The sequence below is a fragment of the Sphingomonas endophytica genome, assembly GCF_014199415.1.
In the GTDB taxonomy this organism is placed as follows: Bacteria; Pseudomonadota; Alphaproteobacteria; order Sphingomonadales; family Sphingomonadaceae; genus Sphingomonas; species Sphingomonas endophytica.
This window is the reverse complement of record NZ_JACIJN010000002.1, coordinates 393,472-449,536: the sequence shown is the minus strand read 5'-3', so window position 1 is coordinate 449,536 and position 56,065 is coordinate 393,472. Positions and strand designations below refer to the sequence as shown.

Here is a 56,065-nt window from a genome sequence, read left to right as displayed (position 1 = left end):
AGACGGCAGGGCCGAACCCCTGCTCCAGCCAAGCCGCGGTGGCGCGATGCCGCGCATAGCGGCCCCAGCCGGCATAGGTGTAGGTGACGTCATACTGCATGTCGAAGCCTTCGCTGACATGGCAATCGACGTAGAGGATCGGGTCGAGCGTGCGGAGCAGCGCGATCATCGCGCGCGTTTCGGGCGCATCGACCTTCGCATAGTCGCGGTTGAGGTCGATGTTGCGCGCATTGGCGTCGCGCCCCTTTTCCGCCGGGCCGCGGATATGCACGAAATTATAGGCGCTGCGCTGTTCGTGGCCGTCGAGATTGTAGACCGGCACGAACACCAGGTCGACCGTGTCGAGCAGATCGCTCTTTCCGCGCAGCGCGATGTCGCGCAGCAGCATCAGCCCGGCATCCTTGCCGTCGATCTCGCCGGCATGGATTCCCGCCTGCACCAACACTACCGGGCGATCCTTGCCGCCTTTGCTCGCGCGGACATAGATCAGCTCGCGCCCCTCGGTCGTCCGCCCGAAGGGTTGCACCGTCACGAGCGGCGAGGCGGCGGCGAGCCGCGCCAGCCACGCCTTGACCTCGACATCGCGCGGCGTCGTTGCGAAGCCCGATGCCTCGGCCGGGGTGATCCACGGATCGCCGGCGCTGGCGATCAGCGCCTCGCTCTTCCCCGACCAGGCGAGCGGCGGCGGGAGGGGCGCAGGTGACTGCGCGGTGGCCCCCGAGGCGAGAAAGGCAGCGAGAAGGGCGAATTGAGGGTGCAAGAAATGGCGCTCCAACGAAACGGACGCCGCCAAATATGAGATGTTGCAACATACCGCAACTGCTCGGGTTTCCGAAGGCGCGCCAGACGAGCGTAACGGGTCGCTATTGGCTTCACGCGGGACGGCAGGGCAATTAGGACGGCAGGACAGGGTTGCAGGGGAGAGCGTAAAACGTGACCATCACACGGATGAACCGGCGGCAGGCGCTGGTCGGCGCGACCGCCGCTGGTGTGGCGGCGCTGGCGACGACGAACACCGCCGCCGCGGCACCGCGCACTACGGCCGCCGGCGATGCCGCCGCCGGAGTGATGGCCCCGCGCCCGCCCATGGGCTGGAACAGCTGGAACAGCTTCGCGACCACGATCACCGAGGCGCAGGCGCGCGAAACCGCCGCGATCATGCAGGCGAAGCTGCTGCCGTTCGGCTATGACGTCTTCACTGTCGACATCCAATGGTACGAGCCCGAGGCGTCGAGCTACACCTACAATGCCAAGCCGACCCCGGCGCTGGACGGCTATGGACGGCTGATCCCTGCCCCCAACCGCTTTCCTTCGAGTGTCGGCGGCGCGGGCTTCACCACGCTCGCGCGCGACGTGCACGCGATGGGGATGAAGTTCGGCATCCACCTGATGCGCGGCATCCCGCGGCTGGCGGTCGAGCGGAACCTGCCGATCCTCGGCACGCGCTATCGCGCCGCCGACATCGCGGACAAGTCCAGCATCTGCGCGTGGAACCCCGACATGTACGGCGTCGACATGACCAGGCCGGGTGCTCAGGCCTATTACGACAGCGTCTTCGCGCTCTACGCCGGCTGGGGGGTCGATTTCGTCAAGATGGACGACATGAGCCGCCCCTATGACGCGCACGCCCCGGAGATCGAAGGCGCGCACAAGGCGATCGTCGCCAGCGGCCGCCCGATGGTGTTGAGCCTGTCGCCCGGCGAAACGCCCGTGGTGCGCGGCGGGCATGTCCGCGAATATGCGCAAATGTGGCGCATCTCCGACGATTTCTGGGACGACTGGGGGATGCTGGAAGCGCAGTTCACCCGGCTCGAAAACTGGAACCCGTGGCGACGTCCCGGCGCGTGGCCCGATGCCGACATGCTGCCGCTCGGCCGGCTCGCGCTCGGTCAGCGTGACACGAAATTCACCCCCGACGAACAGCGCACGCTGATGACCTTGTGGTCGATCGCGCGCTCGCCGCTCATCATGGGTGGCGACCTCCGCCATCTCGACGCGCCCACGCTGGCGTTGCTGACCAACCGCGCGGTGCTGGCGGTCAATCAGGCCTCGACCGACAACCAGCCGCATTTCGTCGCGGACGGAACGCGCATCTGGTCGGCGCGGCCCGAGGATGCGCCCGCGGATCGCTACGTCGCGCTGTTTAACACCACCGACAAGCCGAAAGAGGTCGCGATCGCGCTGCGCCAGCTCGAGCTCGGCGACGCCGCGCGCGTCACCGATCTGTGGAGCGACGCGGCGCTGGGGCGCGTCACCGGACGCCTCGCGCAGCGGCTGCCCGCGCACGGGGCGGGCCTCTATCGCCTGACCGCATGACGTCGCGTATCTCCCCGGCCGGGCTCGCCCCGGCGCAGGCGCCGCGCGGCTCGGGCCGGCGCATCCGTGGCGCGGTGTTGCAGGCGCTCGGGCGCGCGGTGCTGGCCGGCGATTACCGTCCGGGCGAGATCCTGCCCGGCGAGGTCGCGCATGCCAGCGAGCTGGGGGTGTCGCGCGGCGCCTATCGCGAGGCGGTGCAGGCGTTGATCGCCAAGGGGCTGGTCGAGAGCAAGCCCAAGACCGGCACGCGCATCCTGCCGCGCGGGCGCTGGAACATGCTCGACCCGGACGTGCTCGCCTGGGCTTTTTCGGGGACGCCCGACATGCGGCTGCTGCGCAGCCTGTTCGAGCTGCGCGCGGTGATCGAGCCGTTCGCGGCGCGGCTGGCGGCGGAGCGGCGCACCGACGAGGATCTGGCGATCATGGATGCCGCGCTGCTCGACATGGACCGGCTGACGCTCGCCGACGAGCAGGGGCTGGCCGCCGACCGGCGCTTCCACGAGACGATCCTCACCGCCTCCGACAATGACGCGCTGATCGCGCTAAGTTCGGGGATTGCGGCGGGGGTCGAATGGTCGACGCGCTTCAAGCAGCGCAAGCGCGCGCTGCCGCGCGATCCGGTGCCCGAACATCGCCTCGTCTATGAGGCGATCCGCGCCGCCGATGGCGAAACCGCCAGCGAGCGGATGAAAACGCTCGTCCAGAAGGCGCTGGACGATACGTGGTTCGGGATGGGCGGCGGGGCGATCCTGTAGGACATTTCCGTGGCAGACCCGCCGGAACGCTCGCCGCCAGATTGACTTGGCGGGAAAAAACCCCATATTTCTCTCATGAACGCCGCTGTCTTCCATCAGCGCTATCGCGACCACGCAGGCCAGCTCGCCGCACGCGACTAGCCCGGGTCCGGCGGTTCGCCGCGCGGGCTCGGGACTCTCTCGCCAGCAACCGCGCGGCCGCGATCTCGTCGTCCGCGCCCTCGAGCCAGCGGAACCCTGCCATGACCAGCAAGCTCCTGCCGCGTGACGTCGCGCCGTTACCCCAGCAACGCCCCCTCGCCGTCGCCGATCGCGACATCCAGGTCGCCGATTTGCCCGTGCCGCGCCCCGACCGGGCGCTGTCGGTCGGGTTGCTCCTCACCATCCTCTTCTTCGGCATTCCGCTGCTGCTCTATTGCGTGCTGACCAGCGGGTAAGCGACGCGTGGACAGCGCGCGCGCCGCTTGGCAGAAGGCGCGGGCCTCGTTCCCGCGGAGTCTTTGTCATGCGTTTGCGTCTCGCCGCCCTGCCCCTTCTCGCGCTCGCCGCCACCGCTCCGGCGCAGACGATCGTCGCGCCGGTCGCGCCGATCTCCGAACAGACGCTCAAGGACGTGACGAAGGAGCTGTCGTCGGACGCCTATGAGGGCCGCGCGCCGGGCACCGCGGGCGAAGAGAAGACCGTCGCCTATCTCGCGAAGCGGTTCGCCGCCGCCGGGCTCAAGCCGGGCAACAAGGGCAGCTGGTATCAGGACGTGCCGCTGGTCGAGCTGACCGCGAAGAACGTCTCGCCCTTGGTGTTCACCGGCGCGGGCGCGCCGCTCAGCCTCAAGTACGGCCCCGACATGGTGGTCGGCACGTGGCGGATCACCCCGCGCGTCGAGGTGAAGGACTCGCCCGTCGTCTTCGTCGGTTACGGCATCAACGCGCCCGAAAAGGGCTGGAACGACTATGCCGGCGTCGACGTGCGCGGCAAGACGGTGTTGATCCTCGTCAACGATCCCGACTGGCGCACCCCCGATCTGGTCGGGCCGTTCGGTGGGCGCGCGATGACCTATTACGGCCGTTGGACCTACAAATATGAGGAAGCCGCGCGGCAGGGCGCGGCGGCAGCGATCATCGTCCACCAGACCGAGCCCGCCGCCTACGGCTGGAACGTCGTGCAATCGAGCTGGACCGGCGCGCAGCAGGTCGCCGACGCCGCCGACAACCATGCCGGCGACAGCGCGGCGATCGGGTGGATGCAGGAGGCGCAGGCGCGCAAATTGTTCGAGCGCGAGGGGCTGGACTTCGATGCGCTTACCGCCGCGGCCGGGCGCAAGGGCTTTCGCGCCCGCCCGCTGAACGGCGCCCGCGCTTCGGTGTCATTCGACGAGAACGTCCGCCGCCACCAGTCGCGCAACGTGATCGGCATCCTGCCCGGCACGACGCGGCCGAACGATTACGTGCTGTATTCCGCACATTGGGATCACCTCGGCCATTGCGAGGCGGCGCCCGACGGCGATGACATCTGCAACGGCGCGATCGACAATGCCACTGGCACCGCCGCGCTGGTCGCGCTCGCCGAAGCCAACGTGAAGGCCGGCCCGACCCCGCGCAGCCAGGTGTTCGTCGCGGTGACGGGGGAGGAGAGCGGGTTGCTCGGCTCCGAATATTACGCCGCCAACCCGGTCTATCCGCTCAGCCAGACGGTCGGCGGGGTCAACATGGACGCGCTGTCGTTGGCCGGTCCGGCGAAGAACGTCGTGGTGGTCGGCAAGGGCAAGTCGGAGCTTGATGCCTATCTGACCGCCGCGCTCAAGACTCAGAACCGCGTCGCGAGTGCCGAGCCGACCCCCGAGAAGGGCTTCTATTATCGCTCCGATCACTTCAGCCTCGCCAAGCGCGGCGTGCCGATGATCTATTTCGACGCCGGCGACGATCTGGTCGCGGGCGGCAAGGCGGCCGGTGCCGCGGCGGCGAAAGACTATGAGGAACATCGCTACCACGGCCCGAAGGACGAATATGACCCGAACTGGAACTGGGCGGGCACGGTGAAGGACGTGCAGCTCTATTACGGGATCGGCCGCGCGCTGGCGGAAAGCAGCGCCTGGCCCAATTGGGTCGCGGGTGACGAATTCCGCGCGATCCGCGACAAGAGCCGCGCGACCGCGGCTGCCAAGTAAGAGGGACGACGATGACCAGGACTCCGCCGCCCGAATGGGCTCCGCACGCCGCCGTCTGGATCGGCTATCCCAGCCATCCCGAATTGTGGCAGGAGGATCTCGACGAGGCGCGCGACGAAGTGACCGCCTTCGCGCGCGCCGTCCATGCCGATGGCCGTGGCGAGCAGGTGTTGCTGGTCGCCGCCGACGAGGAAGCCGCCCGCGACGCGCGTGGGCGCGCGCCGTTCGCGGAAGTGATCGTCGAGCCGTTCGGCGATATCTGGCTGCGCGACACCGCCCCGATCCTCGACGGCGACGGCAAGGCGCGCGACTTCGGGTTCAACGGCTGGGGCGGCAAGTACGAGCTGGACGGTGACGACGACATCGGCGCGCGGCTCGGGCGTGCGCGCGGAATGACGGTGGTGCCGTGCGACTGGATCCTCGAAGGCGGCGCGATCGACGGCGACGGCACCGGGCTGGTGGTGACGACCGAGCAGTGTCTGCTCAACCCCAACCGCAACCCGCGGCTGGGCAAGACGCAGATCGAGCAACGCCTTGCCGAGGACCTCGGGCTGACGCGCGTGCTGTGGCTCGGCAACGGGCTGCTCAACGATCATACCGACGGCCATGTCGACAATCTGGCGCGGTTCGTTGCGCCGAACCGGCTCGCGCTGCCGCGCGCGGAAGAGAACGATCCGAACTGGCAGGTCTTCCAGGACGCCGCGATCCGCGCGCGCGCGATGGGCGTCGAGGTGGTCGAAGTGCCCTCGCCCGGCCGCGTGCTGCGCGACGAACAGGTCGTGCCGGCCAGCTATATGAACTTCTACATCGGCAATGCCGCGGTGGTCGTGCCGGTCTATGGCACCGAATATGACGACGCCGGGGTTGCGGCGATCCGCGCGCTGTTCCCCGGTCGCGAGGTGGTCGGGCTGCGCGCCGACGCGATCCTGACCGGCGGCGGCAGCTTCCACTGCATTAGCCAGCAAATCCCGGCCTAGCCGCGCCCGCGCGGCGGTGCGCGGGCAAACAGCCCGCGCAAGGCCGGGATCGGCCGGCGCGCGGCCAAGCCGCGCGTCCGACGTGAAGGCGGCGGCTTCGCCGTCGCCCCCTCACCTCGCTGTCGCTCCGGACTTCAGCCCGTCATTGCGAGCGCAGCGAAGCAATCCAGGGCCGGATCAGGTCGCCCTGGATTGCTTCGCTACGCTCGCAATGACGGCGGGAGAAAGCGGGGCCCCGGATCAAGTCCGGGGCGACGATCGAGGTATAACTGGCACTGACCATCCCTGCCGTTCGTGCTGAGCTTGTCGAAGCACGTGCCCCACGCGCCGGTCGATGGTCAGCACGGCCGGCGGCAGACGCTCCGAACCTATCTCACCGATACATCGCCGCCGCATCGGCCTTGAACGACGCGCCGCTGTCGGTGCGGCTGTAGAACATGTGGCCGCCCGGATAGACGCGCAGCTGCACGCGCTCGGGCACGCCGAACGCCGGCATCTGGTCGACGATCAGCCGCGACGCGAAGAACGGGCACGACAGGTCGTCCCAGCCATGCACGATCATCACGCGCATCTTCGGATCGTTGGCGATCGCCTTGCGCAGGTCGCTGACCGGCGTGTCGGCCGGCTGCCCGCGATCCCACGCCGCGTTCACCGCATAGGACAAGGCATTGTACCGGGCGTCGGTCTTCCAGCCGACCTCGCGCGTCACGAAATCGACCATCGCGCTGGTGGTCGGCGCGATCAGCGAGTCGAGCAGCGGATCGTTCGATTCCTGCTGCGGCGACCACGGGAAGGGATCGAAGGCGGTGACGTTCGAATCATAGATGCTGCCGATCGTCGCATCGTTGCGATGCACTTCGCGCAGGAAGGTGCGGATGTCGACGCGCCCCCCCATCCGCTGCACCAGTGCCGGGTCGAGCCCGGTCAGCCGCGTCACGTTGCTGACGACGCGCTGCACCGCCTCGGTGTTCGCCCGGCCCAGCAGCAGGTCGCGCGTGAAGTCGCCGCGCGTATAGGCCTCGACCTCGGCCATTGCCGCCGGGGTGAGCTGCCCCTTGCGCTCCAGATTGGCGGCCGCCATCGACGGCAGGCCGATCATCCACGGCAGCGGCGACAAGGCGGTGGCGTCATTGCCGGCCGCCGGGTCGAGATAGGGCGAGACCATGATCAGCCCGCTCAGCCCAACGCCGATCTGCGACTGCAGCTCATAGGCGATGCGCGGCGCGCGATAGCCGCCGTAGCTTTCGCCCATCACATATTTGGGCGAGCGCAGCCGGCCTTCCTTGACCAGCCAGTCATAGACGACCTTGGACAGATATTTGATGTCGGGATCGTTGGCGTAGAACGCCTTCTTGGTCGCGTCAGCATCGACGAGGCTGCGGCTGAAACCGGTGCCGATCGGATCGATGAAGACCAGATCGGTCATGTCGAGCCAGCTGTTCGGATTGTCGCGTGCGATCGGCGCGTCGGAGGGCGAGTCGCCCTGCGCGCCGAACTGCACGCGCTTCGGCCCAACCGCACCCATGTTGAGATAGACCGACGCCGCGCCCGGCCCGCCGTTGAACGCGAAGGTGACGGGGCGCGACGCATCGCTGCCGGGGACGGTATAGGCGGTATAGACCACCTGTCCGATCTCCTTGCCCTTCTCGTCGCGCACCGCGATCGTGCCGACCGTCGCCTTGTAGCTGATCGTACGGCCGCCGATCCGCGCGGTCTGCGTCACCGTCTTGTCGGCGGGCAGCGGCGGCTGCTGCTGCTTGTCGTCCTCCTGCTTCTTTTCGACGGTGGTGGTGGTCTTGTCGGTCTGCGCCAGCGCGGGGGCGGTGGTGGCGAGCAGCAAAGCGGCGAGGGACAATGTGCGAACGATCATCGGCGGGGTGACATCCGGAAGGTGACGGCGCGGCGGATTGCCGGTGCCTGATTTCGCCATGCTACACCCTCGCCAGCCGCGCGCAATCCGCGCATGACCCGGATCGATACGGGTGTTTTTTCCAGTCGTCGCCCCGGCCTTGAGCCGGGGGCCGCTTCTTCCGGGCGACTGACGCAGAAGCGGAATCCCCGATCAAGGCTCTCCTGAGCTTGTGGACGAGGCCGGGATGACGAAGAAGGGATGAGGCCGCCCTAGCCGCCCCGCACCACGGCGCGATAGGTCGTCACCTCATAGGTCGCTCTCCGGCACTCAGCGATCACGCGCTCCTCGGCCAGCCGGAAGCGCGCGCCATCCCAGATGAAGTCGCGTCGAACCCCGCAATCCCGCCCCGGCGTCGCCGGCAACAGCACCGCATAGCGTCGCCGCGCCGGCTCCCACGCGCCGGTGGCGGGCAGGTCGACGGCGGGCTCGGGGTCGCCCTTGTCCGGCGCGACATAGGGCAGCGCGCCCGCCCCGCGACACGGCGACACCACTTCCAGCAGCGTGTGCGCCGCATCCAGCCGGTAACCGCGCGCATAGATCGTCGCGCACCCCTTGGCGGGCTTGCCGACCAGTTTCTCCAGCTGCTTGCGCGACAGGCTGCGCGGCGCGCCCGCCCCGACCGGCGGCATGTCGATCACGGTTTCCGCCGGCGGCACCGGGCGCGCGTCGGCAAGCGCGGACATCGCCGCAGTCAACCCGGTGAGGGAGACCCGCGCGCGCACCCGCCCGCCCGGCTCCGCCAGCGTCAGCATCCGCCCCCGACGCAGCGCACCGGCCAGCTTGCCCGAAAACGGCAGCGACAGCCCGGCACCGCGCCCGGGGGCGATCAGTTCCGCGATCGTCCGCGTGTCGACCGCCACGGTCATCCGCGTTCCCGCCGCCACGGTCGTCGGGATCGGCAGGTCGACCGCCGCGACCGCGCCATCGCGGCGCAGCACCACCAGCGGATAGGCGTCGGGTTCGCCGCCCTCCGGCACCTGCGACAAGGCGACGCAGCGCTGGCGATGATCGCAGAACACCCGCCAGTCGCCCGCGTCGACCGGCGCGATCGCGACCGCGACCTGCCCCGCCAGCAGCAGCGCGACGCTCATTCGCGCACCACCCGCGCCTGCCACACCGGCAGGTAATCGGGATTGCCGCGGCACTCGCCCATGCTGCGCTGCTCGGTCAGCCGCAGCTGCGTGCCGTCCCACACGAACGACTGCATGACCCCGCAATCACCGAGCCCGCGCCCCTTGGCATAGCTGCGCAACACCCCGCCATCCACGTCGCCGTTGATGACGCTGTGCACCGGCGTCTGCGAGTCCGCGCCGGTTTCCTCGAACCCGGCCGGCGCGTCGACCCTCGCCGGCGTGGCTTTGCCGTCGCGCACGATGAACAAGGCATCGATCTCGTTATAGGCACCCGCCGAACAGGGCAGCAGCACCAACGTCGCGCCATCGGCGAGCCCATGCGCGCGCGGCTCCGGGCCGCTGAAGGACGGGTCGCATTCCGCAGTCCGGCGCATCCCCGCCAGCAACCCAGGGCTCAGCGCCGCCGGGGTGCCCGCGAACGCCACCGCGCGCACCCGCGGCGCGGCGCGCGCGGCCAGCACCGTCGCCGCCGGCTTGTCGCCGCGCGCGACCAATGCGGTCACCGTCCCCGCGCGCCCCTGCTGCGCGTCGATGTAGCGCAACCCCGCCGACGCCCCCGCGGCCGAGATCGTGCCGAGCCGCTTGCCTTTTTTGTCGAGCGCCTCGATCGTCGTGGCGTTGGCCAGCGCCCGCGCGATCGCCTCGGCCGACGCACCGCTCAGCCCGTCGCCGCTGACCGCGAACGCGCGGCCATCGATCCGCAGCGTTGCCGGCGCGCCGTTGTCGCCCTGCGGCATCGCCAGCGCCACCTCGACCAAGCCGTCCGGCCCGGCGGCGCGCGCCACCTGCAGCGTCACCGCCGGGAAGTCGGCATCGGTGCCGAGCGACGCCATCGCGCAGCGCGCGACATTGTCACACGCCACCGTCCAGTCGCGGAACGTCTTCGGGTCGCCCGGCTTCGGCACGGCATGATCATCGCCGACCGCCGCCACGGCCGGACTCGCGCTTGCCGTCGTGGCCGGGGTCGGCGTCGCGGCCGGCGGCGCGTCGGCGGGCTGCTGCGAACAGGCGGCGAGCCCCAGCACGGCCGCCAATGCCACTCTTTTCATCGCCCTGCCCCCTGCTGCTGGCGCATCGTCGCCGCGGCGGGTTAAAGGCGCATCAACATGAATAGGAGATGGCAGATGCAGGTGGTCGGCGTAATCGGCGCGGGGCAGATGGGCGCGGGGATCGCGCAGGTGTCCGCCGCCGCGGGCTATCGCGTGTTGCTCAGCGACGTCGATGCGGCGCGCGCCGCGGCGGGCAAGGCGGGGATCGCCAAGCGGCTGGCACGCGCGGTCGACAAAGGACAGATCGACGCCGCCGCACGCGACGCGACGCTGGCGCGGATCGAGCCGGTCGCCGGTGCCGCCGACTTCGCGCCGTGCGATCTGGTGATCGAGGCCGCGACCGAGCGCGAGGAGATCAAGCGCCGCATCTTCGCCGATGTCGGTGCGGTGCTGCGCGCCGATGCGATGCTCGCCTCGAACACCTCGTCGATCCCGATCACGCGGCTGGCGCAGGCCGCGCCCGACCCGGCGCGCTTCATCGGCGTCCACTTCTTCAATCCGGTCCCGGTCATGGGGCTGATCGAGGTGATCCGCGGCCTCGCCACCGCCGACGCGACCGTCACCGCGATCGAGCAATATGCCGAGCGGCTCGGCAAGGCGGTGGTGCGCGCGAACGATGCGCCCGGGTTCATCGTCAACCGCGTGCTGATGCCGATGCTCAACGAGGCGATCTTCGCGCTCGGCGAGGGCGTGGCGACGATCCGCGACATCGACCTCGCCTGTCAGCTCGGGCTCAATCATCCGATGGGGCCGCTGACGCTCGCCGACTTCATCGGGCTCGACACCTGTCTGGAGATCATCCGCGTCCTCTTCGAGGGCACCGGCGACCCCAAGTTCCGCCCCGCGCCGTTACTGGTCAAATATGTCGAGGCGGGCTGGTACGGCAAGAAGAGCGGCCGCGGCTTCTACGACTATTCGGGACCCGAGCCGGTACCGACCCGCTGACGACCGAATTTTATCGGCGCTGTCCCCTCCGGCGCGTCCTTTCTTGCGCCGGAGGGTTGGGCTGCGTAACAGCCGGGAAATGAGCGACAACGTGCAGCCGTCCGATCCGAACAAGCACGACGACACTGATCCCACCGGACTCGCCGCGGGCCGCCCCGCGCAGGGCACGATGGACGTCGGCGCCAGCGAGCCGATCGAACGGCCCGGGCTGCACCATTGGCGCGAAAGCACGATCACCGACCCGAATCTCCAGGATCGCGGCGGGGTGTTCTTCGCCGCGATCGAGATGACGCGGATGCCGATGCTGCTCACCGATCCGAGCAAGGACGACAATCCGATCGTCTTCGCCAACAAGGCGTTCCTCGACCTTACCGGCTATGAGGAAGACGAGGTGCTGGGGCGCAATTGCCGCTTCCTGCAAGGTGCGCAGACCGACCGCAACGCGGTCGCCGAGATGCGCGACGCGGTCCGCACCCGCTCGTCGGTGGCGCTCGAATTGCTCAACTATCGGCGCGACGGGACGCCGTTCTGGAATGCGGTGTTCATCGGCCCGGTCTATGACACGCAGGGCAAGCTGCAATATTTCTTCGCCAGCCAGCTCGACGTCACGCGCCGCCGCAATTCGGAGCAATCCTACCGGCAGGCGCAGAAGATGGAGTCGATCGGCCAGCTCACCGCCGGACTGGCGCACGATTTCAACAATTTGCTGCAGGTCGTGAACGGCAATCTCGAACTGGTCACGCACACGCAGGATCCCGAGCGGGTGAAGCGCTATGTTGCAGCAGCGCAATCCGCCGCCGAACGCGGCGCGAAGCTGACGCGGCAATTGCTCGCCTTCGCGCGCAAGACCCGGCTCGAGCCGCGCCCGCTCAACCTCACGCATCTGGTGTCCGAATTCAGCGAGCTGATCGAAAGCTCGGTCAACAAGCAGGTCGACATCCACCTCAGCCTGCGCCGCGGGTTGCAGCATGTTGTGGTCGACCCCGACCAGCTCGAGATGGCGCTGCTCAACATCGTCAACAACGCGCGTGACGCGATGCCAAACGGCGGGCTGGTGACGATCTCCACCCTGCCCCGCCACCTCAACGGCGATGCCGCCGCGCACGACCTCCCGTCGGGCGATTACGTCGTGTTGCAGGTCGAGGACAATGGCGAGGGGATGAGCCCCGAGGTGATGGAGCGCGCCACCGAACCGTTCTTCACCACCAAGGGCGCCGGCAAGGGCACCGGACTGGGGCTGGCAATGGCCAGCGGCTTCGTCCGCCAGTCGGGCGGGCGGCTGGAGATCGAGAGCACGCCGGGCAAGGGCACGATCGTGCGGATGCTGTTCCCGGTCATGCAGCCGGATCGCAAGCCCGTGACCGAACAGGCCGAGGCGGAGGCCGCCACCAGCGCGCCGCGCGATGGTGCCGAGCATATCCTCGTCGTCGAGGACAATGACGAAGTGCTGGCGATCGCGCGCGAGATACTCGAAAGCGCCGGCTATCGCGTCTCGACCGCGATCAGCGCCGAGGCGGGGCTGAAGGTGTTCGATGCGGTTCATTCGAAAGACCGCTTCGACCTGCTGTTTACCGATCTGGTGATGCCGGGCGGCATGAACGGGCTGATGCTCGCCGACGCGATCGTCGAACGCGATGCTGCGGTGTCGGTGCTGATGACCACCGGCTATAACGAGGAACTGGTCGTCGGCGGTCCGCGCGCGCGCGCCACCGACGTGCTGAGCAAACCCTATCGCCGTTCCGAACTGCTCGACCGCGTCCGGCTGGCGCTCAACCGCAACGGCGAAGGCGGCAAACGCCGTACCCGCTCCGATTTCGGCGCGGTACAGGCGTAAGGCTCCCCCACGTCCGTCATTGCGAGCGTAGCGAAGCAATCCAGGGCGTCCTGATCCGGCCCTGGATTGCTTCGCTTCGCTCGCAATGACGAGGGAGGGCTCGGCGGACGTCACGGCAAAGGCGCAACCTTCACCCACAATCCGTCGCCCCGGACTTGATCCGGGGTCCCGCTTGCTGTCGCCGCCAACCATAATTAGCGGCACCCCGGGTCAAGCCCGGGGCGACGCCGTCGGCTCTACCCCAACCGCGCCAGCGCCGCCGCGAACCGCTCGGCATCGGCGCTCTTCTCGGCGTGGTCGGCACGCGCCTTCTCGACCGCTTCCGGCTTGGCGCGTTCGACGAAGCTCGCATTGCCCAGCCGGCCGGCCAGCGCATCGCGCTCCTTCTCCGCCGCCGCCAGCGACTTCTGCAACCGCTGCCGCTCGGCATCGAGGTCGATCACCCCGTCCAGCGCCAACGCGAACGTCTCCGCGCCCCACAGGATCGGCGCGCGCGCGCCCTGCGCCTCGCCCGCGGTCAGCGTCACCCGCGCCAGCCGCTCGACATAGGGCGCGATCTCCGCCGGCACCTCGCCGGCGCCGGTGTGCAGCGCGATCTTCGCCCCCGGCGGAACGTTGAGTTCGGCGCGCGCGCCGCGCACCGCCTCGATCAATCCGATCGCACGCCCGATCTGCGCCGTGGCCGCCGGGTCGAGCGCGCGCGCATCCGCCATCGGCCAGTGCGCGACGATCAGCTCATGCGTGCGCGGGGCAAGCGCGTGCCACAATTCCTCGGTGATGAACGGCATGAACGGGTGGAGCAGGATCAGGATCTGATCGAGCACCCAGCCCGCGACCGCCTTGGTCTCGTCGTCAATCGCGCCTTTAATGAGTTCGAGATACCAGTCGCAGAACCGGCTCCACACGAACTGATAGATCGCGTTAGCCGCCGCATCGAAGCGATAGTCGGCCAGCGCGAGGTCGACCGCCTGCACCGCCGCCACCGTCTCGGCGATGATCCACTTGTTGACCGCCAAGGTCGCGACCGGCGGCTCGATCGTCGTCGACCCGCCGATGCCGTTCGCCTGTGCGAAGCGGCTGGCGTTCCACAGCTTGGTCGCGAAGTTGCGATAGCCCTCGACGCGCTTCTCATCCATCTTGATGTCGCGGCCCTGGCTCTCCATCGCCGCCATGAAGAAGCGCAGCGCGTCGGCGCCATAGGCGTCGATCAGCCCGAGCGGATCGACGGTATTGCCCTTCGACTTCGACATCTTCGCGCCGTCCGCCGCGCGGACGAGGCCGTGCAGGTAGAGCGTCCTGAACGGCACGTCGCCCATGAACTCGATGCCCTGCATCATCATCCGCGCATCCCAGAAGAACAGGATGTCGAAGCCGGAGATCAGCACGTCGTTCGGGTAGCGGCCGTGGAGTTGTGCGCCCTCTAAGCCCCTCCCCTTCAGGGGAGGGGTTTGGGGTGGGGCAGTCTTGGGCGATGGTCGCGGTGAGACGTCCCCCACCCCCGACCCCTCCCCTGAAGGGGAGGGGCTGTCCGAGCCCGGCCAACCCAAGGTCGCGAACGGCCACAGCGCGCTCGAAAACCACGTGTCGAGGACGTCAGGGTCTTGCCAAATAGGAGCAGTCGTCGCGAATGCGTCTGGGTTCTCCATAAAGAACGCCACGGCTTCTGCCCGGCCTTCTACTACGATAATTTTGCGACCCCGATAAGTTTCGGCGGCGCTTGCGATGGCAGCCGCTTCATCAACTGCAACAAATGCTTTATCTTCACCCGTTCCGGCGTCCCGCCGACTGTCATCGTCCGGAAGATGAATGGACAACCTGCCATTCGGCTGAATGCCAAAACCAAACCATGCCGGAATCCGATGCCCCCACCACAATTGCCGCGACACGCACCACGGCTGGATATTCTCCATCCAGTTGAAGAAGGTCTTCTCCCACGTCTTGGGCACAATCCTGATCTTCCCCGAACGCACCGCCTCGATCGCCGGCTTCGCCAAGGTCGCGGCATCGACATACCATTGGTCGGTCAGCCACGGCTCGATCACCACCCCCGAGCGATCGCCGTAAGGCGTCTGGATCGTCCGCGCCTCGGCATCATGTTCGACACCGTCCTTGTCGACATGCGGGATCAGCGCTCCGGCCTCTTTGAGTCGCTGGATCACCAGTCGGCGTGCATCCTGCTCTGCCTTCGGGTCATTCGCTGGGAGGACTAGGAACTCGACGGGAATCTTCCCGTCGACGGTCTGCACCACCCGCGCCTGCGCATCGAGCATGTTGAGCATGTCGCGCGCCTCGATCCCGGCGCGGCGACCGACCTCGAAGTCGTTGAAATCATGCCCCGGCGTGATCTTCACCGCGCCCGAGCCGAGCGCCGGATCGGCATGTACGTCGGGCACGATCGGAATCAGCCGACCGGTGATCGGCAGCCGCACCTGCCGCCCGACCAAGGCACGATAGCGCTCGTCCTCGGGGTGCACCGCCACCGCCATATCGGCGAGCATCGTCTCGGGCCGCGTCGTCGCGACATCGATATGCCCCGATCCGTCCGCGAGCGGATAGCGCAGGTGCCAGAAGCTGCCGCGCACCTCGCGCGTCTCGACCTCGAGGTCGCTGATCGCGGTGCCGAGGCCCGGGTCCCAATTGACCAGTCGCTTGTCGCGATACAGCAGCCCGCGCGCGTGAAGTTCGACGAACACCTTCAGCACCGCCTTGCTGAAGCCGGGGTCCATCGTGAACCGTTCGTTGGCCCAGTCCATCGAACAGCCGAGCCGGCGGAGCTGGCGCGTGATCTGCCCGCCGCTCTCCGCCTTCCACTCCCATACCTTGTCGACGAACGCCTCGCGAGTCAGGTCGGTGCGCTTCTCGCCCGCCGCGGCCATCTGCCGCTCGACCACCATCTGCGTCGCGATCCCGGCATGGTCGGTGCCGACCACCCACAACGCATCCTTGCCCTTCAGCCGCGCGTGACGCGTCAATATGTCCTGCAGCGTATTGTCGAGCGCATGGCCGATGTGCAGCGAGCCCGTCACGTTGGGCGGCGGGTTGACGATCGTCCACGGCTCGGCATTGGGGCGGTCGGGGCGGAACAGGCCCTTGTCCTCCCAATGGGCATACCATTTGGACTCGATGGCGGCGGGGTCGAAGGTCTTGGGAAGCTCGGTCATGTCCGTGTCTGTAGCCACAGCTTCCCGCGCTGAGAAGCCGCCGGCCAACACTTGCTTAACTCCCGCGCCTTACCCGGCACCCGTGCAGGGGGCGGGCAAAGAATGGGGCGATTCCAGAACGATCACGACGAAATCCGCGCAGCGATGCAGCGGTTTTCCACGCTGCTGACGCGCGGCCACGATGCGGTGGCGGCGGAGATGCTGCGCGAGCGGGTGCTGTTCTCGCAGCTGCTGCACCGTCACCGCATCGACGAGGATCACGAAACCGGGCGGCTGCTGCCGGGTACGCCGCTTGCCGCCGCGCTGGCCGCGGACATGCAGGCGCTGCTCGCCGAATATAGCGCGCATGTCCGGACCTGGCCGCCGTCGCGCATCCCCGGCGAATGGGACGATTATTCAAAGGCGGTACTCAAACTGCAGCAGCGAATGCGGATGCGGCTGGCGTGGGAGGAGCGTGAACTCTTCCCGCACCTGTCGGCGGCTTAGAGTTTGCTCCACTTACGAGGAAGCGGCACCCTCCTTCGTCGCCCCGGACTTGATCCGGGGCCCCGCTTTTTCGGCAACCGCGGTAGAAGCGGGGTCCCGGATCAAGTCCGGGATGACGGAAAGAGGGCGGGCGCTCGCTAAAACGTTGATCGGTCCTATCGCGCGCCCTTCGTCCAGCGGTCCATCCAGCCCAGCACCTCGCGATACCATTGCCGCGAGTTGGCGGGCTTCAGCACCCAATGGTTCTCGTTGGGGAACACCACCAACCGCGACGGAATGTCGCGCCGCTGGAGCGCGGTGAACGCCGCCAGCCCCTGCGTATAGGGGATACGGAAGTCCTTCTCGCCGGTGATGACGAGTTGTGGCGTCTTCCACTTGTCGACGTAATTCACCGGGTTCCACTTTTCGAATGCCTGCGGGTCCTGGAAGTACGCCTTCCCGCCGTGCTCCCACTCGTCGAACCAGAGTTCCTCGGTCTCATAGGCCATCGCGCGCGCATCGAAGACGCCGTCGTGCTGGACGATGCACTTGAAGCGGTCGGGCCAGCGCCCCTCAATCCAGTTCATCATATAGCCGCCATAGCTCGCGCCGAGCGCACAGGCATTGTCGCCATCGAGCCACGCGAACTTCGTCGTCGCGGCGACGAGCCCCTTTTGCAGGTCCTCGAGCGGCCAGCCGCCCCAATTGTTGCGGATCGCATCGGTGAACGCCTGCCCGTAACCGGTCGAGCCGTGGAAATCGACCGCGACCAGCCCGTAACCGGCACCCGCGAACACCGCGGGGTTCCAGCGGTACGACCAACTGTTGTTGCTCGATCCCTGCGGCCCGCCATGCACCATGAAAGCGACCGGAACCTTGCCCGCCACGCCGTAGGGATGCACCGCATAGCCCCAGACGGTGTCCCCGTTCGCGCCCTTGAAGCTGAACCGCTCGACCGTCGGCATGTCGATCCCGGCCAGCCGCGCGGCGTTGACCTGCGTCAGCCGCAGCGTGCTGCGCTGCGGGCCGACCCGGTAGAAATCGTCGGGCGCGGTCAGGCTGTTCATCGCCACCACCACGCCCTGCGCGCCGACCGCGACGCCCGAGACATGCCCCTCGCCGGTCAGCCGCGTCACCTGCCCATGCGCGACATCGACCTGAAACAGCGGGGTTTCCTGCGTGTCGTCGGCGGTGACGTACAGCGAGCGCGAGTCGGGCGCCCATTGCAGCGCCCCCGGCGAGCGATCCCAGCGCTCGGTCAGCGAGACCGTCTGCCCCGACGCCAGATCGCGCACCATCACCACGAACCGATCCGCCTCATAGCCCGCGCGCCGCATCGCCAGCCACGCCAGCTTGCGCCCGTCGGGGGATACTGCCGGTTGCGTGTCGGTGGCCTGATTGGCGGCGGTCAGGTTGGTCGGCGCCGCGCTGGCGTCGGCGGGGACCGAAAAGATGTCGAGATTGGTCGAGAGCGGCTCGATCCGTCCCGGCTCGCGCAGCGCGAAATAGACGGTGCGGCCGTCCGGGCTCCAGTTCACTTCCTCCGCGCCGCCGAACGGCTTGGACGGCGTGTCGCCGAGCAGCGTCGGCGCCAGCGCCTGCCCGTTGCCGCGCGCGCCCGCCGCGGTCAGCGGCAGCACGAACAATTGCGAGCGATTGCCGTCCGCCCACGTATCCCAATGCCGCACGAACAACTGGTCATAGGTGCGGCCGCTGCCGGCGTTCGCCGCCTTCTTCTCGACGGGCAGCTCCAGCGACGGCGCGCCGGGGCGGCGATCCGCCCAGATCAGGACACGATCACCGGTCGGCGCGACCTTGAAGCCGTTGAAGCCGCCCTTGAAGTCGGTCAGCCGCCGCGGCGTGCCGCCCGCCACCGGCACCGACCAGAGCGCATCGTCGGCGCTGAAATAGACGGTGTTGCCGATCAGCTGCGGGTCGTTCTCGTCGCGCTGCGGATCGGCGGCGAGCTTGACCGGCGGCGCGCCCTTGCGGGTCAGATCGAGCTTCCACAGATCGTAGCGCCCGCGATCGGCAGCGACATCGGTTTCGCGCTGCGCCCAGACCAGCCAGCGCCCGTCCTTCGACATCGTCGGCGCGCCGATACGGCTGAGCGTGGTGACATCGTCGATGGTGAGCTGCCGGGCGATGGCCGGCGCGGCAGTGGTGGCGGCAAGCGCGAGCAGAGTCGCGGAGATCAGGATTTTCATGCCAGCGATGATAAAGCAGAAGGTTGCGCGCGAGACAATCGCGCGCGGCGCTGCCCGCAAAGGTGGCAATGATCGCGCTTCCAAGTCGCCCCGGGCTTGATCCGGGTCCCGCTTCTCTCGCCAGCTGTGAGAAGAAGCGGGATCCCGGATCAACTCCGGGACGACGTGGGAAACTTCATCCGGCGAGTGACAATCACCCCTGCTTGGTGATCTTGGCGATCTCGCGCGCCACCATCTGTTCGACCAGATGCGGCAGATTTTGGTCGAGCCAGTCGCTCAGCATCGGACGCAGCATCTCGCGCACCAAACCCTCCAGCGTCCCGTCGCTGTCGGGCTCGGGCTTGACGATCAGCTTCGACAGCGCTCCCAGTGCGCCGCGGGTCGCCTGCACCGTCGCCGCCGAGACGACCGGCGGCTCGTCTAATATCGGCGAAGAGGTCGGCGCGGGCGCAGGCGTCGGCGTAGGAGCCGCCGCCACTGGTGCAGGCTCGGGCACCGGAGCCGGAGCAGGCGTCGCAACCGGCGGGGTCGGCGCAGCCGCGATCGGCGGCGAGACTTGCTCCTCGAACGCCTCCGCAAGCCGCGGCGGCGCGAACGAAGCCGGCGGCGGTGCGACCGGCGGCTCCGGCGCGGCCAGCGGCTCGTTCAGCTCGAGGATCTGGTCGCGGGTCGGCTCATCCTCGTCGCGCGCCGCCGGCGCAGGGATCGGCGCGCGGCGCGGCGCGGGCGCGTCGCCTTCCTTGATGACCCGCTTGATCGAGGCGAGGATGTCTTCCATCGACGGCTCGCCGCTCAAATCCCCCATCGGGTCAACCTCACAACGCTGCCCGATACATTACGGGCGTGGTGTGTCGACACCTGTCGTCAATGCGGGCGTCCTGTCAACATTGCTTTCGAGCAGCGGATCGAGCGGGCGGGTAACCACCGCGCTCTGCGCCGGCGTATCGGCGGTGCTGCGCGACACCGGGACGGCGCGTTGACCGTCATCGAAATCGTTCAGCTTGCCCCGCACCTTGGCGTAATGAACCGTCGGATCATACAGCGGTCCGCCGTCGAGCCCCAGATCCTCCGCCTCGGCATGGCCCATCGCCGCCAGCAGCGCGAAGCCCGCGACATAGGCGTCGCGCCGCGCCGAGACGAGCGTCACCTGGCTGTTGAGCAATTCCTGCTCGGCGTTGAGGATGTCGAGCACGGTGCGCGTGCCGACGCTGTTCTCGGCGCGCACGCCCTCGAGGCTCAGCTTGTTGGCATTCACCGCCGCCTCGCTCGACGCGATCACCTCCAGCGAGGAGCGCCACACCGCATAGGCCGAGCGCGCCGAGGCGATCACCTGCCGCTCGGCTGCGGTCGCCTGTTCGATCGCCTGCCCGCGCAATTCCTGCGCCTGCCGCACCAGCGCGCCGGGACGCCCGCCCTGATAGAGCGGCAGGCTGAGCGTGACCCCGGCGCTCGTCGCATTGCCGGTCTGCACGCTGCCGAGGCCGGCAGCGCTGCCCTGCCCGAGCGAGCCGAGGAAGTTGAAGTAATTCTGCCCGAGCGTCGCGCTGACCTGCGGGCGGCGATTGGCGCGCGCGACGCGGATGTCGTAGTCGGTGGCGTCGCGCACCCGCCGCGCCGCGATCAGGTTCGGGTTGTCCTGCATCGCGATGTCGACTGCGCCGTCGGCGGACGGCGGAAAGGCCGGCAGCGCCGGCGGCGTTTCGAGCACGCCCGGCGGCGACCCGACCAGCCGCACGTAATTTTCGCGGCTGGAGATCAGCGTCGCCTGCGCCGATTGCAGCTGCGCGCGCGCGAGGCTCAGCCGCGCCTCGGACTGCGCGACGTCGGTGCGCGTCAGGTCGCCGACCTCGAATCGGTCGCGGCTGGCGCGCAGATTGGTTTCCAGCACGCGGACGTTCTGCGTGTTGAGCCCGACGATCGCCTCGTCCCGGATGACGTTGTTGTACGCGCTGACCACGTCGGTGAACGTCGTCGCCTCGGTGCCGCGCAGGTTCGCCTGCCCGGCCTCGACGCGCGTCTCCGCCGCCAGCACGCCGTTGCGCACCCGCCCGCCCTGATAAAGCGGGACGGTGACGCCCAATTGCGCGTCCAGCCGGCGCTCGGGCGTGGTGAAGCTGTTGCCGCCGCGCAGGAAATTGTCGGTCAGCCCGGTCTGCGCCGAGGCGGTCGGCCGCCCCTGCGACCGCGCGATCGGCACGTTCTCGTCATTGGCGCGCTGTGCCGCACGTTGCGCGTTGAGCGTCGGATTGTCGCGATAGGCGCGCACCAGCGCCTCGCGCAGCGTCTCCGCCGTGGCCGCCGCCGGGATCGCCCCGGCCAGCACCAATGTGATGGCAACCGATGACAGCAGCGACGGCGAGCGAAGGCGCAAAGGAGTGATCCTCAGAAGGTGAAGCTGCGCGGGCGCGCGAAACCGGGAAGTCTGACCGAATCGATATCCGCGAACGGCGTCAAGGCGGTAGCTACACCGCGATGCGTCCCCGCCGCGAGCCGGAACACGCCGCGATCGACGATCCCGCTGACGATCCGCCCGCCGTCGACGACCTGCGACGCCAGCGTCGACGGCAGTTCCTCGATCGCGCCATCGACGATCAGCACGTCATAGGGCGCGCCGGCCGGATGGCCGTGCTCCAGCGGCCCCTCGACCAAGGTGACGTTCGGGGTCCCTGCCAACGCGTCGCGGGCATGCGCCGCCAGCGCGGGGAGCGACTCCACCGCGACCACCTCGGCGACCAGCGACGCCAGCACCGCGGCGGTATAGCCCGCCGCCGCACCGATCAGCAGCACGCGGTCGGACGGCTGGAGCCGCGCCTGCACCAGCAGCCGCGCGGTGGCGAGCGGCGTGTTGAGCGCGCGCCCCTGCCCGAGATCGACCGCACGGTCGACATAGGCGAGCGCCGCGGCATGGGCGGGCACGAAGCGCTCGCGCGGCACCTCGGCCATCGCCGCGACGATGCGCGGATCGTTGACCTGCGTGGTGCGCAACTGGCTGGCGACCATCGCCTGGCGCATCGCGGTGAAATCGTCATTCCGGAGAGCGGGGGCGGAGAGGGTCATGAGCCGTCCTGTGGCATAGCTGTTTTATCGATGCAACACACGTTGCGTCACCGGGCTTGTATCGCGCGCGGAACACACTTTGCAATCGGCGGCTTGACATCATGCCGCCCTGCCCGCATCTGCGCGCCCTCACCGGCCTCGAGGCGCGATGGCGGAGTGGTGACGCAGAGGACTGCAAATCCACCTTGAAGATGCGGAAATCTAGGATTGTTAGCGAAGTTCAGTCTTCGTTCACGCCACCCAATCTCAACAACTTGACCGGTGTACTGCTAATTTCGTCAGTGCGGTAGCCAGACACCGCGTGGTCGAGTCAAAAGCACATAGCTGTTAGCCCGCGCCCTTTTTTCCGGCCTCGACTAGTAATTTGCCGACCGCACCTATCCACTCGACGTTCAGCACACGCGCGGCAACCGCGCCCAAACTAATGAAAACCGTGCCGAACAAAGAAAGTAGAGTGATCTTGGTTGCGGTACTCGCCGCCGATTTTACGCCCTCGCCTATGCCATCACTCGCATCACTACTGTATTTCTTACTCAAACTGCTGACGCTTTTCGCAATTACAGCAAGTAAATTACTAAAGCTCATTAATGAGGCAAATAGCGCGCGCTGGTTCGACTGACGCCCACTCCCCATCGAACCCATGACATGCCGAAGATCACGAGGAACGCCGGGATCAACTAAACGCTTATTAAGTTCTAGTTTATCAACAATTTCTCTTCCAATGGCTTGCAGCGCCCTCGCATCTTCCTGCTGGAAGTTCGCTCGCGCGCTGTTTTCAGCAAATTGCAACCAATCCTTGTGCTGAGACACGAGCATGCCTATGCCAATAGAGAAACCTTGAAGCCTTCCATGCCAAGAATCTGGTAACTCTTGCTCAATCTTGTCGACAACTTTGGACAAGGTTAAATTGAAAATACCTATCTGGATTATGTTTATCTCTGCACCTAAAAGATCCCTCATACGGACAACCACATCTACGAAGGATGGATCTTGATTCGACGAGGTGAGATAATCAGAGATCGTCTGCGCTTCTGACAGAAGCTCCAACCGAGCCGCTTCAGCGATTACCTGTTCTTGCTTGGCGACAGAAAAAGGCACCTCTTTCGCCCGGAGAACACCGTCAGCAACCTCAAATTTGAGCGGCGCAGGCGATTGGTCTGGAACAAGGGAGGCAAGCCTCTCAATCGGACTTGGCTCCTTCTGCAAAGCGGACAGCTGCTCCGCTATCCCCGTTTCAGTATCCCTGATCGTGGCAATTAACAGCATACTGAGAGGTCGCCACGACTCTTCTCCGATCCACGTACGAACGCTCGATAGCTCCGCTCGGAAAAAGTAATTACTCAGTATGCTACGGAATTCTCCGATCGAAGCTTGCAAATCAGAAAAGGCATCATGAACGTCACCAATTGCTATGCTGTCCGATAGGCGGCGAACGATAGCCTCTGTCAACGCCTTAACTTCACGTCCACTACCATCAGCGGGCCACAGCCTTGAACGCTGCAACGCTTCATTCCCAATAGTATTCGCGAGCTGCCTTAGCTCGATGCGCTTCATGCGGACGTAAGTATTAGGATTTCTTGTCATGCCCGCCCCGCCGCCTTGGCATGCTGCCATACCACGCTACGTCCGCTAAACGCTCGTTGCACTACTGTAAACAAGCAGGATGGCTTGCTAACGCATGGAAGTGGCATGAAAAAGCAGAGCGTCGGATCAGAAACCTCATGCGCGTACTCTTTCACTTGACAAGGCTGGCTCCACGCTCGCGTGAGCTGTTCGTTGAATCGCCTTCCGTACAAAAGCCGCGGCATTCTTGGTCGAGCCGCCTTCTCCCGCGCCTCTAAAAGCTACTATTGCGCCTAAGCCGCTCGCGTCATTCTCTTAGCGTCGGCGGGGTTTCCACGCTCCGCGTTGTGCCGACCTGGGACGAGGCATCGTCTTGTAAGGAAGCTCTGTTGAGAGCGCCCTTAATCTGAAGGAAGAAGAGCTTAGCCGGCGATTAGGTCGGTCATTGAGGGGCCTAACGATGAAGACTTTTATCGCAGGTGCGATGGTGATTGCCGGCAGCGCCAGTGCCGCGCAGGCAGCCACCACGATCAATTTCAACGACGGTGTGCCGAACGGCTCTAGCTACACTGAGTCGGGCGTCACCTTCCGGCCGACCACCACTGGCGCGGTGGTCGGTCTCGATTACGGCGAAACTCCTAACGGCACCCGAGGCATTCTTGCCGTCGATACCAGCTCCAGATTCGTGCCAATACGTGCAACCTTCAGCAGTCTCGCAAACGCGGTGAGCGTCGATCTCGGTGACTATAGTTCCGACGACGACAGCCTCTTCCTACGCGCCTTCGACGCGAATGGCGGACTGCTGATGTCGGCTACGGACTTCATTCCGTCGACCTTCGTGGGTATGCGAACTCTGTCGCTCTCCGCCGCGGGCATTTCTTACGTGGAATTCGGCGGCGTAGGGTACTTGGGCGAGTCGAGCGTTTACGGCGACAACTTCACTTTCTCATCCGGCGGCGCGGTGCCCGAACCTGCGACGTGGGCTCTCATGATCTTGGGCTTCGGCGCGGTCGGCGGTGCGTTGCGCCGCCGTCAGTCGGTCGCCGCTAAGGTCCGCTTCGCTTAGGGCTTCGCCCTTGCGAGAACAGGCGCCGTCAACCTCACGGTTGGCGGCGCTTTCCAATTCGGCCGCGGCTCAGCCGCCGTTGACTCGGCCCATACGGCCGCCACGATGCAGCTATGTGCAACCGATCGCACACGACCCGACCATGCCCGAGCCTCAAGGATTGTTCCATCCAGCCGTTCTAGTCTTGTACAAGACTTCGTAGAGCCGCGAGTCGCCTCGGCCGCATGATGCGCGATTGAACAGGATAAAGGCAAAGACCCGAAGGGGACCGGGATGGAACACCGAGAACTTGGCACGCCCGAGAGGCGAGGCAGGATCATGCAACAGCTGCGTAGGGCCGTCGCAATCTTCGAGTACGTCTTCGCCGCCGCCCTCCTCTTTGCCGGCATCTTGTCGGCACTCGCGCACACCGTGCGCAGCATACTGGGCTGAAAGCAACTTCGCCGGCCTGAGTAGGACGGTGAAGCGGTCACTTCGGCGAGCGCCACAGGCCAAGCGCGTGCGCGATGTCTCCGATCATCTCCTCAACGTCTGGTATGTACCTCAAAGGTCGGCGAAACGAATCATGATACACATTGATTGCGTTCCAGAGTTGACGCCGGTCGTAGCGACGCGCCATCCGACAAAGCGGCGGGAGTTCGCGTTCGATGACGCGCGCAAGCTTCACTCTCTTTTCGCGAACAGCGACGCCATGAACATCATAGCGAGACAGATATAACCACTGCTGCCAGTAAGTATCGCGTACGTTAGGGGGAGAATGTGCGGGTGCGCAATACGCATGATATGGCCGACAACTGAAATGAGCTGTAGTGAGGCCGAAAATATCAGCCAAAGGCGATTGAAGCGCAAAGCCAATATCGACAGACCAATCAGCAGAGCAGTATCGATAGTTGCGAATGACAAGTCGAATTCTTTCCACGGCATTGCTTTCGATCGACGGGCAACCGCCTCTGAGACGGTTGCCACGACATAAAGAAGGCCGGCGGCTCTGAGTGGCACGTCTCCTTTTCGCCATGCCAGAGCGACAGTGGCGATAAGGACGGGCCAGAAGCCGTAGACGTATAAGGTAATGTACCATGGCATGTCGGTTCGCTCCTCGATGGAGCAAACCGACTGCGGGATCAGGCTGCGGCTGTCAGGGGCGGGCGCTCATGCGCGGCATAGGCCGGACAATCCGGGGAGAAGCCCACTTCGTTCAGCCCCAGCTCCGCGGCGACCGCTTGCAGCGCAAGATGCGCGCTCACCATCTTTTCCCGGCTCGCAAACAGAAGCTGCGCCGCCTCATTGATCGAAGCCAGCACCTCGCCGCCCACGTCCAGCGGAAGCGCGGCTTCGCGGTGTTGATCGATCAGGAAGCCGACGAGGCGCTGCGCATCGGCGGCACCCTTCATCGTTGCGTGTTCGACAGGTACGAACGCACTGCGAACCGCCTGAACAAGATCCCGGCGCGCGACGACATTCAACCGTGTTGCTGACATTTTGAGAAGCCTCTTGCCCGCAAGGTTGCGGGTCATGGGCGACGTAGGGACAGGATAAAGCGTGCAAGCTTCTCAACTTCACGGGTCAGCGCAGACATCGTGAGCATCAGCATGGCGAAGCCCAGAGCGGAACCAACGACCAGCGCGATGGTGGCCAAGTTCGAAGTTTGCGACGTCCTCCTGATACCTTCATCGCCAGTTGATGAAACCGCCGGCCCGGCTACGAAATCCGCTTTTGGTTCCCGAACCCGGTCGACGGGTGCCATCTCGCTCCCGGAAGCAGGATGCGCCACCGGGAATGATCCCTCAGGGAATGGTTCCCGCAGCGTATCAAGCAATTGCCGCGCAGCGTCTCGACGGTCGCGTGCCCCGACTTTTCGAATTGCGCGCTCGATATGGCCATCTACCGTCTTGCTCGAGAGGCCGAGTTCGCGCGCGATCGTCTTCGAATCCTGCAGCTTTGCTACCCGTTCGAGACACTCGCGTTCGCGCTTGGAAAGATCCTCGATGGACACAACGACTCGTTTCATCACCGAAACGGCCGATGCTGTTTCTATGGCGGACGATCAAGCTGGCCTGCGCCGATCGGACGAAAAATTCAGACCCTGTCGCCCGGCCGCCGGAATTCGGCCCAAACCGAATGCCCGCCTCTTAGCAACGCCTGCACGATCCAGCCGTGCGCGAAGTGGCTCTCGTTCGTCGCGGTGCTTTTGGCAGCCTGCCCCTCTTCCCAGAACCGCACCAGCAGCGCCCGGTCGGGGAGGAACTGCCGCAGCACACGGAGCGCCAGCCGCACCGCAGGTGTGTCGATTCCATCCCTATTCGCGCGTGAGGCGGCCTGCTTCAGCACCGTCAGCGCCAGGTTGATGACCAGCGTCTCGGCGCGGCGCGCGCGCAACGTGCGATCATTGGCGGCATAGGGGACGATCGCAACGCGCGTTTCGGTGCGATCGGGGCAGTGCCAGCACGGCATCTCGTGCAACACGACGTCCCAGTCCACCGATTGACGATGGAACAGCCGCACGCTGATCAGTTCCTCGAGATCGTACAGCCGTGCCTTACCACACGCTTTGCAGGTGACGTTGACGGCACCCTCCACCTTGCGGAGATCATAGAGGGTCTTCGGCTGGCCAACCATGGCTGGTTTATGGATCAGAACATGAAGAGAACAAAGACTGGAAAGCGGCGCTGCAAACCGGCATCAATAGGACATGATCGCACGCGCCAATCTGATTCGGATCGCCACCGAGAAAGGGGCGAGCTTGTCCGATCTCTCACGCAAGCTCGGGCGCAATCAGGCCTATCTCTCGCAGTATGTGACGCGGGGATCACCGCGGCGGCTTCCCGAAGAAGAGCGGCTGCATCTCGCGATGGCGTTGAACGTGGACGAACGATTGCTTGGCGCACGAGACCCTTGGAGCCCGCACTTGTGACAATTATTGTGTAGCTCTTGTGTATTCTCGCTTGCATGCTGATCTGTAGTTGTGTATATCCTACACAACAGGGAGCGAGGGGCGATGCGCAGCAGCGATGTTATCCGTAAGATCGAAGCGGACGGCTGGTATTTCGTCCGTCAGACGGGAAGCCATCGTCACTTTCGCCACCCTGAAAAGCCCGGCCTCGCGACCGTCCCGCACCCGAAGCGGCATCTGCCCACCGGAACACTGAAGAGCATCAGCAAACAAACAGGGGTCCCCCTCCCGTAAGGGAGAAGCCACCCGCCCAGCGATCGAAGGAACGAACCGATGGCCACCGTCTATTTTCCCGCCGTTATCGAACGCGATCCCGATGGGTTCGGCGTCTTCTTTCCCGACCTGCCCGGGTGCGTGTCGGCGGCGGATACGATGCAGGAAGCCGCCCTTGGTGCGGAGGAAGCACTCAACGGCCATCTCGCGCTGCTTGCCGAAGGGGGCGACGCCATCCCCACTCCCAGCGACATCGATGCGATCGAACGCGATCCCGACGTCAACGAAGTGGCGCGCATCCTCGTGCGCGGCGAGCGGCCCGGTCGTGCCGTCCGCGTTCAAGTCTCGATCGAGGAGGGATTGCTCGCGCGGATCGATCGGGTCGCGCCCAACCGATCGCGCTTTCTCAGCGATGCGGCGCGCGCGTTGCTCGCCGCATCGTAGTTCCCCCCGGAGGTGCGAGCGAAGGCGTCAGATCGTCGGTCGCCAACGCCTTCAAAGCCTTGACTCCGACGGTCAAAAAATGAGTGCATCCGCTACCGGGCGTGCCTCGTCCGCGTAACCGCTGGCCGTTTCGTGAAGCGGATCGAACATGAAGCCCGCCGCGCTGGCGGTCGCCCAACTACCCAACCGCGCACCATGATCGATCACGATGCAGCCGGCGGAGAAAGCCACGCCACGGGCCGCCGCGATATACGATGGATAGACTTGATAGCTGGCAGCACCGACCGGCGGCTGCGTCGGAAGCTCGACGACACAATCGCCTGTGGTTTTCGCCGCCGCGACGATCGCGGCGAGATTTGCCGAGAAGGCACCGACGCTGATGTTGGCCGAAGGTCCCATGTCGTTCGTTCCCAGCTGAATGACCGACATATCCGGTGCATAGGCCGGGATGGCATTGAGCGGGCTTTCCGGATTGGCCCCGCTGTTCCAATTGGCGGTCGTCGAGCCGGACGCGCCGGCATTGAGGATCTCGATTTCTGGCCGTGTGCTGTCCAGTGCGATCGTTGCGATAATCCGGATCGAACCCGTGTTCACCGAGGTCCGCGCGATGCTGTACGTCTTACCCGCCCCACGGCTGAAACCCGTGAAGGTCAGCCGCTGGATGCCATCGGCGGCGTTGGTGCTTTGCGTGGCGGTGGTGGTGCCGTCCGAAACCGAGATCGTCCCCAGACCCGCCGAGGTGACCGCAAGGATGTCCACCCGGTCAGTGATCACGCCCGCGTCCGGCACGATGGTCATTGCGTCCGTGTTCGGGTTTGCCGAGTTGAGCCGGCCTCCGCCCAGACTGAAAGATCCATATCCCCACGAAGACGGGATCGTGCGACGCGGATCGTAGCCATTCACCGCAGCGGTACTCGATAGCCCGGCCGCGCCTGCCCAGCTCTGTCGATTCACGTTGAAGCCGCGTGCTGCCAGCATTTGCGCGACATACGCCGTCTTGTTGCGGGAGGCCGCGCCGACGGACTGGAAGGTGCCATCGGAGGCGGTGCCGGCACCGATCCCGACATCCTTGCTGTCACCGATGAACAGCAACTTGGGCCGGTAGCCCGAGGTGAAGTAACGGGCGAGCGCCGCACGCCACCGGACGGTGTTTGCCGTGCTCCGATTGAGGGTGTTCACCCCGGCGGCGGTCAGATCGGCGGTCGTCACGACCTTCGTCGCACCGTTCTGGATTACCCTGATATTCTCGCTTCCAGTGATCTGTGCAGCGGCCGGCGACGCGGCCAGCGGCATCAGATGGAGAGCGACCACCAGCCCGACCGCTCCACGTAAGAACTTCATCATGTCAGAATCCTTTCTTTGGCTTGGGAAGGAAGGGTCAGCGCGCCTTCAGGCGCTGGTCCAGCGCACGATCGCGCGCCTCGCAGCGGCGGATCACGTCGAGGCTGGCGCGCCGATAGCTGTTGGCCTTGTCGAGCTGACCGGTCTGGGCGTCGCCGAAGGCGATCCAGTCCGCCAACGATGCGTCCACCGGCGGTAGATCGGCGGGCGAAACATCATCGGACAGCGTTCCCTGCACGAGGTCCGAGCAGGGCAAGGCAGCGCGGATGATCGCGGTACGCGGCGCGCAGGCACAAAGCGCGCAGGCCAGCATCGTTGACGGCAACAGGGACCGGCGCGTTCGCGCCGGGCGTCGATCGGATCGCACGGTCATTCTCCTTGGTGGTGGCGTCGATCGCCGACGCCTCGGTGAGCGCCCTAGCCAAAGCGGCCGATGCATCGATCGCCGCGCCGACGACGGCATCCGCCCGCGCGACGTCGACCTGCGCGACGGCGCTCCAATTGGGGCCACGGTGACACGCGCGAAGCGCGAAGATCAGCGCGAAGACTGCCAGCGCGGCCAGCAGCAGCGGCACTGTCAAACGAGCGAGCCGGATCATGCCGCACGTCGCGCATAGGCAGCCGCCAGCCGCACATCATAGCGGTTCTCGCGAAAGGCCGTGCCATTGTAGCCGCGCGCGAACGCCGGCCAGTCGCGGTTCTGGAGCGCCCGCCTGAGCCCGCGCGCCTCGACAAACATCACGAACGCATCGAGCTGCGCGCCCGCGCTGCGTGACTGCTGCCATGCAAACGCCCACGCGGTCGCCGCGCCGCACCAATCGTGGTTCTCGCCGAGTATCTGGAACGCGCCGTAGCTGGCGCTGGCAAAGCCGGCATCGACATCGAGCGCGACCGCGTCGAGCAGTTGCGCCCAGCGCGCCGCCTGTGCGGCCGGGTACAGCCGGGGGTTCCACGCCCGCGAACTGAGCGCCGGATGCGTTTCGTCGAAGCGGTGCCCGGTCGCGCGCGAGAAGCGATGCGGCTCGAACAGGATCGTCGGACGTCCATCGACGAAAGGCGTCCCGGTACTTTCGACGTCGATGACCGACCGGACCGCGGCCGACGGCGCGCCCAATCGATCGGCCGCGCGGTCGATATCGTGATTATCGATCGGCGCGTCGGGGCCATTGGTCAGCGCCTTCAGCACCGCCGCGCGCGTTTGCGCGGTGAACTGGCCGTTGACCAGCCCCGGATCGCAGCCAAGCGCCATTACGCGCCGCTGAAGCGTCGCCACGTCCATCGTCCTTCCTTTCCGTGTCAGGGGTTCACGTCGTCCGCACCGCGGAAGAGCCGGGCGAGCGGCGCGGGCAGCAGCGTCGGCACCACGCGCAGGATCACCCGGATCGTCCCGATGCCGGTCCAACCGGCGCAGATGCCGGCAAGCAGGATCGTCCACGCCGGCCACTGGAAATGCAGCGCCGCCGCGCCGCCCAGCGCCCCGAAGGCGGGCAGCAACGTGCACAATACCGCGAGGTCGCGCCACGTGACCGGCTTCCCGGCCTCGATCTTGCGGCCGATCCTCAGCACCTGCCCGGCCGCCACGGCGAACACCGCGAGCGCATACGCCTGCCAGTCCTTCACAGCGTCACCACCGCGATCCCGAGCCCCGTCGCGACGAGCACGCCCGAGACGAGGAAGCTGGCGGTACGATGCTGCGAAAACGCCGCCATCACGAACGCCATCCCGGTCACCGACAGGATCGCCGCGAGGCGATCGGTCGCGATGTCGAAGCCGCTCCACGCGTCCGGGCGCACGCTGACCAGCCGCACCGCGTCGCCCACCGCGCCGAACGCATACGCCCCGCCGATCAGCGTGCACCCAAGGAAGAACAAGGTGGCGCTCCACGGCGTCTTGATCGCGCTGACGAGATCGGCGTGCAGCTGGTCGATCGTCGCGCGGAACCGCGCCCGGCACGATCGCCGGTCTCCCCGGCACCGTGCGAGATGCCACAGCGCCGCGGCGGCGGGCACCAGCCAGTGCCCGGCCGCGACCGCGAAGCGGATCCCGTAGAGCATCATCGTCCAGATTGAGACGACGCTGACGATATGGCCAGCCGGCGTCATCGCGCGGCCCCACGGGCCGCGACGGTCATCACGTCCATCGACTTTCTCCAAATCAGGCGGGGTCAGGTGACCGGCGGGCGGTGCGGCAACCATTTGCGACGCGCGGCGTCGAAGATCAGGACGTCGCCGCCCTGCACGCCGCTGGTCAGATCGACGTCGAGCACGTCCGCAAGCGTCCAGCGCGGCGCCATCGCCATCGTCGGAACGTAACCGTCGCGGAGCACCTGCGTGTAGGCCCAGACGAAGACCTCGGCGACGCCCTCGTCATACGCGGCCTGAAGCGCAGCGCTGGTGCTCCGCCAGACCGGCCCGCTGTCGCCGACCAGCGCGAAGCCCGCGAAATAGTGCTGACGCGACCGCGGATAGCCAAGCCGCTCCTCGACGATCGCGCGCGCGGTCGCCGAGCGATCGGGGCGGTCCTCGATCACGAAATCATAGTCCTCCAGCTGGAGGACATCGAGCGCCGGCCACGCCAGCGCCGACGGCATGTTGACCCGCCGCGCCTCGGGCGCGTCGTCGCCGAGCAGCTGCGGAAGGTACAGCAGCGCGTAGTTGGTCATGTCCGGATGATCGGCGCGGACGGCCGCGGCCAGCGCGAGGATCGACTGCGCGAGCTGGGTGCCCAGCCAGTCGAGATAGCGCCGCTCCGCCTCGCTCTTCGCGCCCGCCATGGACGCGATCACCGGCGGCGGGTTGCCCGTTTCCGACTGGAAGCGGGCGACCGTCGCCGCATCGTAGAAGGATGGCGTCAGCGTGCCCGGGGCGATCCAGTACCACGGCTCACCGACCTGAAAGTGGACGTCATGCCCGGCGGCCGCGGCGATCCCGCAGAATTGCCGCGCGACCCGCTGGAGGTACGTCATCGCGCCGGCATGGCAGGGCGAGAAGAGCGTCGACGGCGGGGTCCAGCCGGTCAGCGCGGGCGCGCCGTCTTCATCGAGCTGACGAAATGCGCGTGGCGCGAAGGCGTCGAGCATCTCGTAGCTGACCGAAATGATCAGCCGGATGCCCGCGGCGTGAAGCTGCTCGGCGAAATCCTGATGCCACATGATGCACGGCGTGTTGAGCGGCTGCGCGACGTCATCGGCGACGTAGCGCGCCTCGGCCTCGCTCCACGTCCAGCTGAAATAATGGCTCATCCCGACATAGTGGCTGAGCGTGCGGCGGTAGCCGAGCAGCCGGAGGTTCCGCAGGATGCGCGCAGGTGCGACATTGTACGTGTCGTCGTAGCCGTTGGTCATGCGGACTTCGTGCGTACCGCCCGGCCCCGATCCGCAGACGAGCGTCGCTGCCGCGCCGGTCGCGCTCACCTCAGACAAGATCATCCCCCCCTCGACCCGCGTCGCCAGCCGGCCGCCGTCGCGCCGGTAGCCGGTCGGGACGAACGAGAGGAACAGCCGATCGATGTCCCCGGCGTAGACGTCGTCGGTGCCGTAGAAACCCGCCTTCAAGCGATCGAAATCCAGCTCAATCTGCGCGTCGGTGGCCGAGCCGCCGCGCTGCGCATTGACGAGGCGAACGTACCAGGTGCGCGGCGTGCCGGCGGCGTCGCGCCCCTCGATCGTCAGCACCGGCCCGTCGACATCGTCGATCGGGAGCACGTCGCCGCGCAGCCGCAGCCGGAAGCGCAGCACGCAGCCGCGATAATCGCGATCGGTGTCATAGCCGGTGGCCGGATGGTCGAAGCGATCCTCCGATTCCCAGATGACGCCGACGAGATGATCCCGCTCGTGAAAGACGGCGTCGACGCGCAGTTCGTCGCCCTTGGCGCGCAGGCTCGCCATCATCGTGTTTGGGAAATTGCAGGTCCAGAACAGCGGGTCGAAGCGCGCACGGCGTTCGGTGCCGATCCGCGCCGCATGCGTCACCAGCGCGAAGCGGGCATGGTCGATCGCGTCGGCGGTAACATCGGCCCCGTCCTGCGGCTTGGTGCCGGCGGGATCGGTGATCGCGTCCCATGATGTCGGCCGCTCCAGCGCGATCCCGTCGAGCGACGGCGTCGCGACCAGCGCCGGGGTCGGGGGCGGCGTGCCGGTGCGCCCGAGCGCGAAATCGTGCTTCGCCATCGTCTCCCCGCGCAGCACCAGCGTCACGCCCATCGTCGCCGGATCGAGCGTGCGGCGCAGGACGACTGCCGGCTGCTCGACCAGCCCGGCGTCGGGCAGGTTGATCGTGAGCAAATCGCCCGGCCCATACCGCCGCAGGCGCGGTTTGCAGGGCAGCTCGATCTCGCCCAGCTCGCGGCGATCGAGCAGTTCGTAGGCGGCGAGCTGGCGGGCCTGCGTCGGGTCCTGCACGAGGTCGTATTGACGCTCCTCGCGCTTCTCCTCGCCGTCCTCCGCGAGGTAGGTTGCGATTTGCACCGGATCGGTGGCGACATATTCCCAGCGGTGCGTCTCGGAACGATATTTCGGAACAATGGTGTTGAGCCGCTGTTCCCATCCCTGCATCACCCCGACCACGATCTCACCGTCCGCGAGATCGCTCGCGGTGATGGTGTCGACGGCGACGCGTGGCGCGTTGACGCGAACGCCCAACCTGCCCCCGATCCAGCACGGCTCTGCCCCGCCGGCCGCAAGGATGCGCTTAAGATTGTCCCATTTGCTGCTCGACGGTTCGAACAGGACGCCATCGCAGTTCCAATTGTTGGCGGCGCAGACATTGTGCAGATGGACGAATTGTTCGACGATCAGTCCATCGAGCGGGATGCCGACTCCAAAGGTCTTGCGATAGGTCGACCCGGCGACGCGGGGATCGCGCTCGTAGATGCCGAGCGCGTAGCGCAACGCCAGCAACCCCGGCGACCGCGTGAACGTCCATGTCACGCGTGCCGCATCGTGCCCCGCGGTGTCGGCGGGCGGTGCCCATCGGCTGGCCCCGTTCCCACCGGGATAGGTGCTGTCCTCGACCGGGTTCCAGCAACGCGCACCGCGCCATACCGCGCCCATCTGCGCCAGACCGGAGGCGAACACCTGCCCTTCGCGGTCGAACAGCGCATTGTACGCGATGGCCGCCTTGCCCGAAAGCCGCGCATCCGCTCCCCAGCCCGGCGCGCCGGGGAAGCGGAGCGGCAAGGCCGTTCGCTCCGCCTGCTCCCCCAGCTGGAACGACCGCCAGAGATGCTCGTAAAAATACCCGTTCGTTCCGGCGACCGGGACTTCATTCCGCATCACAACGGGCGCGAGATCGGCGTAGATACCCTCCAGCCCATCGACCGGTCCGCCGACCGAGTGCACGTCGGCGGCGAGCAGATAGGGGTTCTTCACCTTCTTCAGCGTGGCCCCGTAGCCGACCAGATGGACGCGCGCGCCGCCGTAATAGGTGCGACCGACAAGCCATGGGCTATCCTGATCCGAGCCGATCGTCGTCTGCGAGACGGACCCCTGTCGCGGCGGGATCTTGGCAGTGACCTGCGCGGCGACGCTCGCAGCCGACGCCGTGAGCGCCGCATAGCTCGCTACCGCCTTCAGCGACACACCCGCAACGGCTCCAACTCCCGCCGTCGACAATGCCAGCGCCGCGACCGCAACGACGCCGGCGATCTTGGCGACCGTGGACGAAACACCGCTCATATCCGCCACGCCGCCTTGAACGGCTGCGACACCACCGGCGCGATCGGCACCAGCCCCCGCGCGAGATCGTCGGCGTGGTAGCCCAGCACTTTCCCGCCGGCTGCGATCACGACCGCGTCGAACGCGTCATCACCTTGCATCAGCGCCAGATCGCCGATCAGCATCCCGGCGGGCGCGATCCGGGGCAAAAGGCTGTCGAGCAGCTCCATAATCCCGGCGTGACCGGTCGCGGTCAGCGCGCGTTTGGCAGCCAGCATCGACCGCAAGTCGGGCATCTTCGGCGGCTTGTGTCCAAACGCCACCATCTGCGCGCGCGCGAGATGCAGGCAGGTCCGACGCCCCGTCCACGAAAAGGGCCGGCGGCGAAAGCGCGCCACAACGCGCTCCGTTCGCGCGCGCCGTTCCTCCAGATTAAGCACGCGCCGACGCTCCGCGGGGGCCAGCCGCCGCGCCCCATGCCACGTCGGTGGTCAGACCGGTCGCATTGTCCAAGCCAGCTTCTCCCGGATAAATCAGGCGATGAAAGGACGGCGACAGCGTGTTGCCCTCGTTGCGCAGCATCAGCCGCTGCCCATGCGTGACGCAGCCGATCTCCAGCAGGCGGGAGCCGCGTCCGATCCGCAGCCGCATGCTGTCGACCTGCCAGTCGACCATCTGATCCGGCTGCCCGATGACACCGCCGTTGCGCTCGTCGAGCTCGGCGACCCACAGGCGCAGGCGCGATCCCTGATGGCCGGGCGCGGCCAAGGTGGTGGCGGCCGTCGTGGACGGCGGCGTCATGGTCAGCACGCCGGCCGGCGCTTCGTCACCGACGCCTTCGGTCAGCGCGTTGAAGCCGCTGAGGATGCCGAATTCGTCATCCTTGGCCTGATAAAGATCGCCGTTCCACTGGACGAAGCCGCCGTCGCACAGCGTGATCGTACGCCCCGGCAATTCCAGCTTCATCAGGCCGGACAACAGAACCCGCTCCATTTCAGCGCGTTTCCTCGACCGTAAATTCTATGGACGTCGTGCGATTGACCGCGAGGTTCCACGCGCGCTTGTCGCCATCGACCAACCCTTCGATCATCGGCGCGGCGAGGTGCACCGCAGCGCCGTTCTCAAACGGCACGCGCAGCATTTCCGAGAGGGAGAGGATCATGCGCCCATCCGCATCAGCCACAGCGTCCCCGGCGACGTTGTGCAGATAATGCTGCCCGGTCGGGTCGACGATCGATAGCCAGTAGCCCTCACGCGCGGTGTAGCCGGGGCTCAAGCCGCGCAGGGTCAACGACAGCCCGGACTGGCCCGCACCGTCGACCAGCGGCGCACCCGGCTGACCCTGATCCACAAACAGCGGATAGGGCACGCGCAGCCCGAGACGTTGCGCGCGAATCAGCCGCGACACCACGATCCGGCCCTGCTCGGGCTCGAAGGGCGGAAAGGCGAGTGCGGCGAGATAGTGCGAGCCGAGGCGATTGACTCTCAGTGCCGCCGTGTTGAGCGGCGACCGCATCACACCGCCGGCATCGACCAGCGCCGGGGTGGCGGCATTCGGCACTGCCCATTCAGGCAGCTCGATCACGCGAGTTGCTGGCGCTGACGCAGCGCCCCTGCCCGGTTGCCCTCACGCACCGTCTGCACCGACACCCCGCCCGCGATGCCGACCACGCGCGGCTCGAACATCTGCCCCTCGCCGACCACCAGCTGCACCACCGGCTTTTCTCGCGAGGCGCGCAGCCCACCGTTCGGAATGATGGTGCCGCTGGTGCCCGGCGCGAAGATCTCCGGGCCTTGTTCGCCGACGACGAACCAGTCGTTCGGCGTGATCGAGCCACCATTCTTGCGGAAGCCGCCAAAGGACGAGGACAATGCGCCGTTCAGCGCATCATTCGCCTGATGTGTGATCGTGGTTCCTAACGCAGCATCGCTCGCCGCCTCACCCGCCTGTCCACCGACCCCGAGCAACAACCCCGCCAAGGGCTTGATGAGCGCCTGCTGCAAGGCAATTTCGAGCAGCGCCGCCACGATCCGCTTGGCGGTCTGGACAAAGACGTCCCCCAGCGATTTCGAGTTCACGATCGCGTCGGCGAGTTCGCGATTGAGATCTTTCAGCGAGTCGACCTCGAGCGCTTCCACGTCGTCCGCGATTGCCGCGTCCGGGCGGTTCAGTTCGCGCCGATAGCGATCGGTCGGTCCTTCGTTTTGCCGCTCCACCGTTTGACGGCGGTCGCCATAGATCTGGGTGAGCGCTTCTTTGCGGCGGCGCGCATTGTCCCACTCCGCCGACGCGGTGTTCTTGGTGGCGAGGATCAGATCGAGTTCAGCCTCCTCTTGCTGACGTTGCAGCTCAAGGAGCCGCAACTCGCCATCGCGGCGTTCAGCGATGCTGTCGGCGAGGTCGATCTCCGTACGGACACGATCCTGCTCACGCTGGTTATCCGCCGCCGCCAAATCATATTGCTGCTGCGCAAGCGCGCTCGAACGATCCCGCTCGACGATCCCGCGCCGGATCGCCAGTTCGGCATCCTTGGCGGCGAGCAGTTCGGCGCGGCGTGCGTCGTTCAGGCCCTCGTCAAGAGCGTTCTGGCGGATCGTAGAGGCACGCTCTTCGTCGAGCGCCGCCATGTCCGCACGGTAGCGCGCCTCGATCCCGCCGGTCAGATCAGCCTGCGCCTGCAATTGCGCCACCCGCACGCGGCCCAGCTCGTCGAAGTATTGCGCTTCATACTGAGGGCTGCGATCCGCGGCCTCGCGTCCGCCCCTCTTGGGCTTGTCATCGGCATCGAACTTGACGTCGCGGGTCGGCCCGGTGTCCTTTTCCGCAGCAGTGATGGCCTTGTCGAGCAAGTCGAAACGCTTGAGCGCCTCAGCCTGCACCTGCGCGGCCTTGGCATAGTCGGCCGCTGCCTGATCGCGGTTCGGCGAAGGGCTGAAGCCAAAAAAGCCCAACACCTTTCGGTCAATCGAGCGCTCCCAGTCGTTGCTCCCGAACGATACCGCTTCGTACGCTTTCTGCCTCACGCTGGTGGAGGCTGCCCGCGCGCGCATGCTCGCCGCGCGCGCGGCTTGCAGGTCGGCACGCGCCGCCTTGACCGACTCGATCGCGCGGACCCGGTCAGCGCGCGCCAGCGCCATCGCTTCCTTGCGGGCCTCACCTTGCGCAAAGGCCAGCTTCTGCACGATGTCGGCACTGTTTGCCGTTGCGGTGCTCGCCGCTTCCATTGCGCTGACGTACTTCGCCGAGGCCTCGCGCTGCTGGAACATAAGCGGAACGAGGATCGACAGCGCAGATACCGCCAGACCGATCGGTCCCGCGAAACGCAGCATCGCGATACCGAGCGCGCCGATCGCCGTCCGCGCGCTCAACGCGAGTAGCAGCCGCCCAAACATCGTCACGAGAAACCCGACCGGGTTCAGCAGCGCGCCGGCCGCGGTACCGATCACGCCGAACGACGCGCCCAGCGCCGTTCCGCGCAGGATCAACACCACCAGCAGCGGCACCAGCTTCGTCCCGATCAACACCAGCGGGCCGAGCGCGGCCGCCGCCAGCCCCGCCGCGGTCACCAGATAGAAGAACGCGGGCGGTGCCGACGCAACCCGCTCAACGACCGCGGCCACGCTGTCCTTCACCCACGTCAACACCTGAATGAGGCCGGCCTCGCCGATCGCGATCTTCAGCTTCTCCCAGGCGGCGGCGAGCCGCCGGGTGGAGGCGGCCTCACCGTCCAGCAGCACGCCCAGCTTCTGGTCGACCGACGCCTTCTCGATCGACGCCTTGACGCTGTCGATCCCCTTGGTCCCGGCCTGCATCAGCGCGATGGCGACACGCATCCCGTCAGTGCCGAACATGCGCGTTAGCGCATCTTGCCGGCTGCGGTCGCTCAGCCCGGCAAGCCGCGTCTTCAGCACCTCCGCGACCTCGCCCAGCGACTTCATGCTGCCATCGGCGTTGAAGAAGCTGATGCCGAGCTGCGTCATCGTCCGCTCGGCATCCTTTGAGGTCGGCACCAGCGACAGCAGGAATGTCTTGAACGACGTGCCGGCGTCCGATCCGCCGGTCATCAGCGGGATGACCGCCGCCAGCGCGGCATTCATATCCTCGAACTGATAGCCGAGCCCGCCCGCAATCCCGCCGACCTGTCCGATCGCGTCCTTATAGCCGTCGAACGACAGCTTGGAGGCGTCGAGCGCGCCGCTGACCTTGTCGACGATCTTCGGGAGATCACTGGCGGCAAGGTGGAATTGCTGGAGAATGTCGGTCGTGACATCCGCGGCGTTGCCGAGTTCGGTCTGGCCCGCCACGCTCAGCTTCAACGCCGCTTCCAGCCCGCCGCCAAGGATGTTGGCGGCACTCATGCCGTTCTTGGCCAGTGACTCGATCGCGCCGGCCGCCTCGGTCGCGCTCTTGCCCATCGCCGGGCCGAGCGACAGCGCCGCCGCGCGCAGCTTGTCCAGCTGTTCGGGGCTGGCGTCGAGCATCGCCGCGTGGACGTTGTTCATTGCGGCCTGAAAGTCGGACGCCGCGTCCGTGGACGCCTTGGCCATCGCGACGGAAGGCAGTGTCAGTCCGGCGGTCAGCAGCAGCCCGGCATTCTTCACTTCGCGACCGACGTTCTGGACGCTGTCGACGATCCGGATCACCGCCGCGTCGATCTGGTGCGCCACCTTCTCGAATGACGCCACCATGCCCTTGCCGGAGCGGTCGAGGTCCTGCTCGGTCCGCTTCGCCTCGGCCCGCGCCGTGCGCATGCCGGCCTGAAATGCAGCGTCCTTCACGTCCATCGAAATGACGAGCGAGGCCAGCAATGCCTGCATCGCGCGTCACTCCTTCCGGCGGAGAGGTGGTGGACCATCCAGCACCTCGATTTTGATGGGAGCGCCCGCCGCCTGAAGCGCGCGGAACACCAGAGCCCGTTCGGCGGGCGTTTGCGAACCGCCGGACCTCGCGCCCGGCTTATCGGCCGCGAGATACTGCCCGACAGGCTTGAGCTTGTCCTGACGGGCGAAGAACTCGCCACGCCATGCGCCATAGGTGGCGAGATCGTGATCGTCGCGGCGGCGCTGCATCCACCCGCGCATCGCCGCGCCGAAGCCGGCCGGGGTCGTCAGCCAGAAGGCGGACTCGTCGAACCCGGCGCGGGTCCATTGCGCGACGAGCCCTTCCCAGTCGGTGCGCGCCTGCGGGTCGACGGCTTTCCCGGGGCGACCGGCCGGTCATCCTCCTTCTGCCCCTCGCCCCGCCCCTGCGCGGCGCGGATCGCATTGCCGATGACTTCGCCGAAGCGATGTTGGCCGAGTTGATCGGCGACGTCGCTGACCTCGTCGAGCGTCACGCCGGGATGGTGGCGCTGGAGCCCGTGCCACGCCAGATCGCGCAGCACCGACAGCCGGACGCGACGCATCGCGCTGGCCATCTTCTCCATCGTCGCGACTGACAGGCTGGGCATGGCGTCGCCCGACATCGCCGAGGCGATCGCCAGCGCCGTCTCGGCGTCGACATCCGGCACCGCGTCGGCGACGACCGCGAAGAACCCTTTGCCGTATTGCTCCTCCACCGCGCATTGCGCGGCGTTGCCGAGGAATAGCGTCCAGCGCTGCCCCCCGGCATCGAACACCTGCGCGCCCAGCATCAGGCGGCCGCCGCGATGACGCGCTGGTTGGCCACCGCATCCTCGGTGTCGTCGCCGGTGAAGCGGACGGTGACGGTCTGCTTCATCCGATCATTGATCGGCACGGCGCGACCGCGCTTCTTGACGATCAGGAAGCCGCTGATGCGGAGCCACTTGCCGCCGGGTGCGGGCAGGAACGTCTCATAAGCACAGACCTCGCCGCTGTCGCGCGCGGTGCGCAGCGCCACGTCGCTCGGCGAGCCGGGGATGTAATTGACTTCCAGCGTGCCTTCGCCGTCATCGGTCAGGCCGCTGCGCCATTCCTTTTTCCTCTTCGGTGACTTGAAGTGCGTCACCTCATATTCGTCCGCCGACTGTTCGGCAATCGGCACCTGCGTGACCTCGTCGATCTCCAGCCACTTGTTCGCGACCTTCAGGAAGAAGCCAGTGCCGTAGCCCGACTGGGCTTCGCTGTTGCCGTTTGCGTCCATGTTGCGCCTCCTCTCAGGCAGGGGTGTGAGTGAAGATGATGTCGATCGACTCGCGCGCGATCTCGTCGCGGAACCGTTGCGGCTCGCCGGGCTGCTCGGGCTCCGGGCCACCGCGCACGTTGGCGATCACGGCGCGTTGGAACCGCACGCCGCCGATCACGTCCGCCGCCACGAAGACGGTGATGCAGCGCTCGCGCAGCGCCGCCGCCTCGGTCGCCGTCTCCGCCCAAATATCGATCTGCACCGTCGTCTGGCGCGGCTGAAAACCTTTGAAATGCTCCGCGCGCACGTCGGTGATCGTCTGGAACGTCAGTTCGGGAAGGCCGCTCAGTATCCGCGTCCAGCCGCCTTTCTCCCCGGTCGCCGCTCCAAGCTGCGCGTCACCCCGCGCGCGCGCCGTCAGCGCCGCCTCGAACGTCATCGGGCCAGCGTCAGCACATCGGCGAGCAGCAGGCTGGTGACCAGCCGCTCCGCCGCCGGACGCCGAGCGGCGATGGCCGGGCGCATGAACGGATGGGCGCGCATCGTGCGCGTCCCGAACTCCTGAAAGCGCGCGTAATATACGTCGCCTTCGTCGGTCGATCCGACCGGCCCGATATAGACCTGCACGGTCCCATCATCGATCCGGCTGCCGAGCGTGCCGTAGACGCGCGCGTCGCTGGCGTCGGCGACCGTGATGCTGTCGCGCAGCCGGCCGGTGAGGAAGGGCGCGAGCCGTCGCGCTTCCTCCGCGATCAACTCGGCACCGGCATGCAGCGCAGCCCGCTTTCTCGTTTCGGGCACGCCCGTGGCGAGCGCAGCGAGCTTGCGATCGAGATCGCGGAACCCGCTACTGCGGAACGTCATCACACTCACGGCGTCTGCCTTGCCGGGCAGTCCCAGACGCCCTTCCGGTCGAGCATGACGCCGTCGCCAACGACATAACTGACGTTGCCGACGTCCGGCCCGAGCGTGACCTCGTCACCGGGCTGCGGGGCAGCAATCTCCCAGCTGCGCACGCGCAGGATCGTCGACCGGCGCTTCAGGCTCACCGTGCCGAAACGATCGTCCTGATCGGCGCTGCGGATGCGGATCGTAACCGTGGACGGCTGGCCGCTCCATGCCGCAGGCTTCCCGAACGTCGCGAAGGCGAGATCGACGATCGCGCATCGCTGCCCGGAGAACCCGCTCATGGTCACACCGAGGGCAGCAGCTTGACGTTGCCGACGATGTCGGCCGCGACCTTCGGAGCAGCGGTCATGCCGATCTTGGTATTGCCGTTCGCGCTGGTGGTAACCCGCGCGTTCGCCGCGTCCCAGTAGAGCGCGATGCAATTGGTTGCCCAAGCCTGCCCCTGACACGGAAGGACGAAGACGCCTTCAATCCAGCCCGAGTAGGTCTGCCCTGCGGCGGCGTTGGTCGCCGGGATCACGAGAATGACGCCGACCAAGACAGGCACGCCCGCCTTCACCGCTCCGTCGGCAACGAAGTCGAGGGTACGCCCCTCCTGTACGAAAATCTTCATGACATACGTCTCCATCCGCGCCGGGCGAGCTCGCCCGGCCGGTCGTCAGAGGTCGGAATGGTTGGATCAGGCCTTGCCGGTGTTCCGGAACGCGCCACGGTAGTCAGCCGCGCCGGCATAGAAGTCCTCGGTAACGCGCCATGCCATGCCGTCGACGTTGAATGTCTCCTCCGAGATGACGCGCGGCCCCGGCGCATCGGCGAGATAGCCGTAGACGAAGGCGGGCAGATCGGCGGGATCGGCATAGAGTTCCCACGCACCGCCATCGATCGTGCCGTCCACCGTCGGCGTCAGGCGTCCGGCGAAGGGATTCACGTCACCAACCAGCGCTGGCTGGAGCGGCTGGAGCGGCATGATCAACTGCTCGGTGCGGGTTTCCAGTTGCGGCCCGACAAGGATGCGGGTCGGCGCGATATTGAGGATATTCTTGTCGGCGTCCTTCTGCTGCCGGATCGCCGCGCGGCCTGCCCCCAAGCTCTCGATGCTGGGATCGGAACCGGCCGCCCCATCGACGAGATTGCCGTGATCCTTGTGGAAGAAGGTTTTCCCATCCGACATTTTCGGACCAAGCCCACCGTTCACCGCCTTCATGGCGTAGAAGGTGTTGTTCTCGAATCGAGCGATCATGCGGCCGATGGAGCCGAACACCTGATCGAAGGCCCCCAGATCGTCGTTGACGATAGCCTGACGCGACAGCCGCAGGATGCGACCGTAGGAGCCGAGGATCACCTCTTCCTTGCCCTCGCCGATCGTGCCGGCCTTGATCTCCCCGTCTTCGGCATAGGGCAGCAGCGTCGGGAAATCGCCCGCCCGCAGCAGCTTGGTCGGCCGGAAGTCGGTCAGGTCGCGGCGCGCCGCAATGTCGCGATAAGTCGGCGCGGCGGCATTGTAGCGCGCCAGCAGCACGCGATTGCCGGCGCTCTCCATCAGCAGCGGGAAGTCCGAACTGGTGTGCGCCGCGCGAAGGATCGTGATCGGGTCACGCTCGCGTGGCGACAGGCCGGCGCGGCTGGCGGCGATCTCCAGCAGCCGCATTCCCATGAACTCGCGAGCCGCGTCGCTCGGCTGCTCGCGCAGCGTGCGCGCGGCCAGAGCCTCGGCGATGGCGTCGCAAGCACCCTCTTCCTGTCGGCCATTGGCGCCGAAGCCGGGCGTGCCGCGGAGCCCGCCGGTCTGGGCGCGCTGCGCCTCGGCTGCGGCCTGCATGATCGCCGCGCGTGCCGCTTCGGTGCCGATCTCGCCGCGGCCATTCTGCTCGACCAGCTCGCGTGCGCGAGTTTCGACCCCGAAGCTGCGGGCCTGCTCCATGAAGTCGACCGCTTCGGTCGCGGCGAAGCGGGTGACGGTGGGGCTCGGCGTCGGCGTTGGGGCTGGGGTCGGCGTGCCCGCGCCGCCCGGAAGGTCGCGAAACATAGTATCTTCCTCGTTGGTGGCTTTGTCGCCGGTGACCGGGGGATTTCCGTGCGGGGCAGACCGGACCCCGGCGAGCGGGTCTGCGGGAACGGGGACGAGGCTGACCTCCAGCAACTCCCAGCGCGTGGCGGTCCACGTGTCGGCGGTGTCGGTCTGCTCGGTGAGCGTCCACGTACGGACGTTGTACCCGATCGAGATGCCGGTCAGTTCGCCGCGCGACACCTGCCCCTCGGCGGCGCGGCCGGCATCAGTGTCGGCGAAGGCGATCGTCCCGACGAGCCGGTCACCCTCGATCCGTGCGTCGATCACGCGACCCAGCACGCCCGCGACATCATAGGAATTGTGCGCGTTGAGAAACGGACAGAGGTTGGCACCGACGCGGGTCAGGTCGATGGCGTCGACCGAAACCTCCAGCTGCTCGGTTCCGAACCAGCGCGACACCGGCGAGCCGGCCGAGAAGACGGCTTCGACGGTTCGCGCCTCGGCATTGTACGATGAGCCGGTGAACGTGGCTTCGCGGACGCCGCGCGCGGGCGGCGGCGCGCCGCGCTCGCGCGGGCCGGGTTCGGGCGCCTCGCGGGTCATATGCCGCGCCGGACCCTCCGGCTGCGGGGCGTGGCGGTCGTTGCCCGCCACGCGCTTGCCCTTCTTCACGCGTGCGGGCTCCCCCCGCTCCGGCTGCGCCGGGCGATCGTCGTTCATCACCATGCTCCTTTAAAATCAGGCGCTCTTGGAGCCCTGTGCGTCGCCCTTTGGGGCGAGATAGCCGGCAGCGATCTGAAGCACCCCGCTGTCGGTCAGGCGGCGCGGATCGCTGTCGAGCGCTAGGCCGAGATCGTCGATGATGTCGTTCAGCCGCTTGATCTCGCGGAGTTGATCCTCCGTGTTGATCCCGCGCTCGGCGAGCGACCGGCTCAGCGTCTTGAGCCCCGCACGGATCTCGATCAGCTCGCCCATCAGATCCTTGATCGGGTCGACGAAGCGCCGGACGGGCAGCGCATAGCCGACCTTCATCGACAGGTAGCGCTTGTCGCCGGTTCGCAGCGCCAGCCGCGCCATCCGACGATCCACCGCGGGGCGCACGGCGTGCGGAATGATAACGTTCTGCTGCCAGTCGTCGAGCAGCGCCCAATGGCCGAGCATCGCCGCGCGCAGGCTGGAATAATTCGCCTGACTAACGTCGCCCGTCATCAGGTGATAAGGAGCCATGTTGGCGGACACGGCCGCCATTTGCTGGCGGATGAACTCGACCGCGCCGCCCGACTGGCTGGGCTCGATCGTCGTCACCGTCTCGCCCGGCCGCGCCCGCACGATCATACCCGGTGCCAGCGTCTCGATACCCCGCTCGTCGCGCTGCTCGCCGTCGCGCTGTGCCGCCAGCGGCGAGCCGGCACCTAGATCGTCCGCATCGCGCGTAAGTACAAGCCCGAGACACGCCTGCACCTTTTGCTGCATCCGAACCGCATCTTCGATGTCGCCGATGTCGCGCAGCGTCATCGCGACCGCCGACAGCCATGAGACGCCGCGCGTCTGACCGAAACGCAGCCGCTCGAAAACATGATCGACGTGCTGCGCGGCGATCGGTGCCGACATCGCAGCCCCGCCGAACGACAGGTCGCCGGGATGATCGGTAAACAGCCAATAGGCCGAGGGCATCCGATCCTTATCGTATTGGACGCCTTGGACGATCCTGCCACCAGCCGTCGTCGTGCCGGTGCGGGAATGATCGAGGTAATCGCCTTCCAGCCCCTCGATGCGGCCATCCGGGCCATCCGCATCGGCATGCCAGGCGGTTAGCGTCTCGCCGCCCACGACAATGCCGCGCGCGGTCAGCTTCTGATGTTCGTAGAAATCGCCGTTGCCGTCGACCTTGCTTTCGGCCCAGCGCTTCCACTCGTCCTGCGCCGTCCGCTGCACGACGGGATCATCGTGCGTCAGTTGCACGGCGATCCCGTCACCGATCATGTTCGCGACGATCTGGCGGACGCCCGCCGCGGCATATTTGTTGTTGCGGACCAGATCGTGCGCGCTGTTGCGCAGCATGACGATGCCGTTGGCGTTTTCGGTGTCGGCTGAACTGCTCGGTCGCCGCCAGCCTTTGGTCCGCCGTCCCCTCCCCGCCGCGTCATACTGGCGCACCGCTGCGAACCCGATCCGCGCCGCCTGTCGTTGTGTCGCCCAGCGCGGTGCCCATGGCTCGATCAGGCCGTCGATGAAATCGCCCAGCGCCATGGTCAGTCCGGATCGAAGGCGGCGAGTGTCGTGGACGAGCGCGGATAGGCCACGGGTGCCTCGGTCACCCGCTGGCGGAAATAGGCCAGCGCTTTGGTGATGTCGCGAACCCCGCGATAGGTGACGCTTTCGCCCTCGCTCTCGACCCGCGCGACGCCGGAACCGAGGCCACGCTCCAGTTCGGCAATCTCCGTCGCGAAATCCGGTGCGGGCATCAGAGCCATCCTTCTCTTTTCTCGACATAGCCGTGCCGCGGCTGGGGCGGCATCGGCGACGGCTGCGGCGCGGGGGGCGCCTGTGATTGTGTCAGGTCCGGTGCGAACAGGTCGCGTAGCCCGTCCTCACGCGGTGCGTAGCGGTCGGCACGAAGCGCCGCCCAGTCCATCTCGGTCAGCGTGTCGAGCATCAGCTTCTCGGCCGCCGCGAGATTGTAGACCCTGCAATCGAGATAGTGGTTTTGCCGGCCCGGCATCACCATCCACCGCCGGTCCGGAAAGCCGTTGACCATCCGGACCTCGATCGTCTCGGCGGTCGCCTGCTCGAACCAGTCGGCGGGCGTATCGCGCGACAGATGGACACGCCCGACCGGCGTCACCTCTGCGACGCCAGACTCCTCCACCGCGGCGAATGCCTGCATCGTGGTGCGCAGATAGCCGTACCAGCTCAGCTTGACATTGCTGACGCCGACAATGTGCGCCTTGTCCTCGGCCTTCGATCCGGCGCGACCGGCGCGCCGGCCCTGCTGCTCGTACCCGATCGTCTCGCCGCGCCCGAGGATCGGGCGGCCCCAACCAGCACGGCCGAACACGGCGAGACGCCGGGGCCGCTTGGCGCAATAGGCCTGCGCGGCCGGTGTGTGGTAGCCAGCGTCGATACATTCCCAGTCGATCGGCAACACCTTTCCGCCGGGGAAGGCGGTGCCGCGCTGCGCATATTCGTCGAGCGCCTTCCACGCCCCCTCGCCGGGCACGTCGGTCGCGCCGGGCAGGAAGCGCGCATCAAGCTGCCACGTCTCCTTGCGCGGGCCATGGCCGACCTTCTCGACGTAGATGCCGTCGCCTTGCACGTCGCCGCCCAGCGTCACGACCAGCGGGCCGATCGGCATCTGCCCGACGCCCCAATGCTGTTCGCGCAGCTTCATGAGCTGCTCGTAATCGGGCGTGTCGGTTGCGACCTTGAAGGCGATGCCGCGCTTCAGGTTGGTCCACGTCTTCAGCTTCGAGACGTCGCCCTGCGCATCGCGGAAGCCGACCGCCATTTCGCCCCATGACTGGAAGGTCGAAATCTCCCCTGCGAGATGGAAGCCCCGCTTGCGGCTGGGCTGCATGCGGGCGCGGAACGCCTGAAAGGCGTCCTCGGTCAGCACGCGCGGCACCGGCTTGCCGTCGATCCGGTCGGACAGCCACCCGTCCGGCCGCTTCATCTCCGGCTTTCGCCAATGCTCGATCTGAACGCCGCAGCACGGCGCGACCACGTGCGCATGCTCGTGGTCGCCGTCCACCCATTGCACGTCGCCCCAATCGATCAGGAAGCGGTCCGTGCACTCGGGACAGCGCAGATAGTAGTGGCGACGGTCGCTCTTCTCATACGCCGCCGCGATCTTGCTCGACCCCTCAATGGTCGGGGTCGAAATCTTGAGCCGTTTGGACAAGCCGCGCGAGCGCCACACCTTCAGGCGCTCGTCGATCATACCTTCCGGGCTGCCCTGCCCGTCCAGATCGGCGGGAAACTGATCGAGATCGTCCTCGACCGCATACCGCACCGTGCGCTGGCGAAGGCCGGCCGCCGAGTTGGCGCCCGCCAGCAGGATGTACCCGCTCGACCGGCTGAACAGCACCTTCTTCGACGTCGACCCGTCGCCGTTCGCCAGCCCCTGCGCGCGGATCGTGCCGCGCCGTTCGGGGTTCAGCTTTGGCGTGGCCTCGACCATCGGCCAGAACTTCTCGGCTGCCCAGTCGAGCGCGGCCTGAAAGGTCGCCTGTACGAACAGCACCGGCCCCGGCGCGAGATCGCTGATGAAGCCCAGCCAGTTTTCCGCCGAGGCGGACCCGCCCGACTGGGCGCACTTCATGACCGTGATCTCCTCGCACGGGTCGTGCGGGGACATTGCGTCCATGATCTCGACCAGCTCCGGGGCCGTGTCGTGGCTCCAGTCGCCGGGGATCGGTGCATCTTCGGGAAACTTGCGGAACTCGGCCGCCCATTCCGACACGGTCATGCGTGGCGGCGGTCGCAGTGCATCCGCCAGCGCCTTGTTGAGGCGGCGGACGTTACGGCGCAGGGCATTGCCGCCGACCGTGCCGAAACGTCCGTAATCGAACCCCATCACGCCGCCTCCGCCGTCACCTCCTCTTCTTCATCGTCGTCGAGCGAGCCGCCCGCGATGGCGCTCGCCAGTGCGGCGAATGCCTTGTCGGTCGCCTCGTCGAGCAACGTCATGATGGCGCGGGGCTCGCGCTCCGCCGCCAGCCGCTCGGCGCGTGCCCGCAACTCCGCCTGCACCCGCTCGCGCGCCATACGGCCCAAGTGACCGAGGCGGCGTTCCGCCTCGACCGCCGGCACCAATTCGCGCGCCAGCTCGGCGTTTTTTATACGCTTGCCGACGAGGTCTTCCTCGGCGACCTCGGCACGCACCTGCGCAAGATTTCGCTGCTGAAGCGGTGAGCCTTCGTCGATCTCACTACCAAGCGGCAACGCCGGGGCGACATCCGGGGCCGTCGCCGGGCGGCCGCGCATCGGATCTAGCCGCGCGTTCAATCGCGCCTCGGTCCGCGCCGCGTCGACCATCAGGCGACCGGCGTCATCCTCGGCGAAGATCAGCAGCCCGGCCTTCTTCCAGTTGCTCACCGCCGACTTGCCCACGCCGCGCCGCTTCGCGAACTCGGCTTGGGTCACCAGATCTGCCACAGGCTCCCTCGTGCACTGGCGTGAACAGTTCAGTTCACGGGGTTCATAATCCAAAACCGCCCCTGAACCCCGAGATCCTGCGCTCAGCCCCACCGCGCAAGCCGTGAGGCTCCGGGAAGGACCCGTTTGGGGGTGGTCAGACCCGTCGCAAACAGCGCGAGCCCGAAAGCACGAAGGGCGCTCAAGCCGATGCCGAGCGCCCTTCGCGTAGGTCAGGAGAGGATGCTCGCCGGTCACACGTTCCGCCGAACATAGCGGTGAATACGCCCACAGACCCCTAGAGACGAACACCCGATATTTGCCCCGGCGCACATTCTAGGGCTTGACCCGTTCTAGGCGCGCATTTCTGCCGATTTGCGCCCCTCCACGAAAACGCAGATCGCGTGCAGCGCCCGTCCGTAGCGCATCCGCAGCGTGTCGGGCTGGACCGCTTCGCCCGTGTCACGCCGCCAGTCGTGCGCCGCATCGATCCAGTGAGGGCGCGCCGCGCGCTCGCGATCCATCCGTTGCAGCACAAGCCCGATCAGCTTGCGCTCGCGCGGCGCAACCTGCTCGATCCACAGCAACGCCTCATCCATTCGTCGTAACTCCGCGACGGTCAGACCGGGCAGCGACCGCGGCGCGTCCGGCTCCATGTCGCCATAGTCGCCGAACATGGAGTGCCGCCGCATCGCCGGCCACAACGCCTTGACCTTGACCCAGCCCGCCTCGCGATCGGGCAGGCGGCGCAGGAAGCCCCATGCCTCCAGCAGTCGCTCTTCCACCGCGGCGAAAGTCACGCCGCCTTCCGCCTCCACCCTGTCCCTGATCGTCATATCAACCATCCAAGAACGGATAGACGGAGAGTTAGAGGGGGTAACCTCACACATGTGTGCAGGCGCACGCCTTAGCCAGCAAACCCCGGATAACCCGCCGAACTGTCCGTGACCCGCCGTACCCGGCAGAAATGCGCGCTTTTCGGGGCCGGACGGTTGCGAGCAGTCCCGCCGTTCGCAACCCCTCAACCCGCCGTCGAACGCCCTGCTGCACGCCCCGCTATGCGGGATCGATCGGCCAGCCGCCCCCGCTCGCACGCCAGCGGCGCGCGCCATCCCTCATTACGGAGGGTTAGATCAACTGTCCGTAGACCCGCCGTCCGGCATCACGGTGGCATATCGTCATCCTCCCATGGCGCTACGGAGGGTTGCTCGGTTAATCTCTCAGCAGGGGGTGCGGGGGCCGCGGCTGCGGTCACCAACCCGAACTGTCCGTGCTGGCGCAGCTTGATGCCCTTGCGCCAGCGGTTGCCCTTGCTGTCCTTCACCGCGGCATGCTGCTTGTCGCGCAGCGCCCGGCCGAACGCGGTCGCGGTCATGATCTTCTCGTCGCCGCGCGCCTCGCACCACGCCTTGAAGTTGTTGTAGAGCGCCGTCGCCGGCGTCTGCGCGTCGGGATCGGTGGTGTCGCACCACTCGCTCATCCATTCGAGCAACGGCGAGCTGTCGGCCCAGAAGTCGGCCAGCACCGCCGCCATCGCCGTCGGCTGCGGCACGACGCGCGTCGACAGCCATTGCAGCGCACCCGCGATCATCCAGTTCAGGATGCCCGGCTTCTCCGCACGAAGTTTCGCCAGCACGATATCGATCGGCATCGTGCCGGCCGGCGTATCCTCGACCGCGACACGCCACTGATACAGCTTGAAGCGGCGGCGAAAACCCTTGTCGTCGCTGGGTGCGCGCGGAATGACGTTGCACTCGACGTGCAGCTTAAACCGCGGCGCGAACGTGTCCTCGGTCGTAGCATGCGCCCCGCGCGCAGTCACCAGACTGCCCGTGATCTGCTTGATCGTGCCCCCGTCCCAGACCGACCGCCCTTCCGGCTCGTCGCTGGTGACGAAGCGCACGTCACCCTTCAGCCGGACCAGATCGGAACGATGCTCGGACCCGCCCTTCTGGCTGGTTGCTTGCAGGAAGGTCTTGATGCCCGCGTGCCGGTAGTAGTCGCCGTGCAGATCGGCGAGCGCCATATGCGTCACCGATTTGCCGTCGCCACCCTTGCCCTGATGAACATAGAAGGCCTGATCGGAGGTGAGCCCGGTCAGGCTGTACCCGTACAGCACCTGAAAGCCGGCGAGCTGCTCCGGATCGGGCGTCAGCATGGCCAGCCGCGCATCCCAGAACGCGCAGGTCGCCGCCGGATTATATTCGACGTTGGCCAGCTGCATCAGCATATCGGCCTGATCGTGGTCGGAGGCGACGACATGCCACGTACCGTCGTCGCGCTGGCGGAAGCGCAGCGTCTTGTTCAGCGTGTTGTAGGCCAAAGGTTCGGTATCGAAGTCTGCCAGCATCGCCATGATGAGCGCGCGCGCCTGTTTCAGCATTCCGGCGGTCATGTTGGCGCTGCCCGAGCGCACGGCATGGGTACGGAGGGTTTTGACACGTTCCACCGCGATCTCGGGCACGCACCACGCGCCAAAGCGCTTCTTCAGCCTGACCGCATCGTTCGCGATCTCGCCCAGCGCCTCGGCCTCCAGGTCGATATGCTCGACCACCGAATGCGCCATCCGCTGCGCCTCGATCGCGCCGCGCTCCAGCGACCAGCGCCGGCCGTCGAAATGAACGAACGCCTGAACGTCCTCGACCCACAGCAGCCGCCCCATGGAAATCGCCACCAGCCGTTTCGCGTTGCCCAGATCGGACGCGTCCAGCCACGCCATCCCCAACGGGTCCGGCGGCGTCATCGGAATCATGTTCCCCCCTTATTCGTCATGTCTGGTTGCGCGCGGCTTTCGCGCCAGCCGCGAGGGCGAGCGCGCGCTGCATGCTCTTGCGCGAGGCATCGAGCTTCTTCTCGACCTGATCGTCAGGCGCGAACATCGCGAGCAGCGCCCGGTCACGCGCGCTGTCCATCATCGCGTCGAACCCGTCCTCGCCGCCCCCGACGACACTGCGGTACAGGTCGAAGATCGCCTCCGCTTCGTCGACCTTCTCACGACCGTGCTTGTCGATCTTGCGCAGCCACCGCGCCACCTCACGGATCTTCGTCCCGTCGAAGCCGCGCGACTTGGCTTCTTTGCACTCGGCGGCAATAACCTCGTTGATCTCGGCGACCTCATCCATGTGCGCCTTCACGCGCCGGATAAAGCCGACCAGCAGCAGCTTGGACTGGCCGTCGCCGCTCACGTGCCGGCCTCCCGCACCGCATCGTTGAAATCCTGCCCCATGCGCGGTCGCACGGCACGCGCATGGCAGCCCGCGGCGCGCCACGATTGCACGACCAGCGCGCTGCACACCGCAGCCCGCTCCGCCTGCGTCACCGCGCGCCAGACGATCGGTCCGCGTCGCCGTTCGATCACCGGCACCCCGCGGAATTGCCCGGTGCGCGGATCACGCGGACCACGCAGCGGCTTCATGTCGGCATCGATCAGCGCCGTGACCGGCCCAGTGCGTGTGAAGGCGACCCCCGGCGCAGCAGGATTGACGCGCGGATCGTACAGCGGCCACGCGCTGTTACGGCCCAGCACGAGCTGCCCCTGCATGTTGTCGAGGCTCAGCGCCGCCAGCCCGCACGCATCGGCCGTCGCTTCGCCGAGCGCCATCCCCGACAGCGTGGTTTCCAGCCCCTCGCCCTCGAACAACGGCACGACGTCGCGCGGGCGCCCCAGCACCACCGCGCCGCCGCGCACTTCGCCGAGCATCTTGCGGTCGGGATAGGCGGTGCCGTCGCCGCGCTGGCGCACCATCTTGCCGCCGAGGTCCGGCCGCAGGAACGTCACATGCACCCCGATCGGCGTCCAGCAGCCGACCCGGCGCACCAGCGCGACGATTGCGGGTGCCTGCGGCATCGACGACGGCGGACGATCGGTGCGCCACGCCGCGATCGGCGCCATGCCGAGGAAGCGCAGGTCGCGCAGCCGATCATCGGTCAGCACGGGAGCCGGCACGCCACGGGCGAGCAAATAGGTGCGCACCGCGTCGCAGTCGGGTCGCGCGTGATCCCACAGGAAGCGACCAAAGGTGGTCGAGTCGACCGTCGGCGCGTCGGACCGGACGCGCTCGACCTTGCGACGCCGCAACGGCGCGGCGGTCAGGCCATTTAGGCCGTTCAGGCCATGCTCGCCCTCCAGCCGCTCGACCGCCTCGCGGAACGTCAGTCCGTAGAAGTCGCAGACGAACTTGATGGCGTCCCCCGACCATTGGCAGCCCCAGCAACGTGCGCGGCCATGCGCGGGATCGACCGCGAAGCTGTCCGACTTCGAGCCATGAAACGGGCACGTGCCGCGCGGCTTGGCTCCACGACCGAGCTTCACGACCGCGCCGATCACGTCGGCGATGTCGACCCTTGCGCGGATTGCGTCGATTCGAGACTGGTACAGCGGCACGGATCAGGCCGCTTTCCAATCGAGCCAGCCCAGCTGCGGCGAACCTTGATGGCCATGTTCCCAGACGAACCATGCGAAGGCAATGACGCCCGCACCTTCACCTGCCTCAACCGCCCGCCCTCGCGCGAAGGGCACGCGTCGCGACATGACCCACACCCGTGCCAGCGGCGTATTCGCAAACCACCGCTGCCGTTCGATGCCCTCAAGAAAGGCCAGCCGCAGGAATAGCGCCACCTTGCCGCCCGGCGAACGGGTCAGCAGCAACGCCCGGTCCCCGAACTCTCGCGCCCAGCGGAACGGCGGGTTTGTCACGATGTGCGGTGCCCGCGGCGACCACTCCATCAGGAAATCGCGTCCGCCCTCCCCATAGCCGCGATCGATCAGGTCCGTCGACACGACATCGTGACCCGCATCAATCAGCACGCGCGACATGGCACCGTCACCGCAGGCAGGCTCCCAGATCGGGCCATCAAACTGTTCGACGGTTAATAGCGCCCGCGTTGCCGCCGGATGCGTTGGATAAAAATCGTGCGCCTCCCGGTTGGCAGGATCATCCGTCTGCGCGCGCGAGAAGGCACGGCCAGCGGCGCTGGACGGCACCTTGCTCACCTGCCAGCCTCAAGTCCGCGCTCGATGACTTGCGCGAGCATTGCACCGGGCAGCGTTCCCGCCTTCCGCGCACGCTCAACAATCTGGTGCCACTGATCCGGCCAGCGCCGCCGCACCGTCGCGATCAGATCGGCGGGCGTTTCCACCAGTGCGGTCGCGATCGTTTCCGATGGTGATGCGTCGCGAAGACGTGCGCGATATTCCGGGCTGATCCGCCGGACAGGTGCTGGCTCGCGCTTTGCCGCCGGGCTGGCAGGAACCACCGGTGTCTGCTGCGTGCGCGCCCTCGCCTTCGCGACCGCCGCCGCACCGCCATAAACCCCGCCACCCAGCACGCCGGGCGCTTCGTCGATCCCGGCCGGATGCGCGTCGATGAAGTCGCGCACCAGCGTGGCGATCCGCTTCGTTGGGAACGCGCGTGCGCCGATCTCCATCACCGCAGGCAGGCCCATCCCCGACGCCGCAGCGAAGTCGGCGCGCGTGATACCATGCCGCCCGCAATATTCGTCCAGCAGCGCGGCGAGTTCACTTCCGAGCAGACGGCTCATGCGACCCCTCCGACGGTGACCTTGCCGCTCGCCACGATCCTGACGACGCGGGGCAGCCCCGGCCCCTGCTCGCTGACGATAATCAGGCCGAGATCACGTAGCTGTCGAACGCGGTAGCTCGCCGAAGCAGCGTCGGGCAGCCCGCATTGGCGCGCCAGTTCGGCATTGCTGGGGCACGGACGCGAGAAGTTCGCCGCGCGCCGCAGCGCGCGCAGGATGCGCTGCGCCGGATGATCGTCGTCGCCGGCCGCAGGACTGGCCGGCGCACGCGGTGCCGTGATCGGCGGGTTGGTACGCACGGCCACATATTCCCACCCGCCATCGGCCGCGCGACGATGATGCAGGCGCACCACTCCCTCGCGACCGGCCTCTGCGGCATGTGCCCACACCGCCTGTCGACGCTGCGTCGACGGCCCCCATGCGTAGACGAGGCACGCCCCTAACGTCGACGTGTCGAGCCACTGCTCGAACTCGGCAACGGTGCGCGCACCGGCGACCGCCTGAGCCGCGGCCGTCATCGCAGAAAAACCCGGCGGGGCGACATAGGGGAACAGGGAAAAACCCCGCCGCCCCGCCGGCACGACGCAAGGAAGGGGAGGAAACCCTGCGCCGTGATCTTGAAAACCATCATGTCAGGCCGCCATCCGGGCGGCATCGCCGTCGAACCAGCCCGCCTCGGCAGGGCGATTGAAGTCGCCCGCCCGGACGCCGCAGAGACGCGCCAGCAAATTGCCCGTCGCGAACCCCGGCTCCATCGTCCCATCGATCATGCGCTGAAGGAACGTCGCCGACGTGCGCATCCGCGCCGCCGCCCGGTCCAGATCACCGCCGAAGTCACGAGCGATCGACCGCGCGATCTTGCGCGCCCCTTCGTTCGGCACACGCGCGCCAAGGTGCATCTTCACGCTGCTTCTCCCTCGATCATCGCCATCTCGGCATCCATCAGCGCCAGCAGCTCGAAGAGCTTGGCGATTTCACCGCGCACCCGGCGCGCTTCCCCGGCGTCGACGCGCCCGTCTTTCAGCGCCTCACACATCGCCGCCGAGACCTCCGCACCCTCCTTTGCCTTGCGCGCCAGCAGCGCCCACAAGTCCGCGCCGGTCGCGCGCACTTCCGGGATCGGCACGAACACGCCTCCGTTCAGACGACAGAGGATGCTGGTGATCGTCGGGTAACCGACG

58 protein-coding genes and 1 tRNA gene (2 of these 59 running past the window's edge) are annotated in these 56,065 nt (G+C 66.9%); 13 read left to right on the top strand and 46 right to left on the bottom strand.

Annotation, left to right across the window (positions count from 1 at the left end; all coding sequences use genetic code 11):
• Positions 1-760, bottom strand: partial view of a M14 family metallopeptidase gene (locus tag FHS97_RS04950; protein ID WP_221233108.1) — the start only. Its footprint begins 1,007 nt before the window's first position; 760 of the gene's 1,767 nt are visible here — the first part of the coding sequence; it begins with the start codon at positions 758-760; its stop codon lies beyond the left edge, outside the window.
• Positions 761-948: 188 nt separating this feature from the next.
• Between FHS97_RS04950 and FHS97_RS04945 the strand changes: the two genes are divergently transcribed.
• The 5 genes from FHS97_RS04945 to FHS97_RS04925 all read left to right on the top strand — a co-directional run bounded on the left by FHS97_RS04945 (position 949) and on the right by FHS97_RS04925 (position 6,212).
• Positions 949-2,316, top strand: a complete 1,368-nt coding sequence (locus FHS97_RS04945) for a glycoside hydrolase family 27 protein (protein ID WP_184034141.1) — start codon at positions 949-951, stop codon at positions 2,314-2,316.
• Complete coding sequence (locus tag FHS97_RS04940; RefSeq protein ID WP_184033867.1) at positions 2,313-3,071, top strand: FadR/GntR family transcriptional regulator; 759 nt, start codon at positions 2,313-2,315, stop codon at positions 3,069-3,071. Before FHS97_RS04945 ends, FHS97_RS04940 begins: the two co-directional genes overlap by 4 nt.
• A 242-nt stretch (positions 3,072-3,313) precedes the next feature.
• Positions 3,314-3,508: a hypothetical protein gene (locus tag FHS97_RS04935; RefSeq protein WP_184033865.1), complete on the top strand. Its 195-nt coding sequence runs from the start codon at positions 3,314-3,316 to the stop codon at positions 3,506-3,508.
• Positions 3,509-3,576: 68 nt separating this feature from the next.
• On the top strand, positions 3,577-5,235 hold the full coding sequence (locus tag FHS97_RS04930; RefSeq protein WP_184033862.1) for a M28 family peptidase: 1,659 nt from the start codon (positions 3,577-3,579) through the stop codon (positions 5,233-5,235).
• Between the two features lie 11 nt (positions 5,236-5,246).
• Complete coding sequence (locus FHS97_RS04925) at positions 5,247-6,212, top strand: agmatine deiminase family protein (RefSeq protein ID WP_184033859.1); 966 nt, start codon at positions 5,247-5,249, stop codon at positions 6,210-6,212.
• A 373-nt stretch (positions 6,213-6,585) separates the two neighbouring features.
• Here FHS97_RS04925 and FHS97_RS04920 read toward each other — a convergent pair whose 3' ends face one another.
• The 3 genes from FHS97_RS04920 to FHS97_RS04910 form a co-directional block, all read right to left on the bottom strand.
• The gene (locus FHS97_RS04920) at positions 6,586-8,082 is read right to left on the bottom strand and encodes a S10 family peptidase (RefSeq protein WP_184034138.1); all 1,497 of its coding nucleotides are present in this window, start codon (positions 8,080-8,082) and stop codon (positions 6,586-6,588) included.
• A gap of 251 nt (positions 8,083-8,333) precedes the next feature.
• Positions 8,334-9,215, bottom strand: coding sequence for a DUF1176 domain-containing protein (locus FHS97_RS04915; RefSeq protein WP_184033856.1), 882 nt, complete (start codon positions 9,213-9,215; stop codon positions 8,334-8,336).
• On the bottom strand, positions 9,212-10,297 hold the full coding sequence (locus FHS97_RS04910; protein WP_343053373.1) for a DUF1176 domain-containing protein: 1,086 nt from the start codon (positions 10,295-10,297) through the stop codon (positions 9,212-9,214). The genes FHS97_RS04915 and FHS97_RS04910 overlap by 4 nt, the downstream gene beginning before the upstream one ends.
• Before the next feature lie 84 nt (positions 10,298-10,381).
• Here FHS97_RS04910 and FHS97_RS04905 point away from each other — a divergent pair, with 84 nt between their 5' ends.
• On the top strand, positions 10,382-11,251 hold the full coding sequence (locus FHS97_RS04905) for a 3-hydroxybutyryl-CoA dehydrogenase (RefSeq protein ID WP_184033850.1): 870 nt from the start codon (positions 10,382-10,384) through the stop codon (positions 11,249-11,251).
• 79 nt (positions 11,252-11,330) lie between these two features.
• Positions 11,331-13,085, top strand: a complete 1,755-nt coding sequence (locus tag FHS97_RS04900) for a histidine kinase famiy protein (protein WP_221233107.1) — start codon at positions 11,331-11,333, stop codon at positions 13,083-13,085.
• Positions 13,086-13,321: 236 nt separating this feature from the next.
• On the opposite strand, the gene FHS97_RS04895 is transcribed toward FHS97_RS04900, so the two are convergent.
• Complete coding sequence (locus tag FHS97_RS04895; protein WP_184033848.1) at positions 13,322-16,246, bottom strand: valine--tRNA ligase; 2,925 nt, start codon at positions 16,244-16,246, stop codon at positions 13,322-13,324.
• A 144-nt stretch (positions 16,247-16,390) separates the two neighbouring features.
• Here FHS97_RS04895 and FHS97_RS04890 point away from each other — a divergent pair, with 144 nt between their 5' ends.
• The gene (locus FHS97_RS04890; RefSeq protein WP_184033846.1) at positions 16,391-16,732 is read left to right on the top strand and encodes a hypothetical protein; all 342 of its coding nucleotides are present in this window, start codon (positions 16,391-16,393) and stop codon (positions 16,730-16,732) included.
• A 155-nt stretch (positions 16,733-16,887) separates the two neighbouring features.
• Here FHS97_RS04890 and FHS97_RS04885 read toward each other — a convergent pair whose 3' ends face one another.
• The 4 genes from FHS97_RS04885 to FHS97_RS04870 form a co-directional block, all read right to left on the bottom strand.
• The gene (locus tag FHS97_RS04885) at positions 16,888-18,918 is read right to left on the bottom strand and encodes a S9 family peptidase (protein WP_184033844.1); all 2,031 of its coding nucleotides are present in this window, start codon (positions 18,916-18,918) and stop codon (positions 16,888-16,890) included.
• A gap of 193 nt (positions 18,919-19,111) precedes the next feature.
• Positions 19,112-19,723: a DUF2497 domain-containing protein gene (locus FHS97_RS04880; RefSeq protein ID WP_246346444.1), complete on the bottom strand. Its 612-nt coding sequence runs from the start codon at positions 19,721-19,723 to the stop codon at positions 19,112-19,114.
• Between the two features lie 30 nt (positions 19,724-19,753).
• Complete coding sequence (locus FHS97_RS04875; protein ID WP_425506283.1) at positions 19,754-21,241, bottom strand: TolC family outer membrane protein; 1,488 nt, start codon at positions 21,239-21,241, stop codon at positions 19,754-19,756.
• Positions 21,242-21,300: 59 nt separating this feature from the next.
• Entirely contained in the window at positions 21,301-21,975 is a 675-nt protein-coding gene (locus FHS97_RS04870; RefSeq protein ID WP_184033840.1) for a protein-L-isoaspartate O-methyltransferase family protein, read from the bottom strand.
• 142 nt (positions 21,976-22,117) lie between these two features.
• Between FHS97_RS04870 and FHS97_RS04865 the strand changes: the two genes are divergently transcribed.
• Positions 22,118-22,214: transfer RNA gene (locus FHS97_RS04865), tRNA-Cys, on the top strand.
• A gap of 88 nt (positions 22,215-22,302) precedes the next feature.
• Here the strand turns inward: FHS97_RS04865 and FHS97_RS04860 are convergent.
• Positions 22,303-23,529, bottom strand: a complete 1,227-nt coding sequence (locus FHS97_RS04860; RefSeq protein ID WP_184033838.1) for a hypothetical protein — start codon at positions 23,527-23,529, stop codon at positions 22,303-22,305.
• A gap of 469 nt (positions 23,530-23,998) precedes the next feature.
• Here FHS97_RS04860 and FHS97_RS04855 point away from each other — a divergent pair, with 469 nt between their 5' ends.
• A complete protein-coding gene (locus FHS97_RS04855) occupies positions 23,999-24,604 on the top strand; it encodes a PEPxxWA-CTERM sorting domain-containing protein (RefSeq protein ID WP_246346443.1) in 606 nt (201 codons plus the stop codon).
• A gap of 663 nt (positions 24,605-25,267) precedes the next feature.
• Here the strand turns inward: FHS97_RS04855 and FHS97_RS04850 are convergent.
• The 4 genes from FHS97_RS04850 to FHS97_RS04835 form a co-directional block, all read right to left on the bottom strand.
• Positions 25,268-25,687: a hypothetical protein gene (locus FHS97_RS04850; protein ID WP_184033836.1), complete on the bottom strand. Its 420-nt coding sequence runs from the start codon at positions 25,685-25,687 to the stop codon at positions 25,268-25,270.
• Positions 25,688-25,725: 38 nt separating this feature from the next.
• The gene (locus FHS97_RS04845; RefSeq protein ID WP_184033833.1) at positions 25,726-26,118 is read right to left on the bottom strand and encodes a hypothetical protein; all 393 of its coding nucleotides are present in this window, start codon (positions 26,116-26,118) and stop codon (positions 25,726-25,728) included.
• Entirely contained in the window at positions 26,115-26,597 is a 483-nt protein-coding gene (locus FHS97_RS04840; protein ID WP_184033830.1) for a LuxR C-terminal-related transcriptional regulator, read from the bottom strand. The genes FHS97_RS04845 and FHS97_RS04840 overlap by 4 nt, the downstream gene beginning before the upstream one ends.
• Positions 26,598-26,680: 83 nt before the next feature.
• A complete protein-coding gene (locus FHS97_RS04835; RefSeq protein ID WP_184033828.1) occupies positions 26,681-27,220 on the bottom strand; it encodes a hypothetical protein in 540 nt (179 codons plus the stop codon).
• Positions 27,221-27,293: 73 nt separating this feature from the next.
• On the opposite strand from FHS97_RS04835, the gene FHS97_RS04830 reads away from it, so the two are divergent.
• The 3 genes from FHS97_RS04830 to FHS97_RS04820 all read left to right on the top strand — a co-directional run bounded on the left by FHS97_RS04830 (position 27,294) and on the right by FHS97_RS04820 (position 28,211).
• On the top strand, positions 27,294-27,515 hold the full coding sequence (locus FHS97_RS04830; protein ID WP_184033825.1) for a hypothetical protein: 222 nt from the start codon (positions 27,294-27,296) through the stop codon (positions 27,513-27,515).
• A gap of 84 nt (positions 27,516-27,599) precedes the next feature.
• Positions 27,600-27,788, top strand: coding sequence for a type II toxin-antitoxin system HicA family toxin (locus tag FHS97_RS04825; protein ID WP_184033822.1), 189 nt, complete (start codon positions 27,600-27,602; stop codon positions 27,786-27,788).
• 39 nt (positions 27,789-27,827) lie between these two features.
• The gene (locus FHS97_RS04820) at positions 27,828-28,211 is read left to right on the top strand and encodes a type II toxin-antitoxin system HicB family antitoxin (protein ID WP_184033819.1); all 384 of its coding nucleotides are present in this window, start codon (positions 27,828-27,830) and stop codon (positions 28,209-28,211) included.
• 72 nt (positions 28,212-28,283) lie between these two features.
• On the opposite strand, the gene FHS97_RS04815 is transcribed toward FHS97_RS04820, so the two are convergent.
• From FHS97_RS04815 to FHS97_RS04660, 32 genes are all read right to left on the bottom strand, one after another.
• On the bottom strand, positions 28,284-29,555 hold the full coding sequence (locus FHS97_RS04815; RefSeq protein ID WP_184033816.1) for an SGNH/GDSL hydrolase family protein: 1,272 nt from the start codon (positions 29,553-29,555) through the stop codon (positions 28,284-28,286).
• 34 nt (positions 29,556-29,589) lie between these two features.
• Complete coding sequence (locus tag FHS97_RS04810) at positions 29,590-29,730, bottom strand: hypothetical protein (RefSeq protein WP_184033813.1); 141 nt, start codon at positions 29,728-29,730, stop codon at positions 29,590-29,592.
• A 37-nt stretch (positions 29,731-29,767) separates the two neighbouring features.
• A complete protein-coding gene (locus tag FHS97_RS04805; RefSeq protein WP_184033810.1) occupies positions 29,768-30,151 on the bottom strand; it encodes a hypothetical protein in 384 nt (127 codons plus the stop codon).
• Positions 30,148-30,831 carry an N-acetylmuramidase domain-containing protein gene (locus tag FHS97_RS04800; RefSeq protein WP_184033807.1) on the bottom strand — a complete coding sequence of 228 codons (684 nt, stop codon included), beginning with the start codon at positions 30,829-30,831 and terminating at the stop codon, positions 30,148-30,150. Before FHS97_RS04800 ends, FHS97_RS04805 begins: the two co-directional genes overlap by 4 nt.
• Positions 30,832-30,848: 17 nt before the next feature.
• Positions 30,849-31,172, bottom strand: coding sequence for a hypothetical protein (locus tag FHS97_RS04795; protein WP_184033804.1), 324 nt, complete (start codon positions 31,170-31,172; stop codon positions 30,849-30,851).
• Positions 31,169-31,654, bottom strand: a complete 486-nt coding sequence (locus tag FHS97_RS04790) for a hypothetical protein (protein ID WP_184033801.1) — start codon at positions 31,652-31,654, stop codon at positions 31,169-31,171. The genes FHS97_RS04795 and FHS97_RS04790 overlap by 4 nt, the downstream gene beginning before the upstream one ends.
• A 62-nt stretch (positions 31,655-31,716) precedes the next feature.
• Positions 31,717-35,226, bottom strand: a complete 3,510-nt coding sequence (locus FHS97_RS17235; RefSeq protein ID WP_221233106.1) for a non-contractile tail sheath protein — start codon at positions 35,224-35,226, stop codon at positions 31,717-31,719.
• Complete coding sequence (locus FHS97_RS17415) at positions 35,223-35,645, bottom strand: DUF6950 family protein (protein WP_184033799.1); 423 nt, start codon at positions 35,643-35,645, stop codon at positions 35,223-35,225. The genes FHS97_RS17235 and FHS97_RS17415 overlap by 4 nt, the downstream gene beginning before the upstream one ends.
• Positions 35,638-36,198 carry a hypothetical protein gene (locus tag FHS97_RS04775; RefSeq protein ID WP_184033796.1) on the bottom strand — a complete coding sequence of 187 codons (561 nt, stop codon included), beginning with the start codon at positions 36,196-36,198 and terminating at the stop codon, positions 35,638-35,640. The genes FHS97_RS17415 and FHS97_RS04775 overlap by 8 nt, the downstream gene beginning before the upstream one ends.
• A 1-nt stretch (position 36,199) precedes the next feature.
• Entirely contained in the window at positions 36,200-36,790 is a 591-nt protein-coding gene (locus FHS97_RS04770; protein ID WP_184033793.1) for a hypothetical protein, read from the bottom strand.
• A complete protein-coding gene (locus tag FHS97_RS04765) occupies positions 36,787-40,023 on the bottom strand; it encodes a phage tail tape measure protein (protein WP_184033790.1) in 3,237 nt (1,078 codons plus the stop codon). Before FHS97_RS04765 ends, FHS97_RS04770 begins: the two co-directional genes overlap by 4 nt.
• Before the next feature lie 6 nt (positions 40,024-40,029).
• Positions 40,030-40,275 (bottom strand): hypothetical protein, encoded by a 246-nt coding sequence (locus tag FHS97_RS04760; RefSeq protein WP_184033787.1) that lies wholly within the window; start codon positions 40,273-40,275, stop codon positions 40,030-40,032.
• 38 nt (positions 40,276-40,313) lie between these two features.
• The gene (locus tag FHS97_RS04755; protein ID WP_184033784.1) at positions 40,314-40,838 is read right to left on the bottom strand and encodes a hypothetical protein; all 525 of its coding nucleotides are present in this window, start codon (positions 40,836-40,838) and stop codon (positions 40,314-40,316) included.
• Positions 40,838-41,308, bottom strand: coding sequence for a phage tail tube protein (locus FHS97_RS04750; protein WP_184033781.1), 471 nt, complete (start codon positions 41,306-41,308; stop codon positions 40,838-40,840). The genes FHS97_RS04755 and FHS97_RS04750 overlap by 1 nt, the downstream gene beginning before the upstream one ends.
• A gap of 13 nt (positions 41,309-41,321) precedes the next feature.
• Positions 41,322-41,729, bottom strand: a complete 408-nt coding sequence (locus FHS97_RS04745) for a hypothetical protein (RefSeq protein WP_184033778.1) — start codon at positions 41,727-41,729, stop codon at positions 41,322-41,324.
• The gene (locus tag FHS97_RS04740; protein ID WP_246346482.1) at positions 41,726-42,154 is read right to left on the bottom strand and encodes an HK97-gp10 family putative phage morphogenesis protein; all 429 of its coding nucleotides are present in this window, start codon (positions 42,152-42,154) and stop codon (positions 41,726-41,728) included. The genes FHS97_RS04745 and FHS97_RS04740 overlap by 4 nt, the downstream gene beginning before the upstream one ends.
• A 5-nt stretch (positions 42,155-42,159) precedes the next feature.
• Positions 42,160-42,480, bottom strand: a complete 321-nt coding sequence (locus tag FHS97_RS04735; RefSeq protein WP_184033772.1) for a head-tail joining protein — start codon at positions 42,478-42,480, stop codon at positions 42,160-42,162.
• Positions 42,481-42,482: 2 nt separating this feature from the next.
• Positions 42,483-42,812, bottom strand: coding sequence for a DUF2190 family protein (locus tag FHS97_RS04730; RefSeq protein ID WP_184033769.1), 330 nt, complete (start codon positions 42,810-42,812; stop codon positions 42,483-42,485).
• Positions 42,813-42,878: 66 nt separating this feature from the next.
• Complete coding sequence (locus FHS97_RS04725; RefSeq protein ID WP_184033766.1) at positions 42,879-44,927, bottom strand: prohead protease/major capsid protein fusion protein; 2,049 nt, start codon at positions 44,925-44,927, stop codon at positions 42,879-42,881.
• Positions 44,928-44,945: 18 nt separating this feature from the next.
• Complete coding sequence (locus FHS97_RS04720; protein WP_184033763.1) at positions 44,946-46,457, bottom strand: phage portal protein; 1,512 nt, start codon at positions 46,455-46,457, stop codon at positions 44,946-44,948.
• 2 nt (positions 46,458-46,459) lie between these two features.
• Complete coding sequence (locus tag FHS97_RS04715) at positions 46,460-46,672, bottom strand: phage head-tail joining protein (RefSeq protein WP_184033760.1); 213 nt, start codon at positions 46,670-46,672, stop codon at positions 46,460-46,462.
• Positions 46,672-48,783: a phage terminase large subunit family protein gene (locus FHS97_RS04710; protein ID WP_184033757.1), complete on the bottom strand. Its 2,112-nt coding sequence runs from the start codon at positions 48,781-48,783 to the stop codon at positions 46,672-46,674. Before FHS97_RS04710 ends, FHS97_RS04715 begins: the two co-directional genes overlap by 1 nt.
• The gene (locus FHS97_RS04705) at positions 48,783-49,418 is read right to left on the bottom strand and encodes a hypothetical protein (RefSeq protein ID WP_184033754.1); all 636 of its coding nucleotides are present in this window, start codon (positions 49,416-49,418) and stop codon (positions 48,783-48,785) included. Before FHS97_RS04705 ends, FHS97_RS04710 begins: the two co-directional genes overlap by 1 nt.
• Before the next feature lie 278 nt (positions 49,419-49,696).
• The gene (locus tag FHS97_RS04700; RefSeq protein ID WP_184033751.1) at positions 49,697-50,179 is read right to left on the bottom strand and encodes a hypothetical protein; all 483 of its coding nucleotides are present in this window, start codon (positions 50,177-50,179) and stop codon (positions 49,697-49,699) included.
• 326 nt (positions 50,180-50,505) lie between these two features.
• Entirely contained in the window at positions 50,506-52,095 is a 1,590-nt protein-coding gene (locus FHS97_RS04695; RefSeq protein ID WP_184033746.1) for a DNA primase family protein, read from the bottom strand.
• A 16-nt stretch (positions 52,096-52,111) separates the two neighbouring features.
• Positions 52,112-52,528, bottom strand: coding sequence for a GapR family DNA-binding domain-containing protein (locus tag FHS97_RS04690; protein WP_184033743.1), 417 nt, complete (start codon positions 52,526-52,528; stop codon positions 52,112-52,114).
• A complete protein-coding gene (locus FHS97_RS04685; protein ID WP_343053371.1) occupies positions 52,525-53,727 on the bottom strand; it encodes a CHC2 zinc finger domain-containing protein in 1,203 nt (400 codons plus the stop codon). Before FHS97_RS04685 ends, FHS97_RS04690 begins: the two co-directional genes overlap by 4 nt.
• A gap of 3 nt (positions 53,728-53,730) precedes the next feature.
• A complete protein-coding gene (locus FHS97_RS04680; RefSeq protein ID WP_184033740.1) occupies positions 53,731-54,336 on the bottom strand; it encodes a hypothetical protein in 606 nt (201 codons plus the stop codon).
• On the bottom strand, positions 54,333-54,884 hold the full coding sequence (locus FHS97_RS04675; protein ID WP_184033737.1) for a hypothetical protein: 552 nt from the start codon (positions 54,882-54,884) through the stop codon (positions 54,333-54,335). Before FHS97_RS04675 ends, FHS97_RS04680 begins: the two co-directional genes overlap by 4 nt.
• Positions 54,881-55,402 (bottom strand): winged helix-turn-helix domain-containing protein, encoded by a 522-nt coding sequence (locus FHS97_RS04670; protein ID WP_184033735.1) that lies wholly within the window; start codon positions 55,400-55,402, stop codon positions 54,881-54,883. The genes FHS97_RS04675 and FHS97_RS04670 overlap by 4 nt, the downstream gene beginning before the upstream one ends.
• Positions 55,403-55,516: 114 nt before the next feature.
• A complete protein-coding gene (locus FHS97_RS04665) occupies positions 55,517-55,789 on the bottom strand; it encodes a hypothetical protein (protein WP_184033732.1) in 273 nt (90 codons plus the stop codon).
• Positions 55,786-56,065, bottom strand: partial view of a phage regulatory CII family protein gene (locus FHS97_RS04660; protein ID WP_184033730.1) — the 3' portion only. The gene runs 191 nt beyond the window's last position; the window shows 280 of its 471 coding nt (coding positions 192-471); its start codon lies off the right edge, out of view; it ends in the stop codon at positions 55,786-55,788. The genes FHS97_RS04665 and FHS97_RS04660 overlap by 4 nt, the downstream gene beginning before the upstream one ends.

Coding starts and splice junctions, on each gene's coding strand:
- FHS97_RS04850 (WP_184033836.1), bottom strand. CDS start 25,687: ATGCCATGGTACATTACCTTATACGTCTACGGCTTCTGGCCCGTCCTT.
- FHS97_RS04765 (WP_184033790.1), bottom strand. CDS start 40,023: ATGCAGGCATTGCTGGCCTCGCTCGTCATTTCGATGGACGTGAAGGAC.
- FHS97_RS04830 (WP_184033825.1), top strand. CDS start 27,294: ATGATCGCACGCGCCAATCTGATTCGGATCGCCACCGAGAAAGGGGCG.
- FHS97_RS04695 (WP_184033746.1), bottom strand. CDS start 52,095: ATGATTCCGATGACGCCGCCGGACCCGTTGGGGATGGCGTGGCTGGAC.
- FHS97_RS04745 (WP_184033778.1), bottom strand. CDS start 41,729: ATGACGTTCGAGGCGGCGCTGACGGCGCGCGCGCGGGGTGACGCGCAG.
- FHS97_RS04880 (WP_246346444.1), bottom strand. CDS start 19,723: ATGGGGGATTTGAGCGGCGAGCCGTCGATGGAAGACATCCTCGCCTCG.
- FHS97_RS04800 (WP_184033807.1), bottom strand. CDS start 30,831: ATGGACGTGGCGACGCTTCAGCGGCGCGTAATGGCGCTTGGCTGCGAT.
- FHS97_RS04945 (WP_184034141.1), top strand. CDS start 949: ATGAACCGGCGGCAGGCGCTGGTCGGCGCGACCGCCGCTGGTGTGGCG.
- FHS97_RS04855 (WP_246346443.1), top strand. CDS start 23,999: ATGAAGACTTTTATCGCAGGTGCGATGGTGATTGCCGGCAGCGCCAGT.
- FHS97_RS04725 (WP_184033766.1), bottom strand. CDS start 44,927: ATGAACGACGATCGCCCGGCGCAGCCGGAGCGGGGGGAGCCCGCACGC.
- FHS97_RS17235 (WP_221233106.1), bottom strand. CDS start 35,226: ATGAGCGGTGTTTCGTCCACGGTCGCCAAGATCGCCGGCGTCGTTGCG.
- FHS97_RS04710 (WP_184033757.1), bottom strand. CDS start 48,783: ATGGGGTTCGATTACGGACGTTTCGGCACGGTCGGCGGCAATGCCCTG.
- FHS97_RS04675 (WP_184033737.1), bottom strand. CDS start 54,884: ATGAGCCGTCTGCTCGGAAGTGAACTCGCCGCGCTGCTGGACGAATAT.
- FHS97_RS04935 (WP_184033865.1), top strand. CDS start 3,314: ATGACCAGCAAGCTCCTGCCGCGTGACGTCGCGCCGTTACCCCAGCAA.
- FHS97_RS04750 (WP_184033781.1), bottom strand. CDS start 41,308: ATGGACGCAAACGGCAACAGCGAAGCCCAGTCGGGCTACGGCACTGGC.
- FHS97_RS04775 (WP_184033796.1), bottom strand. CDS start 36,198: ATGGAGCGGGTTCTGTTGTCCGGCCTGATGAAGCTGGAATTGCCGGGG.
- FHS97_RS04755 (WP_184033784.1), bottom strand. CDS start 40,838: ATGCTGGGCGCGCAGGTGTTCGATGCCGGGGGGCAGCGCTGGACGCTA.
- FHS97_RS04720 (WP_184033763.1), bottom strand. CDS start 46,457: ATGGCGCTGGGCGATTTCATCGACGGCCTGATCGAGCCATGGGCACCG.
- FHS97_RS04930 (WP_184033862.1), top strand. CDS start 3,577: ATGCGTTTGCGTCTCGCCGCCCTGCCCCTTCTCGCGCTCGCCGCCACC.
- FHS97_RS04730 (WP_184033769.1), bottom strand. CDS start 42,812: ATGAAGATTTTCGTACAGGAGGGGCGTACCCTCGACTTCGTTGCCGAC.
- FHS97_RS04845 (WP_184033833.1), bottom strand. CDS start 26,118: ATGACCCGCAACCTTGCGGGCAAGAGGCTTCTCAAAATGTCAGCAACA.
- FHS97_RS04670 (WP_184033735.1), bottom strand. CDS start 55,402: ATGACGGCCGCGGCTCAGGCGGTCGCCGGTGCGCGCACCGTTGCCGAG.
- FHS97_RS04915 (WP_184033856.1), bottom strand. CDS start 9,215: ATGAGCGTCGCGCTGCTGCTGGCGGGGCAGGTCGCGGTCGCGATCGCG.
- FHS97_RS04895 (WP_184033848.1), bottom strand. CDS start 16,246: ATGACCGAGCTTCCCAAGACCTTCGACCCCGCCGCCATCGAGTCCAAA.
- FHS97_RS04900 (WP_221233107.1), top strand. CDS start 11,331: ATGAGCGACAACGTGCAGCCGTCCGATCCGAACAAGCACGACGACACT.
- FHS97_RS04860 (WP_184033838.1), bottom strand. CDS start 23,529: ATGAAGCGCATCGAGCTAAGGCAGCTCGCGAATACTATTGGGAATGAA.
- FHS97_RS04790 (WP_184033801.1), bottom strand. CDS start 31,654: ATGACGCCGGCTGGCCATATCGTCAGCGTCGTCTCAATCTGGACGATG.
- FHS97_RS04805 (WP_184033810.1), bottom strand. CDS start 30,151: ATGATCCGGCTCGCTCGTTTGACAGTGCCGCTGCTGCTGGCCGCGCTG.
- FHS97_RS04870 (WP_184033840.1), bottom strand. CDS start 21,975: ATGACCCTCTCCGCCCCCGCTCTCCGGAATGACGATTTCACCGCGATG.
- FHS97_RS04825 (WP_184033822.1), top strand. CDS start 27,600: ATGCGCAGCAGCGATGTTATCCGTAAGATCGAAGCGGACGGCTGGTAT.
- FHS97_RS04735 (WP_184033772.1), bottom strand. CDS start 42,480: ATGAGCGGGTTCTCCGGGCAGCGATGCGCGATCGTCGATCTCGCCTTC.
- FHS97_RS04700 (WP_184033751.1), bottom strand. CDS start 50,179: ATGACGATCAGGGACAGGGTGGAGGCGGAAGGCGGCGTGACTTTCGCC.
- FHS97_RS04820 (WP_184033819.1), top strand. CDS start 27,828: ATGGCCACCGTCTATTTTCCCGCCGTTATCGAACGCGATCCCGATGGG.
- FHS97_RS04905 (WP_184033850.1), top strand. CDS start 10,382: ATGCAGGTGGTCGGCGTAATCGGCGCGGGGCAGATGGGCGCGGGGATC.
- FHS97_RS04835 (WP_184033828.1), bottom strand. CDS start 27,220: ATGGTTGGCCAGCCGAAGACCCTCTATGATCTCCGCAAGGTGGAGGGT.
- FHS97_RS04920 (WP_184034138.1), bottom strand. CDS start 8,082: ATGATCGTTCGCACATTGTCCCTCGCCGCTTTGCTGCTCGCCACCACC.
- FHS97_RS04925 (WP_184033859.1), top strand. CDS start 5,247: ATGACCAGGACTCCGCCGCCCGAATGGGCTCCGCACGCCGCCGTCTGG.
- FHS97_RS04740 (WP_246346482.1), bottom strand. CDS start 42,154: ATGACGTTCCGCAGTAGCGGGTTCCGCGATCTCGATCGCAAGCTCGCT.
- FHS97_RS04715 (WP_184033760.1), bottom strand. CDS start 46,672: ATGCCCGCACCGGATTTCGCGACGGAGATTGCCGAACTGGAGCGTGGC.
- FHS97_RS04890 (WP_184033846.1), top strand. CDS start 16,391: ATGCAGCGGTTTTCCACGCTGCTGACGCGCGGCCACGATGCGGTGGCG.
- FHS97_RS04940 (WP_184033867.1), top strand. CDS start 2,313: ATGACGTCGCGTATCTCCCCGGCCGGGCTCGCCCCGGCGCAGGCGCCG.
- FHS97_RS04885 (WP_184033844.1), bottom strand. CDS start 18,918: ATGAAAATCCTGATCTCCGCGACTCTGCTCGCGCTTGCCGCCACCACT.
- FHS97_RS04760 (WP_184033787.1), bottom strand. CDS start 40,275: ATGCAGCGCCGCCGCGACGATCACGATCTCGCCACCTATGGCGCATGG.
- FHS97_RS04815 (WP_184033816.1), bottom strand. CDS start 29,555: ATGATGAAGTTCTTACGTGGAGCGGTCGGGCTGGTGGTCGCTCTCCAT.